The sequence below is a fragment of the Streptomyces sp. NPDC020299 genome (assembly GCF_044387825.1).
Taxonomy (GTDB): Bacteria; Actinomycetota; Actinomycetes; order Streptomycetales; family Streptomycetaceae; genus Streptomyces.
The window spans coordinates 57,672-115,342 of sequence record NZ_JBIRWL010000018.1 but is presented as its reverse complement, the minus strand read 5'-3'; the positions used below and the strand labels follow the sequence as shown (position 1 = coordinate 115,342).

At 72.8% G+C, this 57,671-nt stretch carries 32 protein-coding genes and 1 pseudogene (2 of these 33 cut by a window edge); 22 read left to right on the top strand and 11 right to left on the bottom strand.

The annotated features are described in order from the left end of the window. The 4 genes from ACH45E_RS35775 to ACH45E_RS35760 all read right to left on the bottom strand — a co-directional run. Positions 1-211, bottom strand: partial view of an MFS transporter gene (locus ACH45E_RS35775; RefSeq protein WP_361457927.1) — the start only. The gene continues 1,097 nt to the left of window position 1, outside the view; 211 of the gene's 1,308 nt are visible here — the first part of the coding sequence; it begins with the start codon at positions 209-211; its stop codon lies beyond the left edge, outside the window. A 101-nt stretch (positions 212-312) separates the two neighbouring features. Further along, complete coding sequence (locus ACH45E_RS35770; protein ID WP_361457930.1) at positions 313-5,616, bottom strand: amino acid adenylation domain-containing protein; 5,304 nt, start codon at positions 5,614-5,616, stop codon at positions 313-315. A gap of 604 nt (positions 5,617-6,220) precedes the next feature. Then, the gene (locus ACH45E_RS35765) at positions 6,221-6,919 is read right to left on the bottom strand and encodes an ATP-binding protein (protein WP_361457933.1); all 699 of its coding nucleotides are present in this window, start codon (positions 6,917-6,919) and stop codon (positions 6,221-6,223) included. Positions 6,920-7,089: 170 nt separating this feature from the next. Further along, on the bottom strand, positions 7,090-7,395 hold the full coding sequence (locus tag ACH45E_RS35760; RefSeq protein WP_399042244.1) for a hypothetical protein: 306 nt from the start codon (positions 7,393-7,395) through the stop codon (positions 7,090-7,092). 384 nt (positions 7,396-7,779) lie between these two features. Here ACH45E_RS35760 and ACH45E_RS35755 point away from each other — a divergent pair, with 384 nt between their 5' ends. Further along, positions 7,780-9,036: an aminotransferase class V-fold PLP-dependent enzyme gene (locus ACH45E_RS35755; RefSeq protein WP_361456372.1), complete on the top strand. Its 1,257-nt coding sequence runs from the start codon at positions 7,780-7,782 to the stop codon at positions 9,034-9,036. Between the two features lie 151 nt (positions 9,037-9,187). Then, on the top strand, positions 9,188-10,237 hold the full coding sequence (locus ACH45E_RS35750) for an acyl-CoA desaturase (RefSeq protein ID WP_361456369.1): 1,050 nt from the start codon (positions 9,188-9,190) through the stop codon (positions 10,235-10,237). A gap of 94 nt (positions 10,238-10,331) precedes the next feature. Here the strand turns inward: ACH45E_RS35750 and ACH45E_RS35745 are convergent, their stop codons facing one another. Next, a complete protein-coding gene (locus ACH45E_RS35745; RefSeq protein ID WP_361456366.1) occupies positions 10,332-11,183 on the bottom strand; it encodes a mycofactocin-coupled SDR family oxidoreductase in 852 nt (283 codons plus the stop codon). Between the two features lie 258 nt (positions 11,184-11,441). On the opposite strand from ACH45E_RS35745, the gene ACH45E_RS35740 reads away from it, so the two are divergent. Next, entirely contained in the window at positions 11,442-14,489 is a 3,048-nt protein-coding gene (locus ACH45E_RS35740) for a BTAD domain-containing putative transcriptional regulator (protein ID WP_361456363.1), read from the top strand. Between the two features lie 117 nt (positions 14,490-14,606). Here ACH45E_RS35740 and ACH45E_RS35735 read toward each other — a convergent pair whose 3' ends face one another. Further along, positions 14,607-15,716 carry a helix-turn-helix domain-containing protein gene (locus ACH45E_RS35735; RefSeq protein WP_361456360.1) on the bottom strand — a complete coding sequence of 370 codons (1,110 nt, stop codon included), beginning with the start codon at positions 15,714-15,716 and terminating at the stop codon, positions 14,607-14,609. Then, positions 15,713-15,904: a hypothetical protein gene (locus ACH45E_RS35730; protein WP_361456357.1), complete on the bottom strand. Its 192-nt coding sequence runs from the start codon at positions 15,902-15,904 to the stop codon at positions 15,713-15,715. The genes ACH45E_RS35735 and ACH45E_RS35730 overlap by 4 nt, the downstream gene beginning before the upstream one ends. A 253-nt stretch (positions 15,905-16,157) precedes the next feature. On the opposite strand from ACH45E_RS35730, the gene ACH45E_RS35725 reads away from it, so the two are divergent. Together ACH45E_RS35725 and ACH45E_RS35720 are read left to right on the top strand one after the other, a co-directional pair. After that, positions 16,158-16,388 (top strand): hypothetical protein, encoded by a 231-nt coding sequence (locus ACH45E_RS35725; RefSeq protein ID WP_361456354.1) that lies wholly within the window; start codon positions 16,158-16,160, stop codon positions 16,386-16,388. Beyond that, positions 16,385-16,702, top strand: coding sequence for a type II toxin-antitoxin system PemK/MazF family toxin (locus tag ACH45E_RS35720; protein ID WP_361456351.1), 318 nt, complete (start codon positions 16,385-16,387; stop codon positions 16,700-16,702). The genes ACH45E_RS35725 and ACH45E_RS35720 overlap by 4 nt, the downstream gene beginning before the upstream one ends. A gap of 221 nt (positions 16,703-16,923) precedes the next feature. On the opposite strand, the gene ACH45E_RS35715 is transcribed toward ACH45E_RS35720, so the two are convergent. From ACH45E_RS35715 to ACH45E_RS35705, 3 genes are all read right to left on the bottom strand, one after another. Next, positions 16,924-17,589: a hypothetical protein gene (locus ACH45E_RS35715; RefSeq protein WP_361456348.1), complete on the bottom strand. Its 666-nt coding sequence runs from the start codon at positions 17,587-17,589 to the stop codon at positions 16,924-16,926. Between the two features lie 242 nt (positions 17,590-17,831). Further along, entirely contained in the window at positions 17,832-18,338 is a 507-nt protein-coding gene (locus tag ACH45E_RS35710; protein ID WP_361456345.1) for a SigE family RNA polymerase sigma factor, read from the bottom strand. A 395-nt stretch (positions 18,339-18,733) separates the two neighbouring features. Then, on the bottom strand, positions 18,734-19,648 hold the full coding sequence (locus ACH45E_RS35705; RefSeq protein WP_361456342.1) for a zeta toxin family protein: 915 nt from the start codon (positions 19,646-19,648) through the stop codon (positions 18,734-18,736). Positions 19,649-20,236: 588 nt separating this feature from the next. On the opposite strand from ACH45E_RS35705, the gene ACH45E_RS35700 reads away from it, so the two are divergent. The 14 genes and pseudogenes from ACH45E_RS35700 to ACH45E_RS35635 all read left to right on the top strand — a co-directional run bounded on the left by ACH45E_RS35700 (position 20,237) and on the right by ACH45E_RS35635 (position 52,365). Then, positions 20,237-21,472: an FAD-dependent monooxygenase gene (locus tag ACH45E_RS35700; protein WP_361456339.1), complete on the top strand. Its 1,236-nt coding sequence runs from the start codon at positions 20,237-20,239 to the stop codon at positions 21,470-21,472. A gap of 267 nt (positions 21,473-21,739) precedes the next feature. Then, on the top strand, positions 21,740-23,224 hold the full coding sequence (locus ACH45E_RS35695) for an AMP-binding protein (RefSeq protein WP_361456336.1): 1,485 nt from the start codon (positions 21,740-21,742) through the stop codon (positions 23,222-23,224). Further along, complete coding sequence (locus ACH45E_RS35690; RefSeq protein WP_361456333.1) at positions 23,221-24,474, top strand: type III PLP-dependent enzyme; 1,254 nt, start codon at positions 23,221-23,223, stop codon at positions 24,472-24,474. The genes ACH45E_RS35695 and ACH45E_RS35690 overlap by 4 nt, the downstream gene beginning before the upstream one ends. After that, complete coding sequence (locus tag ACH45E_RS35685; RefSeq protein ID WP_399042238.1) at positions 24,467-24,979, top strand: cobalamin B12-binding domain-containing protein; 513 nt, start codon at positions 24,467-24,469, stop codon at positions 24,977-24,979. Before ACH45E_RS35690 ends, ACH45E_RS35685 begins: the two co-directional genes overlap by 8 nt. Continuing rightward, positions 24,976-26,316: a methylaspartate mutase gene (locus ACH45E_RS35680; RefSeq protein WP_361456330.1), complete on the top strand. Its 1,341-nt coding sequence runs from the start codon at positions 24,976-24,978 to the stop codon at positions 26,314-26,316. The genes ACH45E_RS35685 and ACH45E_RS35680 overlap by 4 nt, the downstream gene beginning before the upstream one ends. Positions 26,317-26,575: 259 nt before the next feature. Continuing rightward, positions 26,576-42,844, top strand: coding sequence for an SDR family NAD(P)-dependent oxidoreductase (locus tag ACH45E_RS35675; protein WP_399042278.1), 16,269 nt, complete (start codon positions 26,576-26,578; stop codon positions 42,842-42,844). Beyond that, positions 42,841-44,223, top strand: a pseudogene (locus ACH45E_RS35670) (type I polyketide synthase); the annotation flags it as partial. The gene ACH45E_RS35675 and the pseudogene ACH45E_RS35670, both read left to right, overlap by 4 nt. A gap of 59 nt (positions 44,224-44,282) precedes the next feature. Next, positions 44,283-44,813: a flavin reductase family protein gene (locus ACH45E_RS35665; protein ID WP_361456324.1), complete on the top strand. Its 531-nt coding sequence runs from the start codon at positions 44,283-44,285 to the stop codon at positions 44,811-44,813. Positions 44,814-44,862: 49 nt separating this feature from the next. After that, positions 44,863-46,125, top strand: coding sequence for an LLM class flavin-dependent oxidoreductase (locus ACH45E_RS35660; protein WP_361456321.1), 1,263 nt, complete (start codon positions 44,863-44,865; stop codon positions 46,123-46,125). A gap of 1 nt (position 46,126) precedes the next feature. Further along, positions 46,127-46,879: an alpha/beta fold hydrolase gene (locus ACH45E_RS35655; RefSeq protein WP_361456318.1), complete on the top strand. Its 753-nt coding sequence runs from the start codon at positions 46,127-46,129 to the stop codon at positions 46,877-46,879. Positions 46,880-46,993: 114 nt separating this feature from the next. Next, on the top strand, positions 46,994-49,132 hold the full coding sequence (locus tag ACH45E_RS35650; RefSeq protein ID WP_361456315.1) for an MMPL family transporter: 2,139 nt from the start codon (positions 46,994-46,996) through the stop codon (positions 49,130-49,132). 200 nt (positions 49,133-49,332) lie between these two features. Further along, a complete protein-coding gene (locus ACH45E_RS35645) occupies positions 49,333-50,466 on the top strand; it encodes an NADH:flavin oxidoreductase (protein WP_361456313.1) in 1,134 nt (377 codons plus the stop codon). Between the two features lie 424 nt (positions 50,467-50,890). Further along, entirely contained in the window at positions 50,891-52,156 is a 1,266-nt protein-coding gene (locus ACH45E_RS35640; RefSeq protein ID WP_361456310.1) for a cytochrome P450, read from the top strand. An 11-nt stretch (positions 52,157-52,167) separates the two neighbouring features. Then, positions 52,168-52,365 (top strand): ferredoxin, encoded by a 198-nt coding sequence (locus ACH45E_RS35635; RefSeq protein ID WP_361456307.1) that lies wholly within the window; start codon positions 52,168-52,170, stop codon positions 52,363-52,365. Positions 52,366-52,526: 161 nt separating this feature from the next. On the opposite strand, the gene ACH45E_RS35630 is transcribed toward ACH45E_RS35635, so the two are convergent. Beyond that, the gene (locus ACH45E_RS35630; protein WP_361456304.1) at positions 52,527-52,985 is read right to left on the bottom strand and encodes an SRPBCC family protein; all 459 of its coding nucleotides are present in this window, start codon (positions 52,983-52,985) and stop codon (positions 52,527-52,529) included. A gap of 252 nt (positions 52,986-53,237) precedes the next feature. Here ACH45E_RS35630 and ACH45E_RS35625 point away from each other — a divergent pair, with 252 nt between their 5' ends. The 3 genes from ACH45E_RS35625 to ACH45E_RS35615 form a co-directional block, all read left to right on the top strand. Further along, positions 53,238-54,428 (top strand): DUF993 family protein, encoded by a 1,191-nt coding sequence (locus tag ACH45E_RS35625; RefSeq protein ID WP_361456301.1) that lies wholly within the window; start codon positions 53,238-53,240, stop codon positions 54,426-54,428. Positions 54,429-54,503: 75 nt separating this feature from the next. Beyond that, the gene (locus ACH45E_RS35620) at positions 54,504-55,922 is read left to right on the top strand and encodes an FAD-dependent monooxygenase (protein WP_361456298.1); all 1,419 of its coding nucleotides are present in this window, start codon (positions 54,504-54,506) and stop codon (positions 55,920-55,922) included. 160 nt (positions 55,923-56,082) lie between these two features. Next, positions 56,083-57,671: the start of an SDR family NAD(P)-dependent oxidoreductase gene (locus ACH45E_RS35615; RefSeq protein ID WP_361456295.1), read on the top strand. Its footprint extends 5,530 nt past the window's final position; 1,589 of the gene's 7,119 nt are visible here — the first part of the coding sequence; the start codon lies at positions 56,083-56,085; its stop codon lies off the right edge, out of view.

Below are 57,671 nucleotides of genomic sequence, written 5' to 3'. Positions count from 1 at the left end.
GGGCGCCGACCACGACACCCAGATCAGTGGTGGAGCCAGTGGCGTCCAGCACCGCGAAGGCCAGGGAGACGGGAGCCATGGCGTTGGCGAAACAGACCAGCAGCCGCCCGCCCGCCAGACGGCGGAAGGAACGGTGTGCGAGCGGTGCCCACGGGCCCCCGCCCCCGTCGCCGGCCACGCCCTGCTCGCCCTGTGCCCCCGTGCCGGACATGCCCCCCGTGCTCTCCCTCCCGCGAAGTCCAGCGTGGACCAAGACGGTTGCCCGGCCACGTGTCCGGGACACGGTAGCCGGGCAGGCCCTCCTCGTGCCGCCTAGAAAGGGTCGCTCAGACGGTCGTTGATGTGGTCCAGGCAGAGCTCGTAGATGTCCTCGGCGTGGGTCTCGTACCAGCCGTCGGGTACGAAGGCCGTCGCCGGCCACAGGGCGTGGTGGCCGGCGGCGTCGGCGACGACCACGAAGGTGGCGAACTCGTCGGCGAACGGGTCGTCATCCGCCGGACGGTCCAGCACCCTGAGGACGCCGCCGGCGTCCAGGCGGGCGGCGCGGCCGGTGCGCCACATGCGGGCGGTGGAGCCGTCGGGGCCGCCGAACGGGTCGGGCAGGAAGCGTTCGCCGGTCGCCCCGGGTGCCCCGGCGTACCCCTGCGCCACACCCGCGCCCGCGATGTACAGGGTGCCGGTCTCCCCGGGGCCGACCGGCCGCAGCCGGGCGTCGAGGATGTAGGCGCGGTAGCCGGGGGCGGGCCGGGCGGGACTGCCCGGTCCCTGCTCGACGACCAGCCGGCCCTCCGCCCAGCCGCCGCTCACCGTCAGCTCGGCACCGTCGGAGCGGGCCAGCGCGATCAGCGCGGACAACTCGTCGTCGGCGCCGCCCAGCACCACCCGGGCACCCTCCCGCCGCAGCCAGCCCAGCACCTCGTGCGGCACGGCCCGGGACAGGGAGCCGTCCGGCACGTGCACCCGGGCGCCGGAGACCAGCGCGCCGAGCAGGCCCAGGGCGGCGTCCCCGTCGGGGTAGCCGTGCACCAGCCAGGCGGCGTCCGCCGGTTCGGCCAGCGTGGCCGCGACGACGGCTTCGGCGCCGATCGCCACCGTGCCGTCCTCACCGGTCACCAGCAGCACCGGGTCGTCCGCCCGGAGCCGGCGGGTCCGGTCGGCGTCGGTCACCGGCCAGTGCCCGGCCGAGGGCAGCAGGTCGGCGCTGTGGTCGCGGACCAGCCGGGCGGCGCCCGGCACGGCCGGCAGCAGCAGGTCGGCCGTCTCGTCGAGCAGCAGGACCACCGGGCGCAACGACTCCGCCAGGTCCAGCGACGCGTCGACCGGCAGCAGCGCTGCGCCCGTCTTGGCGACGGCGAGCGCGGCCACCGCGAACCCGGTCGGCGAGGACAGCGCGGTGAGCACCGAGGTGCCCGGGCCCGCGTGGTGCTCGATGAGGGCGTGCGCCAACAGGTCCGAGCGGGCGTCGAGTTCCGCGTAGTTCATGGTGGCCAGCGCGGGCGCCTGGGGGGCGCGGGCGACCTGCTCGGCGAAGAGCGCGGCCACGCCCCGCAGGGGGAGCGCGATGTCCGTGCCCGCCCAGATCCCGCCCTCGACAGCCGGGCCGGGCAGCAGCCGCAGCCGGCTCAGCGTGGTCGCCGGGTCGGCCAGGGCGGCCTCCAGTACGGCGGTGAGCTGGCCGGTGAGGGAGGCGGCCGCCGCCTCGCCGACCGTCTCGTGCTGGTAGGCGGCCGTGACGCCGATGCCCGCGGGCGCGCCCGCCGGGGTCTGCCGCTCGGTCAGCGTCAGCCCCAGGCCGGCGTCGGGCACCGCCAGTTCGGGCTGCTCCGGCTCCACGCTGAGCCCGGCCGCCTCGAACCGTCCGACGGCCTCCTGCAGCACGCTCAGTGAGACCCCGCCGCCCGGCAGCGCCAGGACCGCCTCGCCGTCCCGGTAGGCGGCCAGGTCCGCCGCCCGGACCCGGCGCAGCAGCTCGCCGAAGGACGGGTCGCCGGAGGTGTCCACCGACAGCGCCAGGACCCGCCCGAAGGGGCCGACCGCACCGCGCAGTCCCGCCCCGTCCCTGGCCGGGACCGGCGCGGCCACGGTGACCTCGCCGCTCACGCCGAGGCGGGCCAGCAGCGCGGCGAGCGCGGCGTGCACCACCATGAACAGGGTGCTGCCGTGCGCGGCCGCGAACCGGGTCAGCCGCTCGTGCAGTTCGCCGCCCAGCTCCACTTCGAGGGTGCCGTAGGAGGCGTCGTCCGTCTGCGGCTCACTGCCCGGCAGCGGGGTGGGCGGCAGGTCCCCGAAGATCGCACGGGGTGCCGCCTCCAGTCCGGCGGGGGAGCGGCGCGGTGTGCCGCCGGTGGCCCGGGCCCCGTAGGCCTGGGCGAGTTCGGCGGCCAGCGGCAGCTGCGACCACAGGTCGACGGAGGTGGCGGGCAGGGCGAGGTCCAGCAGGTGGTCGTCGGCGGACAGGCGGCGCAGCCGGGTGCCGGCCGATCCGAGGCGGGAGTTGCGCAGTGCCTCATGGCGGTGGCCCAGGTCCTCCAGGGCCCGTGCCAGCGCCTGCTCGTTCAGCGGGCCACGCAGCCGCAGGGGCAGCACCACGCTGTCCCCGCCCGCCGCGCCGGGGCCGGTGGCGGCGGCCGGGGCGTCGCCGAGGAGCGCCGCGAGGGCGGCCGGCGTCGGCGCCTCGTACAGTGCGCGGCCGCCCGGGTCGACGCCCAGCGTCTCGCGGACCCTCGACAGGAGCCGGGCCGCGGCCAGCGGGTGGCCGCCGCTTCGCGAGAAGTCGGTTTCGGCGTGCACCGCGCACCGTGGCAGGCCCAGCGTCTCGGCGAACAGGTCGCGGACGATCTCCTGGACCGGGGTGCCGGGCTGGGTGCCGGGGCCCTCGGCGGTGCGGGCCGGCGCGGGCAGCGCGGCGCGGTCCACCTTGCCGTGGGCGGTCAGCGGCAGTGCGTCCAGGGTCACCAGTGCCGACGGGATCATGTGCTCGGGCAGCCGCTCCCGCAGCCGGCCGCGCAGGACGACCTCCAGGTCGACGGTGCGGTCGAAGGCGGCCGGTGTGTTGGCGCAGTCCGCGACGGCGGTGGCGGGCGCCGCGTACACGCCGGTCAGCGGGCCGTCCGGGACCCGGACGGGGTCGACGAGGACGATGTCGAGGAGTTCGGCGCTCTCGTTGGACCAGGTCGGCAGGGCCCGGTAGCCGAGGCGCTCAGCGGCCGCGCACAGTGCCTCCGGGTCCGGGGCCGCCAGGTCCTGGGCGGCGAGGTCGATGCTCTCCATCGGGTTGTCCAGGGCCTGCGCCGCGGCGTACTCGTCGTGCACACGGCGGTTGGGCACGGCGGCCAGGCGCAGCAGGGCCGGCCGGTACCCGGCCAGGTACGCCTCGACGTCGGCGACGGAGGAGACCTCCTGGTCCCAGCGGACGACGGGCGCGGTGGCGAGGTCGGCGACCGGCTCCGAAGTGGACAGCACGGCCTCGTAGCGGTACCGGGTCAGCTCGTTGTGGTGGGCGCCGCGCTTGGCGCGCACGTCCACCGCGCGCACCGCGGGCAGTTCGCGGGCGAGGGCGGTGAACAGGGCGGGGGAGAGCAGCAGTTCGGTCTCCGTCGCCGTCCGCCGGTCGACGGAGCGGCGCAGCGCCTCGCGGCTGCGCCCGGCCGCGTCGGGCTGGGCGAGCTCGATGCCGGTCCCGAGGCAGCGGGCCAGGTCGAGGTTGCGCAGATCGCCCAGGAACAGCGAGCCGCCCGGGGCGAGCAGCCGCAGGGCCCGCTCGATCACGGTACGCAGGTAGGGAAGGCCGGGGAAGTACTGGACCACCGAGTTGATGACGACCGTGTCGAAGCGGCCGGCCGGCAGCCCGGTGGTGTCGTCGGCGTTCTGGCAGCGCAGGCGGACCTTGTCGCGCAGTACGGGGTCGGCCTCGGTACGGGCGGTGAGCGCGGCGACGGCGCGGGGTGAGAAGTCGGTCGCCCAGTACTCCTCGCACTCCGCCTCGCGGGCCAGGTGGCTCATGAGCAGGCCGGTGCCCACGCCGATCTCCAGAACGCGGCGCCTCGGCAGTTCGCGGATCCGGTCCAGGGCGGCCGTCTGCCACTCCCGCATGTGCTCCGCCGGGATCGGCAGGGTGTCGTAACTGCTGTTCCAGCCGGTGAAGTCGGTGCCGAGGTCGGCCGGTTCGGCGCCCTCGTGGAGGGCCTCGTGGATCTCCTGCCACTCGGTGACGCGGGCGTCCTCCTCGGCGGCGGTGACGGCGCCGGTGTCGGCGGCCGGGGCGGCGGGCACCACGTGGGCCACCAGTCGCTGGTCGCCGTCCGTGCCGTGCAGGGACACCACGGCGGTGGACACCTCCGGGTGGGCGGTCAGTATCGACTCGATCTCGCCCAGCCCGACATGGAGGCCGCGCAGCCTGACCTGGTCGTCCACCCGGCCCGCGAACTCCAGCGCGCCGTCCGCGCGCAGCCGCACCAGGTCGCCGGTGCGGTACAGAAGGCCGCCGCCGGTGAACCGGTCCTCGACGAACCGCTGCGCGGTCAGCTCCGGACGGTCCAGATAGCCGGTGGCCAGGCCCGGCCCGCCGAGCAGGAGTTCACCGGTGCCGCCCGGGGCGACCGGGTTGCCGTCGGCGCCCACGACGACGGTGACGGTGGCGCCGACGGAGCGGCCGATGGGTACCGTACGGTCGTCCTCGGCGGGCTCGGTGACCTCGTGCCAGGTGGCGAAGGTGGTCGCCTCGGTCGGCCCGTACATGTGCAGCAGCCGCTCGGGCGCTCCGGCCGCGAGCACGGCGCGCACCCGGCGCGGATCGCAGGCCTCGCCGCCGAACAGCACGGTGCGCAGGGGGGCGAAGGCGGCCGGCCGCTCGGCGGCGATCAGGTTGAACAGCGCGGTCGTCAGGAAGAGCACCGAGACGCCGTGCGCGCGGACCGCCTCCTCGAAGCGGCCGGGGTCGGCGACGGTGGCCCGGCCCATGCCGACCAGCCGGGCACCCGCGGTGAGGGTCGTCCACACCTCGAAGGTGACCGCGTCGAAGGCGGGGTTGGCGGCCTGGGCGACGACGTCGGAGGGCGTGAGCCGCAGGTAGTCGGTGGACCGCACGAGGTCGAGCACGGCCCGGTGCGGTACGACGACGCCCTTCGGCTCGCCGGTCGTGCCGGAGGTGTAGCAGACGTAGCAGGCGTCCTCCGGGCCGGCCGTCTCCTCGGGCAGCGCGTCGGAGCGGGCGGCGATCTCGGCGGCCTCCGTGTCCAGGGCGACCGCCTCCGCGCCCAGGTCCTGGTAGTCGACGGCGCCCGCGCTGTCGGTCAGCACCGCGCGGGCCGCGCTGTCGCGCACGATCAGCCGGCGGCGCTCGACCGTCTCGGCCGGGTCGACCGGGACGTAGGCCGCACCGGCCCGCACGATCCCGAGGAAGGCGGTCACCATGTCCGGGCCCGGCCTGATCGAGGTCACCACCCGGTCGCCGCGCCCGACACCCCGCGCCCGCAGATGAGCGGCGAGACGGTTCGCGGCGCGGCTCAGTTCCCGGTAGGTCAGGGACACGTCGCCGCCGTCGTACCGGGGAAAGGTGACCGCGGTGGCGTCGGGCCGCGCCTGCACTTGCTGCTCGATGAGGCCGGAGATCGACATCAGCACTCGCTCCTTACGACAGCCTTCCGGCTTGGCAAAACCTTGCCACGATATTGGCAAGGGGCCCCTGAGGCGGCGTCTTGGAGCAGTGGAGGGACGGTGGAATCACAGGTGGGAGGGGGCAGGATTGTGCCAAGAGGAGGGGGCGGGGTTGCCAGGCTCGCGGGCCGGACGGGAGCGGCCCTGCGCGTTGCCGAACGCGGGGCGTGGCTGGGCCCGGGAAGTGGTCGCTGGAGACAGACGGCGAGGGCACGGGATGGCGGCCCGCCGAGTGGTGCAGCCGATCAAGCGGGCGGAATTCGCAGGGCGCGGCCCGAATCGCCTGAGCCAGAGGCCCTGTTGCGGCTCGCCGAGCGATCGGCTGCACCACGACGCGGGGCTCGACCGGGGCACGGTGGCGTCGCCGGTGAAGTACCCGCGTTCCGGGAACCGGGTCAGCCGTCGCGCTTCGGGTGCCGGGGCAGTCGGCGCAGGCCCGCGGCGGCCTGGCTCGCGGGCACGTGGTCCAGCGCCCGGCTGTGGCTCACCCGGTGGGCATGCCGACGCCGGTCACCCGGCGCGACTGGGCCCGGAGAACTGACCCGCGTCGGATTCGAGGCCCTGCTCAGCCCGAGATGAACACCGGTGGCGGAACGGCCTTGCCGACCCGTCCCGCGGCGGTACGTGCCGGGCGGCCCGGGCCGGGCCACTGCCAGGGCAGGCCCGTCGGGACCTGAGCCGTCTCGCGGGGCGACGGCAGGTCGAGCCGGATCCGGCGGAAGTGCGGCTGGCGCGTCAACTCCGGTGCGAACAAGGGCTCCCGGGCTTCGGCGTCGGTGGCGTCGGTGGCGTCGGTGGTGTCGGTGGCGACGGTGGCGACCAACAGCACAGGCGCCGGGCGGGTGTGCCGCACGAGGTGGCGGAGGTGGTCCAACGACTGCGCGTCCGCGTGCTGTACGTCGTCCAGGCACAGCACCACCGGCCCGTCGAGGGCGAGGTCGCACAGCTCGGCGCAGAACGTCCGCATCGCCTCGCCGGGCGGCAGGGCGTCCTCGGCACCAGCGCGGGGAAACGCCAACGCGGGCGCTCTGCTGACCAGTTGGCGCAGTACACCGAGCGGTGTCGGGCGCTCGGCCGCGGTGGCGGCGGCGGTGAGTACCAGCGCCCCGACGGCGGCGGCCCGTTCGGCGACGGTGTCCAGGAGGTGGCTCTTGCCGGAGCCGGCCGGGCCCTCGATCAGTACCACCCGGGAACGCCCCACCGCACAGGTGGCGAGGACCGTCTCCAGAGCACCGGTCACCGGTGCTCTGTCCGCCTCCGTCATGAGCCCGCCCTTCGCCACAGCCGTGCTGGTCCGGGCCAGGATGGGAGCAGTGCCTCTAAGCGAGGTGGAGCGGCGACGGAGGTGAACCGGTCTCTGCGCCGACTCCTCGGGAACGACCGAAGCCCCCGTGGCGGCCGGTGGCCGACGGGGGCTTCTCGGTGGGGCGTGGGTCAGACGGCGGCGGTGGTGGGCCAGCCGATGGTGTCCGTGTGCACGGTGGTGGCGGTGGCGGTGGTGGGCCAGCCGATGCCGTCCGTGTTCACGGTGGTGGCGGTGGGCCAGCCGATGCCGTCGTTGTCGGCGGCCGCGGTGGTGGCCTTGGCGGTGGTCGGCCAGCCGATGGTGTCCGAGGCGGTGGCCGTCTGCGCGGTGGTGGGCCAGCCGATCGCCTGTGCGGCCGAGGTGGTGACGCCGGTGGCGGTGAAGGCGGCGGCGGCGACGGCGGCGGTGGCGGCGATCCGGGCGATGCGGTTCATGGCTGGCTCCTCGGTGACAACTTCGTCTTCGGTGTTTGGCAACCTCTTGCCAAGAAGGTTGGCAACGAGATCTCGGGAATCGCTGGGGAATGGGTGGAGATACGCTCGACAGGGGCGCCAGAAACGCCTCAGAGCACTGGACGCGGCACTGAAGATTCCCTCAATGAGCTGCTCTGACCTGCGGTGATGAGAGGTCTTGGCACAAGTCGAGCTCATCTGGCAAAGCTTGGCAATTCCTCGAGATGCGCGCGGGACGGAACTGAGAGCCGAGCCGCCACTAGAGCCCCGCCTGAGCGCATGTTGCCAACCCCGCAGACCTGTTGGCAATGTATTGCCAAGAAAGCGGCAACACATTGTCCCGCAGCACGGGGGGAGGCCCCAGAGGTGAACGCGACGTCCCACGGTGAACGAAGGGTCCACCTGAACACGGCCGGACTGGGCCGGATGTCCGCAGCCGTCCACGCGGTGCTCACCGAGTGGACGCGCCACGACGACCGGTACGGCGCGCACGAGCTGGAGGAGCACCTCGACGACGTACTGCACCCCGAGGTCCACGCACGCCTCGCCGCCCTGCTCGGCGCGCCGTCCGGCGACACCGTGCTGTTCACCGGCGCCGCCGACGCGTACGCCACTCTTCTGGCCCGCCTCCCGCTCGGCCCGGGCGACCGCATCTGGACGACGCCCTACGAAGGCGTCGCCAACCTCACCACCCTCTTCGCCCTGCGCGACCGCACCCGCTGCGCCCTGGAGGTCGTACCGCTGCGCCCGGACGGCGACCTGGACCTGGACTGGATGGCCGCCCACATCGACGACACCGTCGCCCTGGTCTCGGTGACGCATGTCCCCGCGGGCTGCGGCATCGTCAACGCCGTGGAGGAGGTGGGGCGCATCCTCGCCCCGCACCGCTGCCTGTACGCCGTCGACGCCTCGTACTCCGTCGGCCAGCTCCCCGTGGACGTGGCCCGCATCGGCTGCCATCTGCTCACCGGGGACGGCTGGCGCTTCCTGAACGGCCCGCAGTCCGTCGGATTCGCCTATGTGGCCCCCAAGTTGAGGAAGGCCCTGGCCCCGCACGGCACCTGCCCGCAGGCGCCGCCGCACGGCGCGGCCGTCGCCGCGCTGAACACCGCCCTGGCCGAACACGCGGCGGCGGCCGGGCGCGAGGACCTGACGCCCGGCCTGCGTGCCGTCGTCGAGGAGGCACCCGGCACCGAACTGATCGCCCCCGGGCGGATCCAGTCCGGCATCCTCACCTTCCGCCACCGCGATCTGCCCGCCGCACAGGTGCGCCGGCAACTCGCGGCCCGTGGCGTCGTGGTGTGGAAGACGGTCGCCCAGGAGACCCCGCTGTATCTGCCCGGGCGGGGAGTCACCACCGCGCTGCGGGTCTCCGTCCACCACGACAACTCACCGCAGGACGTCGCCCGGTTCGGCGAGGCGCTCCAGGAGGTGCTGGCCGAGGGACGGCTCCGTCCGCTCGAGATGCCGCGTACCCTGTCCCCGGTGGCCCCTCCGGTCTCCAGTGTCCCGGCGGCCCCGGTGGCACGCATCCCGCTGCCGCGTCAGCGGTCGGGCCGGCGGCACCTCGCCCTGGTCTCCTCGGGGCAGTCCGGCACCAACCGCCTCGAGCCGCCGGCGTGACGGCGCCACAACCGCTGTCGAGCGGCGCTGGGGCGGCGGTGGACCGCACCTGAATTAGGGGTTTTCCGGCATTCATGCCGGGGTTCGAACGCCGGGTAATAGGGGTCGGGTGGCATTATGCTGCGTAATATCCGCCCACATACTGGGTCGCATGGCGAACCCCACTGTGCTCACGGAGCAATTACCGCCGATCCCCCAGGGAACCGGGAGTGATTTCTCCCGTCTGTCGCGCAGAATTTCCGAGGCGGGGCTCATGGATCGGCGCCCGGTCTACTACACCCTGCGATTCGGTGCGGTCACCCTCGCGCTGGTCGCGGGCTGCGTGGCGTTCGTCCTGCTGGGCGACAGCTGGCTGCAGTTGCTGGTGGCGGCCGGGCTGGCCGTGGTCTTCGGACAGCTCGGGCTCGCGGCCCACGACCTGGCCCACAAGCAGGTGTTCGCCCGCCGCCGTCCCAGCGAGATCGGCGGGCTGATCGCGGCCAACCTGCTGCTCGGCATGAGCTACGGCTGGTGGATGAACAAGCACACCCGCCACCATGCCAACCCCAACCACGAGGAGAAGGACCCCGACGTCGCGCCCAACCTCATCGTGTGGTCGCGCCGGCAGGCGAGCGTCGCCCGCGGGCTGCCCGCGTTCATCGGCCGCCACCAGGCCGTCCTCTTCTACCCCATGCTCACGCTCGAGGGGTTCAACCTCAGCGTCGGCAGCTTCCGGGCCCTGTCCAGCCGGTCCATGAAGCGGCCCTTCCTCGAGGGCGCGCTGCTCGTCGCCCACTTCGCCGTCTACTTCGGCGCCGTCCTCACCGTGCTGTCCCCGGGCAAGGCGTGCGCCTTCGTCGCCGTGCACATGGGCCTGTTCGGCATCTACCTCGGTTCGGTGTTCGCCCCCAACCACAAGGGCATGCAGATGGTCACCGACGGCCAGGAACTGGACTACCTGCGCCGTCAGGTGCTCACCTCACGCAACGTGCGCGGCGGCGTGTTCATCGACGCCTTCATGGGCGGGCTCAACTACCAGATCGAGCACCACCTGTTCCCCAGCATGCCCACCCCCGCGCTCCGCGAGGCCCAGCGGATCACCGAGCAGTACTGCGCCGAACTGGGCCTGCCCTACCACCAGACGGGGCTGATCGCCTCACACCGCGAGGCCCTGCGTCACCTCAGGAGCGCCGGCGAGCCCCTGCGCGCCGCGGCCCGCTGAGCACCCCGGCCGCTGCCTCCACACAGGTCCACCCCCCTCCACACAGCGGGCCGCCGGCGGAGATCCCGCCGGCGGCCCGCTGTGCCGGTGCCGGTCAAAGCCCCAGCTTCACCTGGGCGCCGCCGTCGATCTTCAGGTGCAGACCGGTGACGTAACGGGACTCGTCCGAGGCCAGGTAGACCACCGCGTGCGAGACGTCCCCGGGGGTGACGTACGGGATCGGCATGGCCTGGATGCCAGTGAAGATCGGCATCGCGTCCTCGCGGGTCGGGTTCTCCTTGTCGGGCATGAACGCCTGGTAGACCGCGTCGTTCAGGAGCATGTCCGTGTCGACGTTGGTCGGGTGCACGGCGTTGACCCGGATCGCCTGCTGGGCCAGGAGCTGGGAGAGCGTGTTGACGTACTCGACGAGCGAGTGCTTCGCGAAGCGGTAGCCGGCGAAGCCCGGACCGGCCTGCGAGACGTCGGCGTGCCCTGGCTGGAGCCCGACGATCGAGCCGACGACGATGATCGAGCCGCCCTCGCCGAGGTGCGGCAGCGCCGCGTGCACCGTGTTGAGGACACCCGACAGGTTGATGTCGACGGTGTCGACGTACGCCCCGATCGGGCGGCCCGCGCCGATCGGCAGGATGCCGGCGTTCGGGATCACCACGTCCAGGCGGCCGAGTTCGGCCACACCCTCGTCGATGGCCTGCTTCAGCGCGGCCCGGTCGCGCACGTCCGCGACCCTGACGACCGCGCGCTGCCCGGTCTTGCGGACCAGACGGGCCGTCTCCTCCAGGTCCTCCGTCCCGGCCAGCGCGTACTCGACGCTGCCGACCTCGCCGTCGCCGAGGTCGATGGCGATGACGTCCGCGCCCTCCTCCGCGAGCCGGACCGCGTGGCTGCGGCCCTGTCCCCGGCCCGCACCGGTTATTACTGCTACTTTTCCTGCCAGTCGGCCCATGGGGCCCTCCTTCGTATTCGGTGCAGTACACCGGAGTGCAATGACTCGCCTCATTATTGGTGCGTTCGCACCGCCCACAACGCGCCAATAACCCCTAAACAGATAGGGGGATGCCCGAAAAAAACGGCACACGGGGGCGCTCTCGCCACAGGGGGGTCTCCCGGCCGGCCGGGCGCGCGGTCCCCGCCCCCGGGCCCTCTCATGCAGTAGGCCGTGATGAGAGACAATCTTGTCGTGCTGTTCACGATTCTGGGGCCGATGGAAGCGCGTACCACCGCGGGCGAGCCGCTCGAGCTCGGCGGCGCACGGCTGCGGTCCGTCCTCGGCCTGCTGCTGGAGGACGTGGGCAAGGTGGTCTCCACCGAGCGGCTGATCGACGAGGTGTACGGCGACGAGCCGCCCGCGAGTGCCGCCAACGCGTTGCAGTCCCAGATCTCCCGGCTGCGCCGCCGACTCGGCGTCACCATCGAGTCGCTGCCGCACGGTTACCGCCTCGACGTCGACCCCGACGACATCGACGCCCACCGTTTTGAACGCCTGGCCCGACAGGGCCGCGAGGCGCTCGCCCACGGGGACCACCGGGGCGCCGCCGCCCTGCTGCGCGAGGCGCTCGCCCTGTGGCGCGGTCCGGCCCAGACCCAGGCCGCCGTACGCCTGGAAGAGCTGCGGCTCGCGGCCCTGGAGGACCGGATCGAGGCCGACCTGGCCCTCGGTGAATCGGACGCCCTGGTACCGGAGTTGGGGCAGCTGGTCGCGGAGTACCCGCTGCGCGAGCAGCTGTGCGGGCTGCTGATGCGGGCGCTGCACGCCGGCGGCCGGCGGGCCGAGGCGCTCACCGTGTACGAGAAGACCCGGGCCACCCTGGCCGAGGAGCTGGGCACCGACCCGTCGGCCGGACTCTCCCGGCTGCACCAGGAGCTGCTGCGTTCCGACGGCGCACCCGGCGGGATCACCCCGCGCGGCGTGCCCGGCCAGTTCACCAGCTTCGTCGGCCGTGACCAGGAACTGCACCGGATCCGCGAACTCGTCGCCAGCGCCCGGCTGGTCACCCTCATCGGACCCGGCGGCGTCGGCAAGACCCGGCTCGCCGTGGAGGCGGCCGGCCGGGAGCACGCCGACGACGTCTGCTTCGTGGAGCTCGCCCCCCTGGAGGACGGCGGCCAGATCCACGCCGCCGTGCTCACCGCCCTCGGCCTCAGGCCCGGCGCGGACGGCGGCCGCGGACCGGAGGAACGCCTGGTGACCGCCCTCGCCGAACGCCGGCTGCTGCTGATCCTCGACAACTGCGAGCACGTCGTCGAGGACACCGCCCGGCTGGCCCGGCGGCTGCTGGGCGCCTGCCCCGGCGTACGGATCCTGTGCACCGGACGTGAGGCGCTCGGCCTGACCGGCGAGGCACTGTGCCCGCTGTCGCCGCTGGAGCGCCGCTCGGCCGTCCAGCTGTTCACCGACCGTGCGGCGGCCGTCTCGCCGGGCTTCGCCCTCGACGCGGAGCGGGCCGGTGTCGTGGAGTGGATCTGCACCGCGCTGGACGGGCTGCCCCTCGCGCTGGAACTGGCGGCTGCCCGGCTGCGCACGCTGAGCGTGCAGGACATCGCGGCCCGCCTCGACGACCGGTTCAAGCTGCTCTCCCGGGGCGACCGCACCGCCGATCCGCGGCACCGGACGCTGCGCTCCGTCGTCGAGTGGAGCTGGGACCTGCTGGACGCCGACGAGCGGGCGCTGGCCCGTCGGCTGACCGTGTTCGCCGGCGGGGCCACCCTGGCCGCCGCCGAGGCGGTGTGCGGCCTGACGGACACCGAGCAGCTGCTCGACTCACTGGTGGGCAAGTCGCTCGCCGAGACCCGCGACGGCCGGGTGACCATGTTCGAGACGGTGCGCGCCTTCTGCGCCGAGCGGCTGGTGGAGTCCGGCGAGCAGGAGGAGCTGCGGCGGGCGCACGCCGCGTACTTCCTGGACCTCGCGCAGCGCGCGGAGCCGTGTCTGCGCCGCACCGAACAGGTGGAGTGGCTGACCGCGCTCGGTGCGGAGCAGGGCAACCTGGAGGCGGCACTGCGCTGGTCCATGACCGCCGACCCGCAGATCGCGCTGCGGCTCGTGGCCGAACTGACCTGGTACTGGTGGCTGCGCGGGCTGACCGTGGAGCACGCCACGCCCGCCGCCACGCTGCTCACCACCCTCGGCGAGCGGCCCCCGCCCGGACTGGACGAGGAGTACGCGCTGTGCGCGCTCAACGCCCACAACGAATGGGCCCTGGAGCCGTCGGGCGAACGGGCGGGGGCGCCCGCTGAGCACCAGTGGCTCGACCGGGCCGACGCGGTACTGCTCGGCATCCACCGGCCGCTGCGTCGGCCGATCCTGACCGTGCTGCGGGCACTGATCGCCGGGCCCGGGCGGCCCGCCGACGAGGAGACCCGGCGGCGGCAGATCGGCGCCGACCCGTGGTCACGGGCGGTCGGGCTGATGGGCGACGGGTTCCAGCCGTGGTTCGGCGGGCAGCCGGAGAAGGCCGAGGCCCAGTTCGCGACCGCCCTCGCGCACTTCCGGCAGACCGGGGACCGCTGGGGGATGGCCAACTGTCTCGACCCGCTGGCCACGTTCGCCGACTGGCGCGGGGACCAGGAGCAGGCGCTGGCCCATCTGGACGAGGCGATGGTGCTGGTCGGTCAGCTGGACGCGCCCGAGGAGATGGCAGGCCTGCTGTGCCATCGCGCCGACGCGCTGCTGCACTGCGGGGACCTCGAGCGGGCCGGTGCGGACTACGGGCGGGCCGCCGAGCTGGCCCGCCGGGTCGGCAGCTCCGACAAGGTCGCGGGAGCACAGCTGGGCCTGGGGGACGTGGAGCGACTGCGCGGCAACACGGCCGGGGCCCGCCGGTGGTACGAGCGGGGGCTCGCCTCCTGCGGGGACCACTGGTTCGGCGGGTCGCTGATACAGCGTCTGCACACGGGGCTGGGCCGTGCGGCGGAGGCCGAGGGCCGGCTCGAGGAGGCCCGCGCCTGGCACCAGCGGGCCCTGCGCACCGCGCTGGAGCTGCGCACCCCCGCGGACCTGGCACAGGCGGCCGAGGGTCTGGCGGGCCTCGCCGTCCTCGAGGGCGAAGGGGAGCGGGCGGCGCTGCTCCTGGGCGCCGGGGTGTCCCTGAGGGGCACGGCCGTCGCCGGCGACCCCGACGTGGCCCGCACCGCGACGGCGGCCCGCGCCTTGACGGGGGACCAGGCCTACACCGACGCCCACGCCCGGGGCCGGGTGCTGACCCTGGACGAGTCGGTGACTCTGTTGCGCGCACAGCGGTCACCGGCCTGACGCGGTGCCCGCCGGGGGGCTGCCGCCCCGGACCATCAATCGGCGGTCATCCGTCTGATGCGGGCCCACTGGGCCCGAAGGCCGCTCCGAGGCGGGCGGTGCCGTACCTGGGCACCGTCAGCACGGCTGGGTCGCCCGGGTGCAGGACGGGCACAGGTCCCCCTTGGCCTCGACGGGGCGGCCGCACGTGCCGTGCTGGCCCTCGCACTCGTGTCTGAGGCGAACCACCGCGTCCGAGGCCACGGTGTACTGGCGCGGCGTCGGCGTCTCGTCGTCCCATGACGTCCGCCGCTGGCCGGGGACCGGGGAGGCCATGATGTCGTTCAGCCGCTTCGCCACGATGGCGCTCACGTCCTTGCGCAGCTTCTCCGGGAGCGGCCGCGTCAGCAGCTCCCACAGCACCTCGTCCTTCCAGCCGCGGGCGAACAGCTCGTCGACGACCAGCCCCTGATCCTGCAGCGGCTTGCCGATGAGCGTCAGCTTCTGGTGCGCGTTGCCGAGCGACTGCAGGAACCGCACACCTTCGGTCAGGGGGATCTCTCGCTGGGGGGACCTCTTGCCGTCCGTCCCTCCCTCTGTCGCGGGAGTACCCGTGGAACCTACGGAGGGACGGACGGTTCCCTGATGGTTCTGTGGTGGTTCTCTGACGGTTAGGGGCTCAACTTGACCCCACCCCGGGCTCATCTTGAGCCGGAGGTCGGGCTCATCTTGACCCGGGGTCGGGCTCATCTTGAGCCCAGGGTCGGGCTCATCTTGATCCCTCAACAGGTCAGAGGGGGTGCCGGGGGGGACTAAGGGGTCGGGCTCATTTTGAGCCATCACCTGGTCAGCGCCCTGTGCAGTCCCCTTCGGCGGCTTCCGCTTCTTCTGTGGAAGGGGCGCCTCGGCGTCGAAGGTGATCCGCTCGACGACGTTGTCGTCGTAGTCCGTGGGCTTGCGCTTCATGGCGGCCAGGAGTTCGAGGTTCACGCGTGTGAGGTTGGTGATGGGCTCGCCCGTCTTCGGATCCAGGCGCCGCTGGGAGGCGATCAGGTTCTTCTCGATCAGCTTCTTCTTGACGCGCTTGACCGTGGCCGTGGACGTCCCGCAGTCGTCGGCGAGGCGCTGCTGACCCGGCCAGCAGTACCCGTGGTCGTCGGTCCGGTTGCAGTAGGCCACCAGGAGCAGCTTTTCCGATCCGTCCAGCCCTTCGGCCTCAAACACCATCGCGACGTGTTTGATGGTCACGCCCGCCCCCCGATCACGCGGTAAGCCGTCGGCGCGGCCGCACCGGTCGCTGTGCGGGAGGCAGTACGCTTGATCAGCGCGACGCCGTCCGGCCCTGCGAAGTCCGCGAGCTGGAGCAGGACCAGGCGCTCGACGGGGCGAAGAGCGGCGCGAGCGTTGCGCGCGGCGCGGATGCGGGTAGTACTCACGTGGACTCTCTCTGTCGTTCAGAGAGCAGGAACTGCGCATCGCGAATAGCACAGGCGGCGCGGAGACGAGCCGTCCGCGCCGAGCAGCCTGTATGCTCGGTGCTCAGCAGTCCCTACCCCCTTTGTTGCGGGCTGGGTAGGAAGTGGGGCGTCGACCGGGCCAGGTTGGCGCCCCTTCTGTATTTCTGCCGCTACTCTAAGTGTTGGCGGTCACACCTTACACCCGCGTCATTCCGTCGGTAGGATGGATGGCATGACGACATCGAAGACGCCTGCGAGGAGCAAGGTCAGCATCACGCTGCCTCACGACCTCGAACAACGCGCCAAGGCCGCCGGCGGTGACAACTTCTCGGCCTTCGTCGAGCAGGCTCTCGAGGAGAAGCTCCTCCACGACGGAATGCTCGAGTACGCGCGGCTGCGTTCTCAGGACTCTGCCGACGACCTCTACGAAGCCTCAGAGGCGGACATCGAGGCCGCTGCGTGAGGGAGATCCAGCGGGGGGCGGTGTGGCGTGTCCCCACCGTGGGCCGGGAGCGAACCGTCCTGGTCGTCGAGAACAACGCCGTGATCCGGCTGCACCCGGGCGGCATCCTGTGCGCCCTGGTCCAAGAGGCGGAAGACGCGCGCGACACCCTGGTGACGGTCCCCATCGAGCAGCCGGTGCGCGGCGTCGTCCTGGCCCCCGACATTGCGGCATTCCGCCCCCTGCGCTTCGAGCAGGGCAAGCTCCTCGGCTACCTCTCCGAGGCCGACATGGAGCGCGTCGACCGCGCCGTCCGTGCCGTTCTCGACCTGTAGGGCTCCGTCGTCTCCGTGTCCCCCTTGCGGGGGCAACTTACCGGGGGGCCTTGACCCAAGGCCCGACGGCCATGCGTCCGGTGCCGCCCTGTTCACCGACACGCGCTCCAGTGCCAGTGCGTTCTACCAGACCTGGAAGCGCTGCTCCTAGCCGTAGCCAGCACGGACGTGCCGAACCGGCTGTCGCCGGGAGCCGTTGTACGCTCCCGGCGACAGCTGGCTCAACCGGTCTGGCGGAGCCTCACCTTGTGAGCGTCGGCGGTGACGGCGTACCTGACGGGTGAACCTGCCTCCGTGGCCGAGCAGTACACGGCGACGGTGCCGCCGGGAACAGCGGGAAGAACGTCCTCGGCCTTGGTTTTCGCCCCGGCCAGGTGCTTGGCCCGGATCCGCTCGACGGTGGTGAAGGTGCCGTTGGATGTAGCCCTCCTGCCGAGCACCTTCTTGCACAAGGCGGCGTCTGATCTGATCGAGGCGTCCTCGCGCCACAACGCGACGAGCCGTCGGTGGCCGTCCAGGAACCGCAGCGTGCGGGTGGCGGAGCCGGCCGGCTTCTCCACGACGACGTACGCGGTGCGCGCGACCGCGTCCACGAGGTCGGGGGGCTGTGTGCTGAGCATCGGACAGGACTGGAAGCCCGGCGGCGGCAACATGGCGGTGAACGAGCCGTCCGCGTGCAGGGCGAAGCTGCCGCCGACCAGCGGGCCGCAGGCCCTGTTCACCTGCCATCCGTTCGGTGCGTCGTCCGCACCGATGACAAGGTTCGCGGGGATACCGCTGGCATCGCGCCAGGACGTGACGTCGCGACCGTCGATGCGTACGGCGGTCCAGCGGCCGCCGAGGTCTTGGGCGGTTACGGCCGCACTGCCGAATCTGGGAGTGGCCATGGTGTTGCTCCTGTCGTGACCAGCCTGCGTCGCGATCGCTGCCGATCCGGCAACGGCGACAACACAGGCGACGACACCGGCGATGGCGAGGTGACGGCGACGCCGCCGCCTGGTCCCCGCGCGGACAGCGGCGTCCACGTCGATGTGATCGGCCGGAGCACTGATGCTGAGGGACGCGATACGCGCGGCGAGATCTTCCGGCGTCTGGTCGTCTTTCACGATTCTCCTCCGAACTCGGCGGCTCATGCGGTCTCTGCCGGCCGCGTCCGCAACGCGGCGCGCAGAGCCTCGAGGCCGCGGCTCGTCTGGCTCTTGACGTTGCCCGTACTCGTCTTGAGCACGGCCGCGGTCTGCTCGACGGACAGATCCTCGAAGAAGCGCAGCACGAGTACGGTCCGCTGACCGGCAGGGATCGTCTGCAGGGCGGCGATCAGCTCGTCGTCACGCTCATCCATGCTGGTGTGCGGATGGGGGCGCAGGGTGGCAACATCCGCCTCGCTGATCTCACGTCGTGCCGGTCGACGCAGATGGTCGTTGTGGAGATTGCACAGGATCCGTCGGACGTAGGCACGCGGATCGCCGGCTGCCACCACCCTCCCCCACCTGGAATACAGCCGCCCTAACGCGTCCTGGACGAGGTCGTCGGCGAGGTACCAGTCACCGCAGAGCAAGAACGCCGTCGTCCGCAGGCGCGTACGGTGCTGGAGCACCCAGGTACGGAAGTCGGTCTCGCGGAGATGATCGGTCACACTCTTCCTCGTCTCACGCCTTCAGGCATCCCCTGCATCACAAGACCGATCCAAGTCCGCCTCTGCCTACGTCCTACACGGAAACCGGAGCGCCCGGGGTTGCACGCTTCCGCCAGACATGGCACGGGATCCGCAACAGCCAGGCTTCACTTCAGCCGTCAGCGTCCGCGCGGACCGGTCGGCGGCTGTACGGGCGCACCTGACAGGCCACGGAGTCCTAGCCCAGACTTCGCAGTGCTGCCGCTCCTTCACGGCTCGCTGGGCTGAGCCTGGGGCGAGGGTCACGGCCAATGGTCGGGCCCTCGCCGTTCCCGCAGATGCCCAGCGCTCCCTCATACCTGGTCACGGCTTGTTGGCCCCATTGGGTCCAACGGGGCCAACCCCGGGTCCTTGGCCTACAACGACTGTCCTTCCCGGGTAGAGCCCTGCGCGCTCCAGCGCTGCGGTGACGGAAGGGGGATCTGGGCGCGCGCGGGGTGCAGGGCGACGTGGTGCTGACGGCCGGCCTGTTCAAGGACTCGCTGTTTGGGGTCGAGGGCGGCGCGGCGGGCGGTTTCGGTCTGGACGGACGCCTGGACGCGCTGCAGTTGGCGCACCTGGTCGTTGTGGACGGTGGTCTCGCGGCCGGCGTGCCAGCGGTCTTCGCGCTGGGCGTCGACGGCCCGGGCCACCTGATCCGGGGTGGCTCCGAGCTCGCGCAACTTCTCGATCTTTTGGGCGCTCTCCCCGGTGCGGTACTGGCGGGTGAGCTTCTTGTTGTGCTTCGTGGCCTGCTCGACCAGCTTCCGGGCCCCCTCCAGGGCGTGGGCGAACTGCCGCTGGTAGTTGCTCAGTCGGGCGTCGTCGAGAAGGGTCAGGGGGTCGATGACCCCGGCGGCGCGGGCGTCCACCTGGTCGAGGAGGTCGCGCCACTCCGGGGTCATGGCCGCCCGCAGCTCGCCCTGGCGCTGCAGGAAGGCGGCACTCTCCTGTCCGGACCACGGACGTTGCCGCTCGGCGGTGATGACCTGCCTCGTGGCTACGGCCAGGTCCCAGGTGCCGTCGGGCCGGCGTTCATTGCGGTGCAGGACGGTGGGGCCGCGGCGCAGGACGTACACGGCGTGGCCGCTCTCGTCGAACCGGTCGGCGGTGTCCAACACCCCTTCGTAGGAGGCGTCGTGGATCTCGACCGGGGGGAAGCGACCGTAGCCTTCACGGTCCGGGCGGCGGGCCTCGTGCAGCCGGTAGACCATGCCCTGCAGACTGGTCGCCTCATGGACCGCGAGGAAGGCACCGACCAGCGCGTAGCCCAGGTAGAGGGCGGTGAGCATCTCGCGCACCCACCGGTGGCGGTACCAGCAGGGCGGGATCTCGTTGTGCAGCTGACGCCCTGCTCGCTCAGCATCCTCGCTTCGAGGAACTGTCCCGGAACAACGACCTGACCGCCACGGCGATCATCGGTGAGGAACTCGCCGGGCGCTGGTGGACGCGCAGTGCCCGGCTCGTACGCATCCAGCGGCTGGACGTTCTGGTCGACTCACCGCTGGGATTCGAGACGTGGGCTTCGGGCCGCTTCCGTGAGTTCGCCGGCCACGACGAGCGCCGGGCCCGCCTGCGCGAGTTGCGTACCTGGGTAGGCATTGACCGGTGGCTACGCGTCCTGCACGGCATGAGCGACGAAAGCGGCGAATACCTTGCGCGGAACCGACCGCAGCCTTGCGGGACGCGCCGCTCCTGTGTGTCGCCGTGTTCACCGGCCAGCCCGGTTCGCTCTCGGGCGCCGGACGGCCGGGGCGCTGACGGCAGTCGGTCAGGGGCGGTCAGCGGGCGGTGCCGGTGCGGTCAGCGGGGGGCGGGAGGCTCTTTCCAGAAGGCGACGACGCGGAGTGCGCGTCACCCACCGGAAGAGGAGCCCCCCCATGAACGAGCAGAACTTCACCGCCGCCGGCCGCCGTGTCCTGATCTCCGGCGCGAGCGTCGCGGGTCCCGCGCTCGCCCTGTCCCTGAGCCGCTACGGCTACGAGGTCACCGTGGTCGAGAAGGCCCCCGCTCTGCGCGGCGGCGGCTTCGCGGTGGACTTCCGCGGCGCGGTGCACCGTACGGTCCTGGAGCGCCTCGGCATCTGGGACGAGGTCAACCGGCACCAGACCCACATGGGCGAGCAGGTCTTCGTCGACGAGAGCGGCGCCGAGCAGATGCGGCTGGAGGCGTCGTTCATGAGCGGCGACGTGGAGATCTTCCGCGGCGACCTGTCCCGCATCCTCTACGAACGCACCAGGAACAATGTGGAGTACGTCTTCGGCGACTCCATCACCTCCCTCACCGAGACCGCCGACGAGGTCCACGTCACCTTCGAGCGGTCCGCCCCCCGCACGTTCGACCTGGTGGTCGGCGCCGACGGGCTGCACTCCAACGTGCGCCGGCTGGCCTTCGGCGACGAGTCGCGGTTCCTGCGCCACCTCGGCTACTACGTGGCCGGCTTCGACGCCCCCAACCACCTCGGCCTGGACCGCACCGCCCGCTGGTTCAACGCCCCCGGCCTCGGCGTCTGCCTGAACAACTACGGCCGCGACCCGCACACCGCGGGCGTCCTGATGGTCTTCGAGTCCGAGCGGCCCCTGCACTACGACCGTCACGACACCGCCCAGCAGAAGCGGCTCCTCGCCGGCCGGTACGCCGGCCTCGGCTGGGAGGTGCCGCGGATCCTCGACGCCCTGGAGCGGACCGACGACCTCTACCTGGACGCCGTCGCCCACATCCGCATGGACCGCTGCTCCCAGGGCCGCGTGGTCCTCCTCGGTGACGCCGGCTACGGCGCCACCATGGGCGGCATGGGCACCGGGCTCGCCGTGGTCTGCGCCCACGTCCTGGCCGGCGAACTGGCCACCCACCCCGACCACCGCGCCGCGTTCGCCGCGTACGAGGCCCGCATCCGCAAGTTCGCCGACGGCTGCCAGAAGACCGCCGGCGGCGCCGGACCGATGCTCGCGCCGTCCACGGAGTCCCGCATCCGCCGCCGCAACCGCACCTACAAGATGCTCAACTCGCCGCTGCTGGCCGGATACCTGGACCGTCTCACGGTGAAGTCGGCCACCAACATCGAGCTGCCGGACTACCCCCGCCCCACCCGCCTCGCACCGGTGCACGCGCGCTGATCCGCCGGTCCGCCCGTGATTTTCCGGCGGCACTCCAGAACAATTCGAGATGTTTGTGACGGCGGCTCACCGCTCCCCTTCCTAGGGGGAGATAGGGGTGTGACCGCCGCTGCACCTCCCATACCGTGGCTGTCGGGGTTTTCGGACCTTCCCTTTTCATGTACCGACCCACAAACTCAAATCGGGGGTGCGGCGTTGGTCGGCCACCTGTATCTGACGGATGAAGAAATCGGAATACATTCCGTCCCGCCCGCGCACGGAGAACTCGTGCACGGACTCCTGGACGACGCCGAGGCGAAAGCGCCGAACGCCCCCGCGGTCCGTGACGCGCACGGTGTCTGGACGTACCGCGAACTGGCCGCCCACAGCAGGGCCTTCGCCCGCTGGCTGAGCGACCGCGGTGTCCGCCGCGGCGATCGCGTCGTACTCCAGCTGCCCACCAGCCGCGAACTGGTCGCGATGTTCCACGGAGCCCTGCGCTGCGGTGCGGTCTTCGTACCGCTCAACCCGGCGATGAAGGCCTACCACCTGCGGCACGTCATCGACAACGCCGAGCCGGTCCTGGTCATCGGCGACGAGGCGAGCGCCGGGAAGCTGGCCGAGGCCACCACCCGGCCCATCGACCTGCTGGCCGGCCTGTGGCCCGAGGTGACCGGACTGTACGCGCGCGGCGCGGGGTTCGAGGACCCGGCGGTCCGCCCCGACGACGTGGCGACCCTCATCTACACCTCCGGCTCCACCGCCGCGCCCAAGGCGGTGATCTGCCCGCACGCACAGGTCGCCTTCGCCACCCGCGCCCTGACCACCGCCCTCGGCTACCGCAGCGACGACGTGGTGCTGTGCCGGTTCCCGATGTCCTGGGACTACGGCCTGTACAAGGTCCTGATGACCTGCGCCGTACGCTGCGAGGTGGTCCTCGCCGAACGCGACTCCGACCTGCAGCTGCTGCGCCGGATGCGCGAGGTCGGTGCCACCGTCGTCCCCCTCGTCCCCTCGCTCGCCACGATGATCGTCACCCTGGCCGAGCGTGCCCAGGGGGAGCAGGCACCCGTCCGGATGTTCACCAACACCGGTGCCGCCCTGCCGCAGGCCACCATCGACGCCCTGCGCGTCCACTTCCCCGGCGCCCGGGTGGTGCGCCAGTACGGGCAGACCGAGGCCAAGCGCATCACCGTCATGCCGCCCGAGGAGGACCGCGAGCGTCCCGGCGCCAGCGGCCTGCCGCTGCCCGGCACCCGGGTGCTGATCCTGGACGCCGACGGCAGGCCCGTCCCCGCCGGCGAGGTCGGCGAGATCGTCGCCGTGGGCCCGCACGTCATGCCCGGCTACTGGCGCAACGACGAGAACACCGCCAAGGCGTTCCGCACCGACCCCGCCACCGGCGAACGGCGGCTGCACACCGGCGACTACGGCCGCCTCGACGACGACGGCTACCTGTACTTCGAGGGCCGCCGCGACGACATGTTCAAGCGGAAGGGCTTCCGCATGAGCACCCTGGAGATCGAGGCCGCCGCCATGGACGTGCCCGGTGTCCGGGCCGCCGCCGCGCTGCCGCCCAGCGACCGGCACGACCTCGCGCTGTTCGTCGAGGCCGACCTCACCCCCGGCGCCGTCCGCAAGGAACTGGCCCGCCGCCTGGAGCCCGCGAAGGTCCCCGCGATCTGCAAGGTCCTCACGGAGTTCCCGCTCACCCAGCACGGAAAGAACGCCCGGCAGGAACTCGCCCTGCTGCTCGACGGGAGTGCGTCATGAGCCGACCCGCCATCGACCCGGCCCAGCTGGCCGGGGAGTACGGCACCCCGCTGTACGTGTACGACCTGGACCGGGTCCGGGCCGCGCGGCGCGACCTGTTCGGCTGGCTGCCGGAGGGCTTCGCGGTGTACTACGCCTTCAAGGCCAACCCGCACCCGGACCTCGCCCGGGCGCTGCGCGACGGGGACGGCCCCGCCTGCCGCGCCGAGATCAGCTCCACCGGGGAACTCGCCGCCGCCCTGGAGGCCGGCTACCCGGGCTCCGACATCCTCTACACCGGGCCCGGCAAGACCGACGGTGAGCTCGCCGAGGCCATCGCCGCCGGAGTGCGCCACTTCTCCGCCGAGTCGCTGACCGACCTGGAGCACATCGGCGCCGCCGCGCTCGCCCAGGACACGGTCGCCGACTGCCTGCTGCGCATCAACAGCGCCACCGCCGGCGCCACCACCAGCATCCGTATGACCGGCACCCCCACCCAGTTCGGCATCGACAGCGAGACCATCGCCGAACTCGCCCCGCGACTGCGGGAGGTGCCGGGCACCCGGATCGCCGGCCTGCACCTGTTCTCCCAGAGCAACGCCCGCGACGAGGCCGCCCTGATCGACGAGCTGACCCACACCATCGAGGTCGCCGCCGCCGTGCAGCAGGACCTCGGCGTCCCACTGCGGCTGATCGACATCGGCGGCGGATTCTCCGTGCCGTACGCCCAGCACGGCGAGCGCGCCCGCTACCCCAAGCTGCGCGGCGAGCTCGAGGCCGCCCTCGACGTGCACTTCCCGCAGTGGCGGGAGGGCACCGTGAAGCTGGCGGTGGAGTCGGGCCGCTACCTGTCCGGCGACAGCGGCACGCTCGTGGCACGGGTCAGCAACGTCAAGGTCAGCCGGGGCAGGAAGTTCGTCATCCTGGACGCGGGCATCAACACCTTCGGCGGCATGTCGGGCCTGGGCCGGCTGCTGCCGGTCACCGTGGCCGTCGAGGCGGGCGCCGAGACGGAGAAGGCCAGTCTGGTCGGGCCGCTGTGCACCCCCGGCGACGTCCTGGGCCGGCAGATCCAGGTGCCGGCCGGGCTCGCCCCCGGCGACCTGGTGCGGGTCGGCAACACCGGCGCCTACGGGCCCACCTCCAGCCTGCTGATGTTCCTCGGCCGGCCGGCGCCCGCCGAGATCGCCGTCAGCGGCGGCGAGGTCGTCTCCGCGACGCGCATCGAGCACACGCGCGTTCCGCAGCCGCGGGAGGCCGCCGGTGACTGAGCCGACCTCCCCCGGCGGCCGGCTCCCGGCCCTCGCCGACGGCCTTCCCGAACGGTCCCGGGGCACGGTGATCGTCTCCTCGGTCGCCTCCGACTCGCACACCTGGAACCTCGTCTTCCTGCAACTGCTCATCGAGGAGTGCGGCTACGACGTGGTCAACCTCGGCCCGTGCGTCCCCGACGAACTGCTGGTCTCCGAATGCCTCGCGCACGACCCGGAGATGGTCGTGATCAGCAGCGTCAACGGGCACGGCTACCAGGACGGCATGCGGGTCATCGAGCTGCTGCGGGACCGGACGGAACTCGAGGAGACCCCGGTCGTGATCGGCGGCAAGCTCGGCACGGACGGCCCGGAGGGCGTCAGCCGGGTGCTGGAGCTGACCCGGGCCGGCTTCGACGCCGTCTTCGAGGACGGCCAGGACCCGGTCGCCGACTTCCGCATGTTCCTCGAAGCCCGGCCGCAGGCCCAACTGACCCACGCCGACCCGATCGGGATCAGCGCATGACCGATCGCCTGCCGCTGCCGAAGACGGCCGCGGATCTCGCGGAACGCCCCGTCGACTTCGGCGAGTTCGTACGCCGCCGGAGCGCCGCCGACCGGCTCGTGGTGCAGCCCCGCATGGGCTTCGGCGACCCGGTCAGGATGCGCGAGGGCCTGCTCGCCACCAAGCTCGCCGACGGCACCACCGTGGGCACCCTCACCCTGGACAGCTACACCCGTGTGGGTGACCTCCAGGCGGTGGAGACGGCCCTGCGTGAAGGCATCAGCCTCAACGGCTACCCCGTCGTCAACCACCCGGCGGCCACCACCGCCGCGGTGCTCGAGGGCATCCGCGACGACACCTTCCCGATCCAGGTCCGGCACGGCTCGGCCACCCCGCTGGACATCTTCCGGGCGCTGTCCCGGCTGCGCCTGAACGCCACCGAGGGCGGCCCCGTCTCGTACTGCCTGCCCTACGGCCGCATCCCGCTCGCGGAGTCGGTGCGCAACTGGGAGGACTGCTGCGAGCTGTACTCCTGGCTGCGCGACGAGGGCGTCGAACCGCACCTGGAAACCTTCGGCGGCTGCATGATGGGCCAGCTGTGCCCGCCCTCCCAGCTGGTCGCGATCAGCCTGCTGGAGGCGCTGTTCTTCGCCCGGCACGGCATCCGCTCGCTGTCCCTGAGCTACGCCCAGCAGACCGACATGGGCCAGGACCAGGAGGCGGTGCTGGCGCTGCGCCGGCTCTGCGCCGAACTGCTGCCCACCCCCAACTGGCACATCGTCGTCTACGCCTACATGGGCGTCTACCCGGAGACCTACCGCGGCGCCCACCGGCTGCTCGGCCGCGCCGCGGCCCTCGCCGTCACCACCGGCGCGCCGCGGCTGATCGTCAAGACCGTCGCCGAGGCCCGCCGCATCCCCACCATCACGGAGAACGTACTGGCGCTGGAGTACGCCACCGCCATCGCCCGGGACACCGAGCCGGGCGACACCACGGCCCACGAGCACACCGACTCCCAGACCTACCGGGAGGCGCGGGCCATGGTGGAGGCGGTGCTCAACCTGAACGAGGACATCGGACAGGCGCTGCTGACCGCGTTCCGCCGGGGCTACCTCGACGTGCCGTACTGCGTGCACCCCGACAACGCCGGCCGGGCGCGCAGTCACATCGACTCCGACGGCAGACTGCGCTGGACCGAGATCGGAAATCTGCCCCTGCGCGGAATCGCCGAGCGGGCCTCCGTACGGAAAATCACTTCCACGGATCTACTGAAGGATCTGTTCCATATACGGCTCGCCTACGACGAACCGCAGGGCGGACTCGACGATCCACGTGTCGTGGAACTCGCCCGAAGTTAATGGCCCGGGTAGGGGCGGTTAGGGGTGGGGGAAGCGCTCGCCGCCGACCTAGAGTCACAAGTCCCGGTCTGCCACCGGCCATTCACCGATTCAAGTTTTTCCGCGATATCGCAACAGGGTGTGGAGTATGCAGATGAGCGGGTACGGAAGCTTTGTTTCTGACCTTGAGCGTGCCCGACTCGAGTCGCTTCCCCAGGGGGAGCAACTCCGCCTTCTGCTCGACCTGGTGTGCTCCCGTGCCGCGGAGGTCCTGCGGCAGATGACGTCCGGGGCCGACCAGGAGCAGCCGCGGGTGTTCGCGCCGGACCGCCCCTTCCGGGAGCAGGGCCTGGACTCGCTCGGACTGGTCGCGCTCCAGCAGCAGCTGAACACCGCCACCGGGCTGTCCCTGCCGCCCACGATCGGCTTCGACCACCCCACCCCGGCCGCGCTCGCCGAGCACCTGCGCACCGAGGTCCTCGGGCTGTCGGCCACCGCCGAGGCCGCCCCCGCGCCCGCCCCGCGGCGCGGTGACGCCGACGAGCCGATCGCCGTCGTCGGTATCGGCTGCCGCTACCCCGGAGGCGTGCGCTCCCCGGAGCAGCTGTGGCAGCTGGTCGCCGAGGGCCGGCACGTCCTGGAGCCGTTCCCCACCGACCGCGGCTGGGACCTGGAGGCGCTGTACCACCCCGACCCCGAGACGCCCGGCACCACGTACGTCCGGCACGGCGGGTTCCTGCCGGACGCGGGGGAGTTCGACGCGGAGTTCTTCGGGATCTCCCCGCGTGAGGCGCTCGCCATGGACCCGCAGCAGCGGCTCGTGCTGGAGACGGTGTGGGAGGCGCTGGAGCGCACCGGCACCGGCCCCGACACGCTGCGCGGAACCCGTACCGCCGTCTTCATCGGCGCCGAGCCGCAGGAGTACGGCATCCGGCTGCACGAGGCGCCCGACGGACTCGACGGATACCTGCTGACCGGCAACGCGCCCAGCGTCATCTCCGGCCGCGTCGCCTACACCCTGGACCTGGACGGCCCGACCCTCACCGTCGACACCGCCTGCTCCTCCTCGCTGGTCGCCCTGCACCTGGCCGTCCAGTCGCTGCGGGCCGGCGAGTCCACACTCGCCCTGGCCGGCGGTGTCGCCGTCATCGGCAGCCCGGGCGTCTTCACCTCCTTCAGCCGGCAGCGCGGTCTGGCCCCCGACGGCGTCTGCAAACCCTTCGCGGCCGCCGCCGACGGCACCGGGTTCGCCGAGGGCGTCGGCATCCTCGTCCTGGAGCGCCTCTCCGACGCGCGCCGCAACGGCCACCGCGTCCTCGCCGTGGTGAAGGGCTCCGCCGTGAACCAGGACGGCGCCAGCAACGGCATCACCGCGCCCAGCGGACCCGCCCAGCAGCGGGTGGTGCGCGCCGCCCTCGCCGACGCCGGACTGACCGGCGCCGACGTCGACCTGGTCGAGGCCCACGGTACGGGCACCACGCTGGGCGACCCGATCGAGGCGCACGCCCTCATCGCCGCCTACGGCCGGGGCCGGGACGCCGAACGGCCGCTGCGGCTCGGCTCGGTGAAGTCCAACATCGGGCACACCCAGGCCGCCGCGGGCGCCGCCGGCCTGATCAAGGTGATCATGGCGATGCGGGAAGGGGTGCTGCCGCGCACCCTGCACGTCGATGCGCCGTCACCGAACGTGGACTGGTCGGCCGGCACGGTCGAGCTGCTGACCGAGGCGCTGCCCTGGGAGCCCACCGACAGCCCCCGCCGGGCCGGCGTCTCCTCCTTCGGCGTCAGCGGCACCAACGCCCATGTGATCATCGAGGAGGCACCGCAGGACCCCGCCGGGGACGACGTGGCCGGCGCCCCCGGCGACCGGGGCAGGACCCGAGCGGTCACCCCCGCAGTCCCCGTCCCCGCTCCCGTGCCCGTCGCGTTCTCCGCGCGCGGTGAGAGCGCGCTGCGCGCCCAGGCGGAGCAGCTGCTCGGACTCCTGAGGGAACAGGAGGAGGTGGGGGCCGCCGCGCTCGGGCGCGCCCTGGCCACCACCCGGTCCGTGCACCGGCACCGGGCCGTGGTCGTCGCCGAGGACCGCGACGAGCTCGTACGGGCGCTGACGGCCGCCGCCGAGGGGACCGCCGACCGCGCGCTCACCCGGGGCACCGCCGACGGTGGCCGACTGGCGTTCCTGTTCACCGGGCAGGGCAGCCAGTTCGCCCGGATGGGCCGCGAACTCTACGCCGCCCAACCGGTGTTCGCGAAGGCCCTGGACGCCGCGATCGGCCACCTCGACCTCCAGCTCGAACGCTCCCTGTGGGACGTGCTGTTCGCCCCGGAGGGCTCGGCCGACGCGGCTCTGCTCGACCGGACGGCGTACGCGCAGAGCGCGCTGTTCGCCCTCGAGGTCGCCCTGTTCCGGCTGCTGGAGTCCTGGGGCGTGCGGCCCGACTACCTCGCCGGCCACTCCCTCGGCGAGCTGAGCGCCGCCCACGTCGCCGGCGTACTGAGCCTGGACGACGCCGCCACCCTGGTCGCCGCCCGCGGCCGGCTGATGCAGGCGCTGCCCGCCGACGGCGCCATGGTCGCCGTACAGGCCACCGAGGAGGAGGTCCGCGCGCACCTCACCGAGCGGGTGAGCATCGCCGCCGTCAACGGCCCCGACGCGGTCGTCGTCTCCGGCGACGAGACCGAGGTGCTGCGCGTCCAGGAGCACTTCACGGCCCAGGGCCGCAAGACCAAGCGGCTGCGGGTCAGCCACGCCTTCCACTCGCCGCTGATGGAGCCGATGCTCGCCGAGTTCGCCCGGGTCACCAGCGTCCTGGACTTCAGGCCCCCGGTGATCCCGGTGGTCTCCAACGTCACCGGCCGGATCGCCACCGCCGCCGAGCTGTGCTCCCCCGAGTACTGGGTCCGCCACGTCCGTGAGGCGGTCCGCTTCGCCGACGGCACCCGCGCCCTGCGCGAGGCCGGCGTCACCACCTTCCTCGAGGTCGGCCCGGACGCGGTGCTGTCCGCGATGGCCCCCGCCGCCGTCGCCGACGAGACCGGTGGCGAGGACCTGGCCTTCGTCGCCGCGCAGCGCCGCGGCCGCGACGGCCGCCGCGAGCTGCTCACCGCCCTCGCCACGGTGCACACCCGGGGCGCCGCGGTCGACTTCGCCGCCCAGCTCCCGGCCGGTCTGCCGCCCGTCGAGCTGCCCACCTACCCCTTCCAGGGCCGCCGCTACTGGCTGCAGGCCCCGGCCACGGGCGGCGACGCGGCGGCGCACGGCCAGATCGCCCTGGACCACCCGCTGCTCGGCGCGGCCGTCCCGCTGGCCGGCCGGGCCGGGGGCACCGTGCTCACCGGCCGCCTCTCGGCGCACACCCAGCCGTGGCTGGCCGACCACCGTATCTCCGGCGTCACCCTGCTGCCCGGTACCGCCTTCGTGGAACTCGCCGTGCAGGCCGGCGACCAGGTCGGCTGCGCACACCTCGACGAGCTCAACCTGCTGACCCCGCTGGCCCTGCCGCAGGGCGGCGGGGTGGCCCTGCAGGCCGTGGTCTCCGCCCCGGACGCCGACGGCCGCCGCGACCTCACCATCCACTCACGCGCCGAGTCCGCCCCGGACGACGCCCCCTGGACCCAGCACGCCGCCGCCGTCCTCAGCCCCGACCCGGCGCCCGCCCCGGCCCCCCTCCCGGGCCAGGGCCAGTGGCCGCCGGCCGGCGCGCGACCGGTCGACCTGACCGGCCTGTACGAGCGGATGGCCGAGCAGGGCTACGGCTACGGCCCTTCCTTCCAGGGCCTGCGCGCGGTGTGGCGGGCCGACGGCGAGGCCTACGCCGAGGTGGCGCTGCCCGCCGGTGCCGACGCCTCCGCGTTCGCCCTGCACCCCGCGCTGCTCGACGCCGTTCTGCAGTCCACCGACCTGGCCACCGACGAGCCGGAGTCCACCCAGACCCGGCTGCCGTTCGCCTGGACCGGGGTGTCGCTGTACTCCACGGGCGCCTCCGTGCTGCGTGTCCGCATCATTCCCGACGGCCCAGACGCCGCCGCGCTGAGCCTGTACGACACCACCGGCGCCCCCGTCGCCCGGGTGGACGGCTTCCTGGTCCGCCCGGTGGCCGAGGACGCGCTGCGCGCCGCCCGCGCGCACACGGAACTGCCGATGCGCCTCGACTGGTACGAGGCGCAGACCCCCGACACGGCCCAGGACGCCGGCCCGCGCCCCGCCGTCCTCACCGTCACCTCCCCGGCCGACGCGGACGTGCCCACCGCGGTACGCGCCACCCTCGCAGCGGTCCTCGACCGGCTCACCGCCCACCTGGCCGACGAGGACACCGAGTCCCGGCTCGTCGTGGTCACCCGGGGCGCGGTCACCGCCACCGGCGGCGACACCGTCGACCCGGTCCAGGCCCCGGTGTGGGGTCTGGTGCGCTCGGCCCAGGCGGAGAACCCGGGCCGGTTCGTCCTCCTCGACATCGACGCGGCCGAGGCCTCCCCGGCCGAGGTGGCCCTCGCCGCCGCCTCCGGCGAACCCGAACTCGCCCTGCGCGCGGGCCGCCACCTCACCCCGCGCCTGGTCCCCGGCGACCTGGCCGAACCGGCCGAGCTGCCCTGGGACGGCACCGGATCGGTGCTGGTCACCGGTGGTACGGGTGGTCTGGGCGCCCTGGTGGCCCGGCATCTGGTGGCCGAGCACGGCGTACGGCACCTGGTGCTGACCAGCCGCCGGGGCCCGGACGCGCCCGGCGCCACCGGACTCCGGGACGAACTCGCCGGACTCGGCGCCGAGGTCACCCTCGCGGCCTGCGACGTGGCGGACCGCGCGGCGCTGGCCGAACTCATCGCCGCCGTACCGGACGAGCACCCGCTGACCGCCGTCGTGCACACCGCCGGCGTCGTCGACGACGGCCTCGTCACCTCGCTCACCGCCGACCGGCTCGGCACCGTCCTCGCCCCCAAGGCCGACGCCGCCTGGCACCTGCACGAACTGACCCGCGAACTCGGCCTGAAGGCCTTCGTCCTGTACTCCTCCACGGCCGGCTACCTGGACGGCGCCGGACAGGGCAACTACGCCGCCGCCAACGTCTTCCTCGACGCACTCGCCCAGCACCGCCGCGCCCAGGGCCTGACGGCCACCTCCCTGGCCTGGGGCCTGTGGACCGGTGACCGGGGCATGGGCGCCCAGCTCGACCGGTCCGCCCTGCAACGCATCGCCCGCCTCGGCCTGGAGCCGCTCGGCCCCGCCGAGAACCTCGCCCTGCTCGACGCCGCCCTCACCGTCGACCGCGCCGTGCAGATACCGGTCCGCGTCGACCGGCACGCCTTGGAAGCCCGCACCGACGGCGTTCCCCCGCTGCTGTCCCGGCTGGCCCGCACCCCGGTGCGCCGTGCCGCCGCGACCGGCGCGCAGGGCGCCCCCGTCGCCGAGGGGCTCGCGCACTCCCTGGCCGTACTCTCCGAGACCGAACGCGCGGAGGCACTGCTCGACCTGGTCCGCACCCAGGTCGCCGCCGTCCTCGGCCACGACAGCGCCACCGCCGTCGAGCCGGGCCGGGCCTTCAGCGAGACCGGCTTCGACTCGCTGGCCGCGGTCGAGCTGCGCAACCAGCTCAAGGCCGCCACCGGACTGCGGCTGCCCGCCACCCTGATCTTCGACTACCCCAACCCCAAGGCACTCGCCGCCCACCTCGCCTCCCGCCTCACCGGCGACGGCACCGCATCGACCCGCAGGCCGGCCACCGCGGCCGTCCCGGTCCAGGACGACGAGCCGATCGCGATCGTCGCCATGAGCTGCCGCTACCCGGGCGGCGTGCAGACCCCCGAGGACCTGTGGCGGCTGGTCGCCGAGGGCCGCGACGCCGTCACCGCCTGGCCCACCGACCGGGGCTGGGACCAGAGCCTGTACGACCCCGAGCCCGGCGTCTCCGGCAAGAGCTCCAGCAACGAGGGCGGCTTCCTGCACGACGCCGCCGACTTCGATCCGGAGCTGTTCGGCGTCAGCCCGCGCGAAGCCCTCGGCATGGACCCGCAGCAGCGCCTGCTGTTGGAGATCACCTGGGAGGCCTTCGAGCGCGCCGGGATCGACCCGCGTTCCGTGCGCGGCAGCGACACCGGTGTCTTCGCCGGCGTGATGTACCACGACTGGATGACCCGCATGAGCGAGGTCCCCGAGGAGGTCGCCGGCTACATCGGCAACGGCAGCCTGGCCAGCGTCGTCTCCGGCCGCCTCTCCTACGTGTTCGGCCTCGAGGGTCCGGCCGTCACCGTCGACACCGCCTGCTCCTCCTCCCTGGTCGCCCTGCACTGGGCCATCCAGGCGCTGCGCCGCTCCGAGTGCTCCCTGGCCCTGGCGGGCGGTGTCACCGTGATGGCGACACCCGACACCTTCGTCGACATGAGCCGCCAGCGCGGCCTGGCCTCCGACGGCCGCTGCAAGTCCTTCGCCGCCGCCGCGGACGGCACCGGCTGGGGCGAGGGCGCCGGCATGCTGCTGCTCGAACGCCTCTCCGACGCCCGCCGCAACGGCCATCGCGTCCTCGCCGTCGTCAAGGGCACCGCCGTCAACCAGGACGGGGCGAGCAACGGCCTCACCGCCCCCAACGGCCCCTCCCAGGAACGGGTCATCGAACAGGCCCTGGCCACCGCCGGACTGACCACCGCCGACATCGACGCGGTCGAGGCCCACGGAACCGGCACCACGCTCGGCGACCCGATCGAGGCCCAGGCCCTGCTCAACACCTACGGCAGGCAGCGCCCCGAGAACGGCACCCCGCTGCGGCTGGGCTCCATCAAGTCGAACATCGGCCACACCCAGGCCGCCGCGGGCGTCGCCGGCATCATCAAGATGGTCGAGGCGATCCGCAACGGCGTCCTGCCCAAGACCCTGCACGTCGACGACCCCAGCTCCAAGGTCGACTGGACCGACGGCGCGGTGGAACTGCTGACCGACGCCCAGGAGTGGCCCGCCACACCGGGCCGCCCGCGCCGGGCCGGCATCTCCTCCTTCGGCATCAGCGGCACGAACGCCCACGTCATCGTCGAGGAGGCCACCGAGGAGGCGGCGCCCGAAACCGCCCGCCTCACCGCGCCCCTGCTCGCCTGGCCGGTGTCCGGCAAGACCCCGCAGGCGGTGCGCGCCCAGGCGGAGCGGCTGCGCTCCTACCTCGACACCCTGACCGACGACGACCTGGCCCCCACCGGCCTCGCGCTGGTGACCTCCCGAGCGACCCTCGACCACACCGCCGTCGCCACCGGCACCGACCGCACCGACCTCGCCCAGGCCCTGGAGTCCATCGCCACGGGCCAGTCCATCACCGAGGCGACGACCGGGAAGCTCGCGTTCCTGTTCACGGGGCAGGGGGCGCAGCGGATCGGGATGGGGCGGGAGCTGTACGACGCCTTCCCGGTGTTCGCGGAGGCCTTCGACGCGGTGCTCGCCGAGGTCGAGCTGCCGTTGCGGGAGGTGGTCTGGGGTGAGGACTCAGACCGGTTGAGCCGTACGGAGTTCACCCAGCCGGCGCTGTTCGCGATCGAGGTGGCGCTGTACCGGTTGGTGGAGTCCTGGGGCATCAAGCCGGACTACCTCGCCGGGCACTCGATCGGTGAGTTCGCCGCCGCCCACGTCTCCGGCGTCCTGTCCCTGGCGGACGCGGCGAAGCTGGTCACCGCACGCGGCCGTCTGATGCAGGCGCTGCCCGAGGGCGGTGCGATGATCGCTGTCCAAGGCACGGAGGACGAGGTACGTCCTCTCCTGGCAGAAGGCATCGGCATCGCGGCCGTCAACGGCCCCAACTCGGTCGTCGTCTCCGGCGTCGAGGCGGAAGCCCTGCGGATCAAGGCGCACTTCGAGGACCTCGGTCGTAAGACGACGCGTCTGAAGGTCTCCCACGCGTTCCACTCGCCGCTGATGGAGCCGATGCTCGACGAGTTCCGCGCGGTCGCCTCGGAGTTGTCGTACGGAGAGCCCTCCGTCCCGATCGTCTCCACGCTCACCGGCGAGTCCGCGACCGCGGCCGAGCTGGCCGACCCGGAGTACTGGGTCCGCCACGTCCGCGAGGCCGTCCGCTTCGCCGACGCCGTAAGGGTGCTGGCGGACAAGGGCGTCACCACGTACCTGGAGCTGGGCCCGGACGCGGTGCTGACCGCGATGGGTCAGCAGTCCGCCGAGGACGCGGTGTTCGTGCCGGCTCTGCGCCGCGACCGCGACGAGACCCGCGAGACGGTGTCCGCGCTGGGCCGGCTGCACGCGCTCGGAGTCCGCGTCGACTGGGCCGCCTACTACGGCGCCCCGGAGCACGTGCCGCCGCGCAGCGACCTGCCGACCTATGCCTTCCAGCGCCGCCGCTACTGGCTGGACGCCACCGGTTCCGGTGCGGGTGACGTCGGCTCGGCCGGTCTGACGGCGGTCGACCACCCGGTGCTCAGCGCCCTGGTCAGCTCGCCCGAGCCCGACGGTGGCGTCGCCCTGACCGGTCGGCTGGTGGCGGCGGGTTCGTGGGTGGCGGATCACGTGGTTCTGGGCAGTGTGCTGCTGCCGGGTACGGCGTTCGTGGAGCTGGCGGTGCGGGCCGGTGACGAGGTCGGCTGCGGCCGGCTGGAGGAGCTGACACTGGAGGCGCCGCTGGTGGTGCCCGAGCGTGGAGCCGTCCAGGTCCAGGTCGTCGTCGGCGGCCCCGACGCTTCCGGCGCGCGGTCCGTGAGCGTGTACTCGCGGGAGGAGGGTTCCTCCGGTGCCTGGACGCGGCACGCGTCGGGTTCGGTGGCGCCGGTGGAGTCCGGGGCGGAGTTCGATCTGGCGCAGTGGCCGCCGGCCGGTGCCGAGCCGCTCGTGGTGGAGGGTGCGTACGAGGCTCTGGCGGGCCGGGGTTATGGCTACGGGCCGGTGTTCCAGGGGCTGAAGGCGGCCTGGCGGCGTGGGGAGGACGTGTTCGCCGAGGTGGCGCTGCCGCCGTCGGCGCACGCGGAGGCGGCCCGGTTCGGACTGCACCCCGCCCTCCTGGACGCCGCCATGCACGCCGACCTGCTCGGCGAGGACGGCGCCGCCGAGGGCGACACCCTGCTGCCGTTCTCCTGGAACGGGATCACCCTGCACGCGGCCGGGGCCACCGAGCTGCGTGTGCACATCCGCCGGGTGCGCGGCGACGAGCTGTCCGCCATGTGGGTGGCCGACGCCACCGGACAGCCGGTCGCCACCGTCGAGGAACTGGTCTCGCGTCCGGTGGCCTCCGAGCAGCTCGCCGCGGCCGGCAACCGGCACAGCGAGTCCCTGTTCCGGGTCGGCTGGAAGGAGCTGCCGCTCCCCGAGACCGCCGCCGGAACCGTCGTACGACTGCCCGGACTCCCGCAACTCGGCGACGGCGTCACCGAGTTCACGGATCTCGCCGCCCTCGGCGCACGGGTCGCGCAGGACGGGGAGGCACCCGGCACGGTACTCGCACCGCTGGTGCCCACCGAGGGCGACGACGTCCTGGCGGCCACCCGCGCCCATTCCGCCACCGTCCTCGGCCTGATCCAGGCATGGCTGGCCGACGAGCGGTTCGCCGGCTCCCGGCTGGTCTTCGTGACCCGGTACGCGGTCGCCGCCCGGCTCTCCGACACCCTCGACGCGGCCCAGGCGCCCGTGTGGGGTCTGGTGCGGGCGGCGGAGGCCGAGAACCCGGGCCGGTTCGGGCTGCTGGACACCGACGCGCGGGACGAGTCCCTCGCCGTCCTGGCCGCCGCCGCAAGCTCAGGTGAGCCCGAACTCGCCGTGCACGGCGGTCACTTCGCCGTACCCCGGCTGCTGCCGGCGAAGCCCGGCGAGGACACCGCGCTGCCCTGGGACGGTACGGGGTCGGTGCTGGTCACCGGTGGTACGGGTGGTCTGGGCGCCCTGGTGGCCCGGCATCTGGTGGCCGAGCACGGCGTACGGCACCTGGTGCTGACCAGCCGCCGGGGCCCGGACGCGCCCGGCGCCGCCGGACTCCGGGACGAGCTGGCCGGACTCGGCGCCGAGGTCACCCTCGCGGCCTGCGACGTGGCGGACCGCGCGGCGCTGGCCGAACTCATCGCCGCCGTACCGGACGAGCACCCGCTGACCGCCGTCGTCCACGCGGCCGGCGTGACCGACAGCGCGCTGGTCGGCGAACTCACCCCGGAGCGGTTCGACACCGTGCTGCGGCCCAAGGCCGACGCCGCCTGGCACCTGCACGAGCTGACCCGCGAGCTGGACCTGAAGGCATTCGTGCTCTTCTCCTCGGCGGGCGGCCTCGTGCTCGCCGCCGGGCAGGCCAACTACGCCGCCGCCAACGTCTTCCTCGACGCGGTGGCCCACCAGCGCCGGTCCGCCGGACTGGCCGCCACCGCGCTCGCCTTCGGCATGTGGAACGTCGACACCGGCATGGGTGCCGTCACCGACGCCGACCTGGAGCGCATGCGCCGGCTCGGCCTGCCCGCCCTGGACGCCGCCGAGGCCCTCGCCCTGTTCGACGCGGCCCTCGCCACCGGCGCCCACCAGGTCATCCCGGTCCGCGTCGACCGGGCCGCGCTGGGCGCCCGTACCGACGAACCGCCGGCGCTGCTGCGCGGCCTGGTCCGCGGCACCGGCCGCCGTACCGCCCGCACGGCCCAGACCGGCGGCGCGGGAGGCTTCGCCGAGCGGCTGGCCGGACTGAGCGACGCCGAACGCGACCGCACCGTACTCGAACTGGTCCGCACCCAGGTCGCCGCCGTCCTCGGCCACAGCGGCGTGGAGTCGGTCAGCCCCGAGAAGGCCTTCCGCGAGCTCGGCTTCGACTCCCTCGCGGCCGTCGAGCTGCGCAACGCCCTGAACGCGGCCACCGGCCTGAAACTGCCCGCCACCCTGGTCTTCGACCACCCGAACTGCCGCGCCGTCGCCGCCCTGATCAAGGACAAGGCCGGCGCCACCGCGCCCTCCGGACGCCGGGCCCCGGCCCGCACCGCACCAGGGGCGGCGACCGGCACCGACGACCCGATCGCGATCGTCGGCATCAGCTGCCGCTTCCCGGGCGGCGTGCGCTCCGCCGACGACCTGTGGCAGCTGCTGCTCGACGAGCGCACCGCCATCACCCCGTTCCCCACCGACCGCGGCTGGGACCCGCAGGGCATCTTCGACCCCGAGCCGGGCACCCCCGGCCACACCTACACGGTCGAGGGCGGATTCCTGCACGACGCGGGCGAGTTCGACCCCGAGTTCTTCGACATCATGCCCCGCGAGGCGCTCGCCATGGACCCGCAGCAGCGGCTCCTGCTGGAGGCCGCCTGGGAGGCCCTGGAGCGCACCGGAACCGACCCCACCACGCTGCGCGGCACCCGCACCGGCGTGTACGTCGGCTCGATGTACCACGAGTACGCCACCCAGGCCGGTCAGGTCTCCGACGAACTGGCCGCCTACCTCGGCAACGGCAGCGCGGGCAGCATCGCCTCCGGCCGCGTCGCCTACACCCTGGGCCTGGAGGGTCCGGCCGTCACCGTCGACACCGCCTGCTCCTCCTCCCTGGTCGCCCTGCACATGGCCTGCCAGGCACTGCGGCAGGGCGAGGTCGACATGGCGCTGGCCGGCGGTGTCACCGTGATGCCGACGCCGGACATATTCGTGGACTTCAGCCAGCAGCGCGGGCTCGCCCCCGACGCCCGCTGCAAGTCCTTCGCCGCCGCCGCCGACGGCACCGGCTGGTCCGAGGGCATCGGCCTGCTCGCGGTGGAGCGCCTCTCCGACGCCCACGCCCAGGGCCACCCCGTGCTCGCGGTGATCCGGGGCTCGGCCATCAACCAGGACGGCGCCAGCAACGGCCTGACCGCGCCCAACGGCCCCTCCCAGGAGCGGGTCATCGAACAGGCCCTGAAGGCGGCCGGGCTCGGCACCGGCGACGTCGACCTGATCGAGGGCCACGGCACCGGCACCCGGCTCGGCGACCCGATCGAGGCCCAGGCCCTGCTCGCCACCTACGGCCAGGACCGCCCCGAGGACCGGCCGGTCTGGCTGGGCTCCATCAAGTCCAACATCGGGCACGCCCAGGCCGCGGCCGGCGTCAGCGGTGTCATCAAGGCCGTCATGGCCCTGCGCCACGCCTACCTCCCCAAGACCCTGCACGTCGACGAGCCCTCGCCGAACGTGGACTGGACGGCCGGCTCCGTACGGCTGCTGACCGAGGCCATGCCGTGGCCGGGGCACACCGGCACGCGCCGGGCCGCCGTCTCCTCCTTCGGGCTGAGCGGCACCAACGCCCACGTCATCCTCGAACAGGCCCCGGAACCGGCCAAGGCCCCGGACCCGGGGAAGGCCGCCCCGTCCGCTCCGCTCCCGCCCGTCCTCCCGCTCCTGCTCTCCGCCAAGAACGCCAAGAGCCTGCCCGCCCAGGCGGACCGGCTCCGCGCCCACCTGGAGGCGAACCCGGAGCTGAGCCCGCTCGACGTGGCCGCCTCCCTGGCGACCTCCCGCGCCGTCCTCGACCACCGCGTCGCCCTGACCGCGGCCGACCGCGACGAGGTCCTGCGTTCCCTCACCGCCCTGGCCGAGGGCCGCCCGGTGCCCGGAGCGGCCACCGCCCGCGACCGCTCCGACGGCCTGACGGCGTTCCTGTTCACCGGGCAGGGAGCCCAGCGGATCGGCATGGGCCGGGAGCTGTACGACGCCTTCCCGGTGTTCGCGGAGGCCTTCGACGCGGTGCTCGCCGAGATCGATGTGCCGTTGCGGGAGGTGGTCTGGGGTGAGGACGCGGACCGGCTCAATCGCACCGAGTTCACCCAGCCCGCGCTGTTCGCGGTCGAGGTGGCGCTGTACCGGCTGGTGGAGTCCTGGGGTATCAAGCCGGACTACCTCGCCGGGCACTCCATCGGTGAGTTCGCCGCCGCGCACGTTTCCGGTGTGCTGTCGCTGGCGGATGCGGCGAAGCTGGTGGTCGCGCGTGGCCGTCTGATGCAGGCGCTGCCCGAGGGCGGGGCGATGGTCGCCGTCCAGGCTGCGGAGGACGAGGTACGTCCTCTCCTGGCCGACGGTGTCGGCATCGCGGCCGTCAACGGGCCTACGTCGGTGGTGGTTTCCGGTGTGGAGGCCGAAGCCCTGCGGATCAAGGCGCACTTCGAGGCGGAAGGTCGTAAGACGACCCGTCTGAAGGTCTCGCACGCGTTCCACTCGCCGCTGATGGAGCCGATGCTCGACGAGTTCCGCGCGGTCGCGTCGGAGTTGTCGTACGGCGAGCCTTCCGTCCCGATCGTGTCCACGCTCACCGGTGAGTCCGCGACCGCGGCCGAGCTGGCCGACCCCGAGTACTGGGTCCGGCACGTCCGTGAGGCGGTTCGCTTCGCCGACGCCGTACGGGCCCTCGAAGCCGCCGGTGTCGGCACGTTCGTCGAGCTGGGTCCGGACGCCGTCCTGACCGCGATGGGCCAGCAGTCCGCCCAGGACGCGGTGTTCGTGCCCGCCCTGCGACGCGGACGGCCCGAGACGCGCGAGGTGGCCGCCGCGCTGGCCCACCTGCACGCGCTCGGCGCCAAGCCGGACTGGGCCGCCGTGTTCCCGGGGGCCCGGCGGGTGGACCTGCCGACCTACACCTTCGAGAAGCGGCACTTCTGGCTCACCCCGCAGGAGGCGCCCGAGGCCGCGGGCGCGGCCGACGCCACCGGGCTCGGTCTGGTCGACGCCGGACACCCGTTGCTGGGCGCGGTGCTCTCGCTGCCCGACGGCGGTGTGGTGCTGACCGGTCGGCTGGTGGCGGCGGGTTCGTGGGTGGCGGATCACGTGGTGCTGGGCAGTGTGCTGCTGCCGGGTACGGCGTTCGTGGAGCTGGCGGTGCGGGCCGGTGACGAGGTCGGCTGCGGCCGGCTGGAGGAGCTGACGATGGAGGCGCCGCTGGTGGTGCCGGAGGGCGGCGCGGTCGCCCTGCAGGTCGTCGTCGGCGGCCCCGACGCTTCCGGCGTGCGGTCCGTGAGTGTGTACTCGCGGGAGGAGGGTTCCTCCGGGGCCTGGGTGCGGCACGCGTCGGGTTCGGTGGCGCCGGTGGAGTCCGGGGCGGAGTTCGATCTGGCGCAGTGGCCGCCGGCCGGTGCCGAGTCGCTCGTGGTGGAGGGTGCGTACGAGGCTCTGGCGGGCCGGGGTTATGGCTACGGGCCGGTGTTCCAGGGGCTGAAGGCGGCCTGGCGGCGCGGGGAGGACGTGTTCGCCGAGGTGGCGCTGCCGCCGTCGGCGCACGCGGAGGCGGCCCGGTTCGGACTGCACCCCGCCCTGTTCGACGCCGCCAGCCACGTGGACCTGCTGGACGACTCCGACAGCACGGTGCTGCCGTTCGTCTGGAGCGGGATCACCCTGCACGCGGCCGGGGCCACCGAACTCCGCGTTCACCTGCGCCGGGTCGGCGGCGACGACGTGACCCGGCTGCACCTGGCCGACGCCACCGGACAGCCGGTCGCCACCGTGGAGAAACTGATCTCCCGGCCCGCCTCGGCCCGGCGGCTCACCGCCGGTGCGGCCACCGGCAGCGAGTCGGTGTTCCGCTTCACCTGGCCGCAGGGTCCGTCCCTCACCCCCGACAGTGCCACGCTGCCGGTGTTCGACGAGGTGCGCGACGCCGCCGAGGGGAGTGCCCCGCCGTACGTCCTGCTCCCCGTGCCCTCCGGTGACGGCACCGGAGACCTCGGCGAGGCGGCACGTACGGTCACGCTCGAGGTGCTCGCCGCGGCCCAGCGCTGGCTCAGCGAGCCGAGGTTCGCCGCGTCCACGCTTGTGGTGCGGACCCGGGGAGCGGTCGTGGTCGCCGACGGTGAGGACCCGGACGTCGCCCAGGCCCCGGTGTGGGGCCTGATCCGGGCCGCGCAGGCGGAGAACCCGGGCCGGTTCGTCCTGCTGGACACCGACGACAGCGAGGCCTCGGCACGGGCCGTCGCCGCCGCTGCCGCCTCCGGGGAGAGCGAGCTCGCGCTGCGCGAGGGACGGGCCCACATACAGCGGCTGGCCCCCGTGGCGGCGACCGGGGTGTCCGAGCTGCCCTGGGACGGCACGGGATCCGTGCTGGTCACCGGTGGCACGGGCGGCCTGGGCGCCCTGGTGGCCCGGCACCTGGTGGCCGAGCACGGCGTACGGCACCTGGTGCTGACCAGCCGCCGGGGCCCGGACGCGCCCGGCGCCACCGGACTCCGGGACGAACTCGCCGGACTCGGCGCCGAGGTCACCGTCGCCGCCTGCGACGTGACCGACCGGCAGGCGCTGGCGGACCTGATCGCCGCCGTACCGGACGAGCACCCGCTGACCGCCGTCGTCCACGCGGCCGGCGTCGTCGACGACGGCCTCGTCACCTCGCTGGCCGCCGGCCGGGTGGACGGCGTGCTGCGGCCGAAGACCGACGCCGCCTGGCATCTGCACGAGCTGACCCGCGAACTGGACCTGAAGGCCTTCGTGCTCTTCTCCTCCACTTCCGGCTTCTTCGACAACGGCGGTCAGGCCCCGTACGCGGCCGGCAACGTCTTCCTCAACGCGCTCGCCCAGCACCGCCGCGCCCAGGGCCTCGCCGCCACCGCGCTGGTCTGGCACCTGTGGGCCGGCGACGGCATGGCCGCCGACCTCAGCGACGCCGTCGTCGAACGCCAGCGGCGCCTCGGTATCCCGGCGATGGACCCGGGGGACGGACTCGCCCTGCTGGACGAGGCCCTCACCGCCGGCGAGGCACTGCTCGCGCCCCTCAAGCTGGACCGCGAGGCGCTGCGGGCGTCGGCCGAACCCCCGGCCCTGCTGCGGAACGTGGCCGGCACCCCGGCCGCCGCACCGCGCGGCCCGGTCCGAGCGGCCGCGCGCACGGCCCGGGCGTCCGCGCCCGAGAAGCCGAAGTCCCTGGTAGACGAGCTGGCCGGGCTCGACGAGGCCGAGCAGCTGCGGATCGTCCTGGACCTCGTCCGCTCCCACGTCGCACTGGTCCGGCACGCCGAACCGGCCTCGATCGACGTCCGGCGCGGGTTCACCGAGCTGGGTCTGGACTCGCTGGCGGCGATCGAACTGCGCAACGGCCTCGCGGAGGCCAGCGGTATCCGGCTGCCCGCCACGCTGATGTTCGACTACCCGAACGCCGAGGCGCTGGCCCGCTTCCTGCTCGAGGAGCTCGACCCGCCGGCCGTCGCGCCGGGCGCCGAGGCCGCGCCCGCCGACGAGGAGCCGAAGTCCCTGACCGAGGAACTCACCGGCCTGGAAGAGGCCGAGCAGTTCCGCGTCGTGCTGGACCTCGTCCGCTTCCATGTGGCGCTGGTCCGGCACGACGAGCCCTCGGCGATCGACGTCAAGCGCGGGTTCACGGAGCTGGGTCTGGACTCGCTGGCGGCGATCGAGCTGCGCAACGGCCTCGCGGAGGCCAGCGGTATCCGGCTGCCCGCCACGCTGATGTTCGACTACCCGAACTCCGAGGCGCTGGCCCGCTTCCTGCTCGAGGAACTGGCTCCGCCGACCGCCGACGAGGTGGCCCCGCCCGTGCCGGTGGGTGTCACCGCGGCGGCCGGCGACCGGCCGGGCGTCGGCGACCTGAAGGACATGGCGGTGGAAGACCTGGTCCGGGCGGCTCTCGGAGCCAAGTCCCCTGGAAACGAAGGCTGAAGGCGGACACGATGGAAGTCGACCAGATAGTCGAGGCGCTGCGCGCCTCCATGATCGACAATGAGCGGCTGCGCCGGCAGAAGGAGGAGCTGGAGCGGGCCGCCACCGAACCCCTCGCGGTCATCGGCATGGCCTGCCGGTTCGGCGGCGGCGTCGACACCCCCGACGACCTGTGGCAGATGCTGCTCGACGGCCGTGACGGCGTCACCGAGTTCCCCACCGACCGCGGCTGGGACGTGGAGGCCCTCTACGACCCCGACGGCGGCCCCGGCAAGACCATCACCCGCCAGGGCGCCTTCCTGCACGACGCCGCCGAGTTCGACGCGGACCTGTTCGGCATCTCCCCGCGCGAGGCGGAGGAGATGGACCCGCAGCAGCGGCTGCTGCTGGAGACCGCGTGGGAGACGCTGGAGAACGCCCGCATCGACCCGCTCTCCCTGCACGGCAGCGACACCGGCGTGTTCGCCGGGCTGATGTACCACGAGTACGAGGGCGCCAGCACCGGCGGCAGCCTGGTCAGCGGCCGGATCGCCTTCACCCTCGGCCTGGAGGGGCCCGCCGTCACCGTCGACACGGCCTGCTCCTCCTCGCTGGTCGCGGTCCATCTGGCGGCGCGGTCGCTGCGGCAGGGCGAGTGCTCGCTGGCCCTGGCGGGCGGGGTCACCGTGATGGTCGCACCCGAGACTTTCCAGTACTTCACCAAGCAGAAGGGCCTGTCCGAGGACGGCCGGTGCCGCTCCTTCGCGGCGGCGGCCGACGGCACCGGATGGGGCGAGGGCACCGCGATGCTGCTGCTGGAGCGGCTGTCGGACGCCCGCCGCAACGGGCGCCGCATCCACGCCCTCATCCGCTCGACCGCCCTCAACCAGGACGGTGCCTCCAGCGGCATCACCGCCCCCAACGGCCCGGCCCAGCAACGCGTGATCAAGCAGGCGCTCGCCCAGGCCGGGCTCGTCTACCAGGACGTGGACGCCGTCGACGCGCATGGCACCGCCACCCGTCTCGGCGACCCGATCGAGGCGCAGGCCCTGCTGGCCACGTACGGCAGGAACCGCCCCGAGGACCGGCCGCTGTGGCTGGGCTCCGTCAAGTCGAACCTGGGGCACACCCAGGGCGCGGCCGGCGCCGCCTCGCTGATCAAGATGATCCTCGCCATGCGCGAGGGCATCCTGCCCCGCACCCTGCACGTCGACGAGCCGACCCCGCACGTCGACTGGAGCGCCGGGAACGTGCGGCTGCTCACCGATCGGCAGCCCTGGCCGGAGACCGGCCGTCCGCGCCGGGCGGGCGTCTCCTCGTTCGGCATCAGCGGCACCAACGCACACGTGATCCTCGAGCAGGCGCCGCCCCCCGCGGACGCCGAGGCCGACGCGCCCGCCGCGGCGGCCTGACCCGGACGACGCGGACCACGCGCACCGTAAGGAAGGACGTGGGCCACATGGCCACCTCAGCCAGCACCGCCACCCTCGAGTACCGCGTCGACTCCGACGCCTTCCGGCAGGTGCTCTCCCAGTACTGCAGTGGCGTCACCATCATCACCGGTCTCGCCGAGGAGAGCGGGCGGACCGTGCCGGCCGGATTGACCTGCCAGTCCTTCTTCTCGCTCTCCCTGGATCCTCCGCTGGTGGCCTTCTCGGTCGCCAGGACCTCCAGCACCTGGCCGCGGATCGAGCCCTCGGGCGCGTTCTGCGTCAACGTGCTCAGCGCCGCCCAGCAGACGCTGTGCCGGTCGTTCGCCGTGAGCGGGTCCGACAAGTTCGCCGGACAGGACTGGCTCCCGGCCCCGGCCACCGGATCGCCCGCACTGCCCGGCTCCCTGGCCTGGATCGACTGCGCCGTCGACACGGTGCACCCCGGCGGCGACCACTGGCTGGTCGTCGGCCGGGTCCTGCACCTGGAGGCGGCCGACCACGAGGCCGATCCCCTGCTGTTCTACCGCGCCGCCTTCCGCCGCCCCGCGGCGGCCTGACGCCCGCGGCACCACCCGACCCGCGCCCATCCCAAGGAGCAGACACACCATGCGATTCGGTCTCATCTACCACCACCAGCTTCCCCGCCCCTGGCAGCAGGACAGCGAGGAGAAGATGTTCAACGAGTCCCTGGAGCAGATCGAACTGGCCGACAAGCTCGGCCTGGACTACGCCTGGGCGACCGAGCACCACTTCCTGGAGGAGTACTCGCACTCCGGCGCCCCCGAGGTGTTCCTCGGCGCCGCCGCCGCCCGTACCCGCAACATCCGCCTCGCGCACGGCATCGTCCAGCTCCCCTCGGCCGTGAACCACCCCGTCCGCGTCGCCGAGCGCATCGCCACCCTCGACCTGATCTCCGGCGGCCGCGTGGAGTTCGGCTCCGGCGCCGGCAGCTCCCAGCTGGAGCTGGCCGCCTTCGGCGTGGACCGCGAGAGCAAGAAGGAGCAGTGGGCCGAGAACGTCAAGGTCATCACCCGGCTGCTGACCGAGGCGCCGTTCAGCGGCCACAAGGGCCGCTTCACCGACGTGCCGCCGCGCAACCTGCTGCCCAAGCCGAAGCAGACCCCGCACCCGCCGATGTGGCTGGCGTGCAGTGCCCGTACCACCATCGAGGACGCCGCCCGCAACGGCATGGGCGCGCTGTCCTTCTCCTTCGTCTCCCCCGAGGAGGCCAAGGACTGGGTGGACGCCTACTACGGCATCATCCAGTCCGACGAGTGCAAGCCGATCGGGTTCAACGTCAACCCCAACTTCTCCGTGGTGGTGCCCTTCATGTGCCACCAGGACGAGGAGGTGGCCCTGGACCGCGGCCTGGACGGCGCCCACTTCTTCAGCTACGCGCTGATGCACTACTACATCTCCGGCGACCACAAGCCGGGCGTCACCAGCGTGTGGGAGGAGTTCCAGAAGAACCGCGCGAACGTGGGCCTGGTCCGCGAGCCGGCCGCCCCGGCGGGCGACGGCGAGGAGCAGTCCGAGGACGTCAAGAAGATGCTGGAGCAGATCACCTCGCTGCGCCGGGGCATCGGCACGCCCGAGCAGATCACCGACATGGTCCGCCGCTACGAGGCGGCCGGCGTCGACCAGATCATTTTCTCCGTGCAGATCGGCAAGAACCAGCACGAGCACATCATGGAGTCGCTGGAGCTGTTCGCCCGCGAGGTGCTCCCTGAGTTCGCCCCGCACCGCGACACCGTGGACGAGGCCAAGCGCGACCGGCTGGAGCCCGCGATCCGGGCCGCCCTGTCCCGTGTCGAGAAGAGCACCTCGGACGTCAGCGACTACGTCATCGTTCCGGAGCTGAGGGCCTGACATGACGGCGGACACCACCGTGGAGACCGGCTCCTGGATCCGGCGCTTCCACCCCGGTCCCGAGGGCGCGCCCCGCCTGGTGTGCCTGCCCCACGCCGGCGGCTCGGCGTCGTACTTCTTCCCGGTGTCGCGGCAACTGGCCTCCGTGGCCGACGTCCTGGCGGTCCAGTACCCGGGCCGCCAGGACCGGCGGCACGAGCCGTGCATCGACAGCATCCCGGACCTGGCGGACGCGCTCGCCCGCGAGCTGCTCCCGTACGGCGACCGGCCGCTGACCCTGTTCGGCCACAGCATGGGCGCCAGCCTCGGCTTCGAGGTGGCGCTGCGGCTGGAGGCCGCCGGGGTGACGGTGCGTCACTTCTTCGCCTCCGGGCGGCGGGCCCCGTCCACCCCGCGCGACGAGCGGGTGCACCTGCGCGACGACGACGGTCTGATCGCCGACATCAAGCGGCTCAGCGGTACCGACGCACAGGTGCTCGGCGACGACGAGATCATGCGCATGATCCTCCCGGCGATCCGGGCCGACTACCGGGCCGCGGAGACCTACCGCTGGACGGCCGGCCCGCCGCTGGCGTGCCCGGTCACCGTCCTTACCGGGGACACCGACCCGCATGTCACCGACGAGGAGGCGCGGGCCTGGGCGCGGCACACCACCGGCACATTCGAACTGAAGGTCTACCCCGGTGGTCACTTCTACCTCAACTCGCAGGCGGGAGCCGTGATCGCGCTCATCGACAAGACGCTGAGGGGGTGAGGCGGGGTCCGGGACAGGGGTAGCGCCCGCGCGGCTAGGGGTTGTTGGCCCCATGGGAAAGGCTTGACTTTGTCTTTGTCTTCGCTTTTCCGAACGCGACCCTCAGGAGACCGGATGACCGACGGACAAAGGCGGCCCGCGATGGCGTTGTGCGGCAAACGGGCCAAGTGGCTGGTGCTGCTCGGCTGGCTCGTCGTGGCCGTCGCCCTCGGGCCGCTCGCCGGAAAGCTCGACGACGTCAAGGACGAGGGCAGCACGGCCGCCCTGCCCCGCAACGCCGAGTCGGTACAGGTCCTGCACGAGCTGGAGAAGTTCCGTACCGACCACGACGTGATCGCCGCGGTGACCGTGTACAGCCGCGCCGCCGGCATCACGGGCGCGGACCGGGCCAAGGCCGGCAAGGACCGGGCGGCCTTCCGCGAACACCTCGCCGAGGGCGAGAAGATGCCGGCCACCATGGCCTCGAAGGACGGCAAGGCCCTCATGGTCGTCGTCCCCATGAACCGGGTGGACGGCGCCGCCACGGCCGACGAGATCAAGGAGATGCGCGCCACCGCCCGGTCCGGCGCGCCCGCCGGGCTCGACGTGGAGATCGGCGGTCCGGCGGGCCAGCAGAGCGACTACGTCGGGGCCTTCGAGAACCTCGACGCCAACCTGATGGCCATCACCGGCACCGTCGTGATCGTCCTGCTGCTGCTCATCTACCGCAGTCCGTTCCTGTGGCTGTTCCCCATCGTGGCGGTCGGCTTCTCCCTGGTGGCGACCCAGGGCACCACCTACCTGCTGGCCAAACACGCCGACCTGCCCGTCGATCCGGGCAGCGCCAGCATCCTGATGGTCCTCGCGTTCGGCGTCGGCACCGACTACGCCCTCCTCCTGATCTCCCGCTACCGCGAGGAACTGCACCACCACGAGGACCGGCACGTCGCCATGGCCGAGGCCCTGCGCAAGGCCGGACCGGCCGTCTTCGCCTCCGGTGCCACCGTGGTGGCCGGACTGCTCTGCCTCGCCGTCGCCGACGTCAACTCCTCGCGCAGCCTGGGCCTGGTCGGCGCGGTCGGCGTCCTGTGGTCCTTCGTGGCGATGCTGACCGTGCTGCCCGCCCTGCTGGTGATCGCCGGCCGCTGGGTCTTCCTGCCGTTCCGGCCCAAGTACGGCACCCCGCCCCGCTCGCACCGCAGTGTCTGGGGCGGGATCGGCGCCGCCGTGGCCCGGCGCCCGCGTCCCGCGTGGGTGCTCTCCTTCGTGCTCATCGGCGCGGCGGCGGCCACCGTGCTCGGCGTGCACGTGGGCATCGGACAGGCCGAGGTCTTCCAGGACAAGCCGGAGTCCGTGGTGGCCCAGGAGAGGATCGCCCGGCACTACCCGGCGGGCGCCTCCGGACCGGCCGTCGTCGTGGCCCGGTCCGACCGTGCCGACGCCGTGGTCAAGGCGGCCCGTGGCACCGCCGGAGTGGCTTCCGTGCTCACCCCCGCCAAGTCCCCGGACGGCTCGCTCGTCTCGATCGAGGCCGTCCTGAAGGACGCCCCCGACAGCGACGCCGCCGCCAGGACCGTCGACGCGCTGCGGGACTCCGTGCACGCGGTGCCGGGTGCCCGGGCCGTGGTGGGCGGCGTCGCGGCCGAACGGTCCGACACCGAGCGGGCCGCCGACCGCGACCTGCGGAAGGTCATCCCGCTGGTGCTCGGCGTCATCCTGGTGGTCCTCGTCCTGCTGCTGGGCTCGCTCGTCGCCCCGCTGCTGCTCCTGCTGACCGTGGTGGTCTCCTACCTCGCCGCGCTCGGCGCGAGCAACCTCGTCTTCGAGCGGGTCCTCGGACACAGCGGCGTCGACTGGACCATCCCGCTGGTGGCCTTCGTGTTCCTGGCCGCCCTCGGCATCGACTACAACATCTTCCTGATGACCCGGGTCCGGGAGGAGGCGCGGCTGCACGGCCACGAACAGGGCGTGGTGCGCGCGCTGGCGGGCACCGGCGGGGTCATCTCCTCCGCGGGCGTCGTCCTCGCCGCCACCTTCGCGGTGTTCGCCGCGATGCCGGTGACCAACATGATCCAGATGGGCATCGTGGTCGCCCTCGGCATCCTGGTGGACACCTTCCTGGTCCGTACGGTGCTGGTGCCCGCGCTCGTCCTGGACGCGGGCCGCGCCACCTGGTGGCCCGGCCGGCTCTTCCGCGACCTGGGCCGCCGCTCCCGGTCGACGGCCGTCGCGGGCGGTTACCCGGCGGCCTCGCGGACCGACGCCCGGCTGTGACGGCGACGGGGCCGCCACGGGCCCCGGATGGCGCGTCCGCCCCTCTGGTTTAGGGGGGCGGACGCGGTGTTTAGGGGGTCGAACGCGTGGCTCGAGCGGCCCCCGCTTGGTTTCAATCGGTACGTGGCCGAATCGGTGCGGACCAGGACACCGACCCATTCCACGGCCGGCCGATCCCGATGAAGGGAATGTCCTCCATCATGTCCATCGCGTCCACCGAGCCCACCTCGACCCGCCCCGTCGAACCTCTGTTCACACCGGTCACGCTGGGCGGCGTACCGCTGCGGAACCGCTTCGTCATGGCCCCGATGACCCGCAACATGTCCCCGGGCGGTGTTCCCGGGCCCGAGGTCGCCACGTACTACGCGCGACGGGCGCAGCACGGCGTCGGCCTGATCGTCACCGAGGGCACCGTGGTCGACCACCCCGGCTCCACCTACAACCCCGCCGTGCCGCACTTCTACGGCGACGAGGCGCTGGCCGGCTGGTCCGAGGTGGTCCGCCAGGTCCACGCGGCCGAGGGCAAGATCTTCGCTCAGCTGTGGCACGTCGGCCTCGACCCGCTCGCCGGTGAGGCGCTCGGCCCCGGCACCAAGCTGGTCGGCCCTTCCGGGCTCGTCGCCCCCGGCCAGCAGGTCACCGAGCCGATGACGCAGGAACAGATCGACGCCGTGGTCGCGGCGTTCGCACAGGCCGCCGCCGACGCCGAGCGGCTCGGCTTCGACGGTGTCGAACTGCACGCCGGTCACGGCTACCTGATCGACCAGTTCTTCTGGGCGGGCACCAACCAGCGCACCGACGGATACGGCGGTGGCATCGCCGCCCGCACCCGGTTCGCCGTGGAGATCATCGACGCCGTACGTGCCCAGGTCAGCCCCGACTTTCCGGTGGTGCTGCGCTTCTCGCAGTGGAAGACCGCCGACTTCACCGCCCGGCTGGTGGAGAACCCGCAGGAGCTCGAGGAGTTCCTCACCCCGCTCGCGGAGACCGGCCTGACCGCCTTCCACTGCTCGACCCGGCGCTTCTGGATCCCCGAGTTCGAGGGTTCCGACCTGAACCTGGCGGGCTGGACCAAGAAGATCACCGGCAAGCCGGTCATCACCGTCGGCTCGGTCGGCCTCGACGGCGACTTCGTCACCATGTTCGCCGAGGGCACCGGCGCGGCCACCGACGGCATCGGCGGCGTCCTCGACCGGATCGGGCGCGAGGAGTTCGACCTCGTCGCGGTGGGCCGGGCACTGCTCGGCGACGCCGAGTGGGTCGCCAAGATCCGCGACGGCCGGCACGACGAACTGAACCCCTTCAGCCCGGCCGCGCTCGCCACCCTCGACTGACTTGCCCTCACCGGGCCGGTGCGGGCGGTAAGGCCCTGGAGCGCAGGGCGCGTGGCGGCGGCGCCGCGGGTGCCCGCGTGAGCGGCGGGCGAGGTGGCCCGCGGCACGTGGTGGCCGGGCGGCGGAGGTGTGGTCCGTACCCCCGGCCGCTCCGGCGCCGCCTCCTGCCGTCCGCCCGGCGGCAAGGCCGCGCCGGGTCGTGGGGGGCCGCCGGCCCAGCCCCCAGCGGGGCGGGCCTGGAGGGGCCGGCCGCCCGGACCGCGGCCTCTGAGCGCGCCACCGCCGTAGGGAACTCGGCGGCGGAACTCGCCACGCCATGCGGTCCGTCGCCCCGGCCGCCCGCACCATCCCGCACCACCCGTACGCGCCCCGGGCCCCCGGCGGGGCACCGTTTCCACTCCTGCTCGAGAGGACACCGAACGTCATGTCCGACGTCGCCCAGGCCGAGGCCAGTCAGTGCCCGGCCCACGCCACCCCTTCCGCCGGGGACGACAGCGCCGCGCTGCCCTTCCCGTTCATCCGCTCCTGCCCGCTCAGCACGCCCGACGAGTACGCCCGACTGCGCCCGGAGCACCCGGCGACCAAGGTCCGGCTGCGGCTGTCGGGCAAGGAGGCCTGGCTGCTGACCCGCTACGAGGACGTCAAGAAGGTCCTCGGTGACCCGGGGATGAGCTCCAACGCCAAGGCGCCCGGCTACCCGTTGCAGTTCGCGGTGCCCGAAGAGGTGCTCCAGTTCATCAAGTTCCCGTTCTCCGCGCTCGACGCGCCCGAGCACACCGTCCAGCGGCGCCTGGTCATCCCCGAGTTCACCGCCCGCCGCATCCAGTCCCTCAAGCCGCGCATCCAGCAGATCGTGGACGAGCGGATCGACGCGATGCTCGCCCAGGGCGGCACCGTCGACCTGGTCAAGGAGCTGGCCGCACCGGTGCCCTCACTGCTGTTCTGCGAGATGCTGGGCGCGGACCCGGAGGACATCGACTACTTCCGGCGCTACTCCGAGGTCACGATGAACCGGGACTCCACCCAGGAGGAGATCACGGTTCTCTACACCGAGATGGACCAGTTCCTCGGACGGCTGATCGAGAAGAAGGAGAAGGAGCCCGGGGACGACCTGCTCAGCCGGCTCGTCGTCAAGAACCGCGAGGAGTCCAACCTCGAGCTGGCCGACCTGGTGTCCATCGCGCGCCTGCTGGTCGTGGCCGGCTTCGACACCACCGCCAACATGATCGGCCTGGGCACGCTGGTCCTGATGCAGAACCCCGAGGTGGCCGGCGAACTGCGGGCCGACCCGTCGCTGACCCGCAAGGCCGTCGACGAACTGCTGCGCTACCTCTCCATCGCGGACTCCGCGACCGTGCGCGTGGCCACCGCCGACATCGAGGTCGGCGGCATCACCATCCGCGCCGGCGAGGGCGTCATCGCCAGCAACGGCGCGGCCAACTGGGACGAGACGGTGTTCGAGAACCCGGGCACCCTCGACATCCACCGCGACTCCAAGAACCACCTGGCCTTCAGCTACGGCGCCCACCAGTGCCTGGGCGCCAACCTCGCCCGGGTCCAGCTGGAGATCGTCTTCAGCACACTGCTGGCCCGGATCCCCACCCTGCGGCCGGCCGTGCCGGTCGAGGAGCTGTCGTTCATGCACGGCGGCCACATCTACGGTCTGCACGAGCTGCCCGTCACCTGGTGAGAGGGGTCGACATGCGCGTCTCCGTCGACCGCGGCCGGTGCGTGGGCTCCGGCTCCTGCGCGCTCGCGGTCCCCGAGGTCTTCGAACAGAGCACCAAGGACGGCCGGGTCGTGCTGGCCACCGACACCCCGTCCGCCGAGCTGCACGAGGCCACCGAAGAGGCGGCCGACTTCTGCCCGGTGTCCGCCATCACCGTCACCGCGCCCTGACCAGCGGGACATGACACACGCCGACGGCCCGCACCCCCCCGAGTGAGGGGGCGCGGGCCGTCGGCGTGCGCGGTGGCCGGGCCGTCCGTGGCCGGACATGACACCGGTCGCCCGCGGGGGACATCGGGCGACCGGAGATCAGGGGGTGCCGGGGCGGCGGGTCAGGCGGCCTCGACCACCTTGGCCAGGCGCTCCAGGCCCGCGACCAGGTTGGTGCTGAGGAACTTGCCGATCGCCTCGCCGACCTCGGCGCTCTGCGGGCCGTCGAGGATCGCCGAGTGGGTGATCGTCACACCGCCCTTGCCGTTGTCGACGGCACGCAGGCTGGTGCGCAGGAACGTCTCGTCCTTGACGCCGGACTCGGAGGTGGGCGCCATGCACTCCAGGGTGAAGCCCTCGTTCTCCACGACGTCGACGAGGGTGAACGGCACCGGCTGCGGGTGGTGGCCCTGCTCGGGGTCCTGCTCGATCACGCCCTTGACGCCGGAGACGACCGGCCCCTCGACGCGGATCGTGCTGACGTCGTTGTACCACTCGCGCCAGGACGGCAGGTCGATGTAACGGGCCCACACCGCCGCCGGAGTCGCCTTGGCCTCCACGCTGTGTTCAAACTTCCACATAGTTACCTTCCACGTCTGACGGCCAGTGAAAACGCGGCGAACCGCAAGCCGGCCGACCGCTATTCCATGAAGTCACAACCGCTCCCGCCGTATCCAGTGCTGCGCCCCCCTAAGCATCTCCGGCCGAGCCGCTCAGCAGGAAACTAGGGGGACATATCAGGGACTTAGGGGGTCGGCCGTCTGGAGCGGTTGAGACACGGCTGGATTTAATGAATCGCCAGTGGATTCCCGTGAGGTCTCGGAGCTGAAGCGATGATAAAACTGCCGGAGCCGGACGGTACGCTCACGTCGTACCAGCCGAACCCGTCCCCGCGTGAATTCACCGCGGTGGGCACACCGTTCCGCGAGCGGTCCATCCTTGCGACGGCACACGTCGTCGGCGACCCCCTGGCACCCAACGAGCCGTTCGGCCCGCCGGTCGGCCCGCCGCCCGAGCAGCGCCTGGACTGGGACGCCACCCTGGCCTTCCGCCGGCACCTGTGGTCGTACGGCTACACCGTGGCCGAGGCCCTCGACACCTCCCACCGCGGCATGGGCCTGGACTGGCCGGGCGCCGCGGAGTTGATCCGCCGCTCCGGCGCCGAGGCCCGCGCGGCCGGCGGCCGGCTGGCCGCGGCCATCACCACCGACCAGCTCGACCCGTTCGCCCAGCACTCCCTGAAGGACGTCGCCGCGGCCTTCGAGCAGCAGCTGGAGGTCGTGGAGGAGGCGGGCGCGCAGGCCATCATCATGTGCAGCCCGCAGCTGGCCGCCGTGGCGCAGGGCCCCGACGACTACGCCGAGGTGTACGGCAACCTGCTGCGGCAGGCCTCCAAGCCGGCGATCATCCACTGGATCCTGCCGGAGTGGATCCCGTTCCACGCCGGCTACTTCGGTCACCAGGACCTGGACGCCGCCTACGACGCGCTGATCGACCTGGTCAAGCAGCACCGGGACAAGGTCGACGGCGTCAAGCTCGCCCCCGTCACCGTGGAGCGCCAGATCGAGCTGCGCCGCCGCCTGCCGGAGGGCGTCCGCTTCTACACCAGTGACACCGACGCCTACCCCGAGCTGATCCTCGGCGACGAGCAGGGCTTCAGCGACGGGCTGTCCCCGGTGTTCGACCCCGTCGCACCGCTCGCCGCTCAGGCGCTGCGCGCCCTGGACGACGGCGACGCCGCCACCGCCCGCACCCTGCTCGACGAGACGCTCGTACTCAACCGGCACGTCTTCGTCGGCCCGCTGCGCAGCACCCTCTTCTTCAAGACGGGCCTGGTCTTCCTCGGCTGGCTGGCCGGCCACGCGAGCCACTTCCGGATGGTGTGGGGCGAGCAGTCGGCCCGCTCCGTGCCGCACCTGGCGACCGCCTACCGGCTCGCGGACTCCCTCGGCCTGTTCCCCGACCCCGCCCTGGCCGAGCGGCGCATGAAGACCTACCTCGCCACGTGCGGGATCGAGAACTGACAGCACAGCCACGACAGACACAGCCACGAACAGACAGCACCGAGGACCACTGGCAGTGCAGGAAGGAAGCGCGCAATGACCAGGGCAGTAGTGCTCGGTGGCGGAATGGCGGGGGTGCTCGCCGCGGTCGCGCTGAGCCGATACGCCGACGCCGTCACCATCATCGAGAGCGACCGTTACCCGGACACCCCGTCCCCCCGCCGCGGGCTGCCGCAGGGACATCACAACCACATGTTCATGCGCGGTGGCGTCGAGGCGCTGGAGTCCCTGCTGCCGGGTATCACCGAGGAGCTGCACGCGGCCGGCGCCAAGCGCCGCGCGCTGCCCTCCGGGAACCTGACCCGCTCCGGCGAGGGCTGGTTCCGCCGTCAGCCCAGCTCCGCGTACGTGGTGCTGTGCAGCCGCGACCTGACCGACCACGTGGTGCGCGGCCGGGCCCTCGCCGACGAGCGGATCACCGTGCTGCAGGGCACCCGGGTGACCGGTCTGACCGGCAGCGCCGAGCGGGTCAGCGGGGTGCGGATCCAGCCGGAGGGCGAGGGCGAGCGGATCCTCGACGCCGACCTCGTCGTCGACGCCACCGGCCGCCGTTCCAAGGCCCCCGACTGGCTCTCCGGCATCGGCGTGCCGGCGGTGTACGAGGAGGTCGTGGACGGCGGATTCGCCTACGCCAGCCGTGTGTTCGAGGCGCCGCCCGGACTGCGCGACGACTTCCCCGGCGTCCTCATCCAGGCCCAGGCCGGCACCGGCAAGCCGGGCCGTGGCGCCGCGCTGCTGCCCAACGAGGGCCGGCGCTGGATCGTCACCCTCTTCGGCACCCGGGGCGCCGTGCCGCCCACCGACGAGGAAGGCTTCGTGGAGTTCGCGCGCGGCACCCGGCACCCGGTCATCGCCGAGCTGATCGAAAAGGCCCGGCCGGTGTCCGAGATCCGTCCCTACCGGGGCATGGCCAACCGCCGCCGCTACTACGAGAAGCTGCCGGTCCCGGAGGGCTTCATCGCCACCGGCGACTCGCTGATGGCGCCCAACCCGAACTACGGCACCGGCATGTCCCAGGCCGCCCGCCAGGCCGTCGCCCTGCGTGAGACGCTGCGCCGCCACCGCGGCCTGCGCCCCGGCCTGTCCCGCAAGGCCCAGAAGGCCCTCGCCCGGATCGCCGTCGCGCCGTGGGTGGCCGCCACCACCCAGGACCACTTCTTCCCGGACGTGGAGTCCAACGCCAAGCGCCGCCCGAGCCCGTCCCAGCAGCGCGTGAACGAGCGCGTCACCAAGGTCGCGGCGGAGAACGGACGGGTGGCCGAGGCGGTGTTCAACGCCGCGGCGCTGTCCGGCTCACCCCTGGCCATATTCGCGCCCGCGAACCTGCTGGCCATTCTGCGCGGGCCGCGCCTGCCGCAATTGACCGCGGCTCAAGCCATAGCCCAGTTCCCCGAATTCGGCGACATCCTGGACGCACACGCCCAGGAAATCGATCACGTCGGTTCCGGAAACTGACCATTCCGTTTCCCGGGCGCCCGTTTCCGGGTGCCCGGGAATTTTATGGAAGTCCGGCCCCCATACGGTCGTAGGGGTGCCGCAGGCCACCTCTGGGGTTGGCCCCCGGAGGCCGTATGAGTAGCGTCGTGGCCGTCCGCTGCCACAACGGAACACAAGCATGCGACACGGAGTCGAGGGGGTGGCCCGGGTGGGCGCTGAGGAATTCTCTGGGGTGATTCCGTGGATCGTCTCGGGGAAGAGCGCGAACGCGCTGCGGGCACAGGCCGAGAAACTGCGTGAATACCTGACGGACCGGCCCGGGGAACGCCCGGCCGACATCGGACTGTCCCTGGCGACCACCCGCGCCCGGCTCGGGCACCGGGCGGTGGTACTCGGCACCGGCCGCGAGGGTCTGCTCGACTCCGTCGCCTCGTTCGCCGGCAGCGGCACCGGAGCCTCGGTGGTGACCGGCGTGGCGCCCGGCGGCGAACCGCGGACCGTCTTCGTCTTCCCAGGGCAGGGCTCGCAGTGGGACGGCATGGCCGTCGAACTGCTCGACCAGTCACCGGTGTTCGCCGCCCAGATGACCGCCTGCGCGCAGGCCCTGGCCGAGTTCGTCGACTGGGACCTCATCGGCGTCCTGCGCGGACAGCAGGGGCAGCCGAACCTGGAGCCGGTGGACGTCGTCCAGCCGGTGCTGTGGGCCGTGATGGTCTCCCTCGCCGCGCTGTGGCGGTCCTACGGCGTCGAGCCCGCCGCGGTCGTCGGCCACTCCCAGGGCGAGATCGCCGCCGCCACCGTCGCCGGAGCGCTCTCGCTTCAGGACGGCGCCCGCGTCGTCGCCCTGCGCAGCCAGGTCATCAAGCGGCGGCTGGCCGGCAAGGGCGGCATGATGTCCGTGCCGCTGGCCGCGGCCGAGATCTCCCCCCGCCTGGACCGCTGGGACGGCCGGCTGCAGCTGGCCGCCGTCAACGGCACCTCCACCGCCGTCGTCTGCGGCGAGACCGACGCCCTCGACGAGCTCTTCGCGACGCTGACCGAGGAGGGCGTCCGGGTCCGGCGGATCCCGGTGGACTACGCCTCCCACTCCCACTTCGTCGAGGAGATCGAGGACGAGCTCCTCCACATCCTGGCGCCCGTCGCCCCCCGCTCCACCCGGCTGCCGTTCTACTCCACGGTGACCGGCGGCATCCTGGACACCGCAGGACTGGACGCCACCTACTGGTACACCAACCTGCGCCAGACCGTCCGCTTCGACGAGGCCACGAACGCCCTGCTGCGGGACGGCTTCACCCTGTTCGTGGAGCCGACCGCCCACCACATCCTCAAGAACGGCGTGCAGGAGTCCGTCGACGCCGCGGAGAAGACCGCCGGCGTGGTCGGCTCGCTGCGCCGCAACGAGGGCGGCCTGGTCAGGTTCGCCACCTCCCTCGCCGAGGCCTGGGTGCGCGGCGCCCCGGTGGACTGGGCCGCCTTCTTCGACGGCACCGACGCCCGCACCACCGACCTGCCGAGCTACGCCTTCCAGCGCAAGCGCTACTGGCGCAAGGTGCCCACGGTCGGCGGCGGGGTGCCCGACCTCGGGCAGGTCGGCCTCGAACACCCGCTGCTGGCCGCCGCCGTGGAGACCGCCGAGTCCGGCGGCCACGTCTTCACCGGCCGGCTGTCGCTGAGCACCCACCCCTGGCTCGCCGACCACGAGGCACTCGGCACCGTCCTGCTCCCCGGCACCGCCTTCGTGGAACTCGCCATCCGGGCCGGCGACCA

What these genes read in the sequence shown, in the direction of transcription:
- ACH45E_RS35770 (WP_361457930.1), bottom strand. Translation starts at nt 5,616, where the DNA reads ATGTCGATCTCCGGCCTCATCGAGCAGCAAGTGCAGGCGCGGCCCGAC.
- ACH45E_RS35765 (WP_361457933.1), bottom strand. Translation starts at nt 6,919, where the DNA reads ATGACGGAGGCGGACAGAGCACCGGTGACCGGTGCTCTGGAGACGGTC.
- ACH45E_RS35760 (WP_399042244.1), bottom strand. Translation starts at nt 7,395, where the DNA reads ATGAACCGCATCGCCCGGATCGCCGCCACCGCCGCCGTCGCCGCCGCC.
- ACH45E_RS35750 (WP_361456369.1), top strand. Translation starts at nt 9,188, where the DNA reads ATGGCGAACCCCACTGTGCTCACGGAGCAATTACCGCCGATCCCCCAG.
- ACH45E_RS35745 (WP_361456366.1), bottom strand. Translation starts at nt 11,183, where the DNA reads ATGGGCCGACTGGCAGGAAAAGTAGCAGTAATAACCGGTGCGGGCCGG.
- ACH45E_RS35740 (WP_361456363.1), top strand. Translation starts at nt 11,442, where the DNA reads ATGGAAGCGCGTACCACCGCGGGCGAGCCGCTCGAGCTCGGCGGCGCA.
- ACH45E_RS35725 (WP_361456354.1), top strand. Translation starts at nt 16,158, where the DNA reads ATGACGACATCGAAGACGCCTGCGAGGAGCAAGGTCAGCATCACGCTG.
- ACH45E_RS35715 (WP_361456348.1), bottom strand. Translation starts at nt 17,589, where the DNA reads ATGGCCACTCCCAGATTCGGCAGTGCGGCCGTAACCGCCCAAGACCTC.
- ACH45E_RS35705 (WP_361456342.1), bottom strand. Translation starts at nt 19,648, where the DNA reads ATGCTCACCGCCCTCTACCTGGGCTACGCGCTGGTCGGTGCCTTCCTC.
- ACH45E_RS35700 (WP_361456339.1), top strand. Translation starts at nt 20,237, where the DNA reads ATGAACGAGCAGAACTTCACCGCCGCCGGCCGCCGTGTCCTGATCTCC.
- ACH45E_RS35690 (WP_361456333.1), top strand. Translation starts at nt 23,221, where the DNA reads ATGAGCCGACCCGCCATCGACCCGGCCCAGCTGGCCGGGGAGTACGGC.
- ACH45E_RS35680 (WP_361456330.1), top strand. Translation starts at nt 24,976, where the DNA reads ATGACCGATCGCCTGCCGCTGCCGAAGACGGCCGCGGATCTCGCGGAA.
- ACH45E_RS35675 (WP_399042278.1), top strand. Translation starts at nt 26,576, where the DNA reads ATGACGTCCGGGGCCGACCAGGAGCAGCCGCGGGTGTTCGCGCCGGAC.
- ACH45E_RS35665 (WP_361456324.1), top strand. Translation starts at nt 44,283, where the DNA reads ATGGCCACCTCAGCCAGCACCGCCACCCTCGAGTACCGCGTCGACTCC.
- ACH45E_RS35660 (WP_361456321.1), top strand. Translation starts at nt 44,863, where the DNA reads ATGCGATTCGGTCTCATCTACCACCACCAGCTTCCCCGCCCCTGGCAG.
- ACH45E_RS35655 (WP_361456318.1), top strand. Translation starts at nt 46,127, where the DNA reads ATGACGGCGGACACCACCGTGGAGACCGGCTCCTGGATCCGGCGCTTC.
- ACH45E_RS35650 (WP_361456315.1), top strand. Translation starts at nt 46,994, where the DNA reads ATGACCGACGGACAAAGGCGGCCCGCGATGGCGTTGTGCGGCAAACGG.
- ACH45E_RS35645 (WP_361456313.1), top strand. Translation starts at nt 49,333, where the DNA reads ATGTCCATCGCGTCCACCGAGCCCACCTCGACCCGCCCCGTCGAACCT.
- ACH45E_RS35640 (WP_361456310.1), top strand. Translation starts at nt 50,891, where the DNA reads ATGTCCGACGTCGCCCAGGCCGAGGCCAGTCAGTGCCCGGCCCACGCC.
- ACH45E_RS35635 (WP_361456307.1), top strand. Translation starts at nt 52,168, where the DNA reads ATGCGCGTCTCCGTCGACCGCGGCCGGTGCGTGGGCTCCGGCTCCTGC.
- ACH45E_RS35630 (WP_361456304.1), bottom strand. Translation starts at nt 52,985, where the DNA reads ATGTGGAAGTTTGAACACAGCGTGGAGGCCAAGGCGACTCCGGCGGCG.
- ACH45E_RS35625 (WP_361456301.1), top strand. Translation starts at nt 53,238, where the DNA reads ATGATAAAACTGCCGGAGCCGGACGGTACGCTCACGTCGTACCAGCCG.
- ACH45E_RS35620 (WP_361456298.1), top strand. Translation starts at nt 54,504, where the DNA reads ATGACCAGGGCAGTAGTGCTCGGTGGCGGAATGGCGGGGGTGCTCGCC.